The sequence below is a fragment of the Streptomyces sp. NPDC016459 genome, from assembly GCF_040632845.1.
Lineage (GTDB): Bacteria > Actinomycetota > Actinomycetes > Streptomycetales > Streptomycetaceae > Streptomyces.
Genome location: NZ_JBEYCR010000004.1, coordinates 112852 through 170522, shown reverse-complemented (window position 1 = coordinate 170522; position 57671 = coordinate 112852). Strand labels below are relative to the sequence as shown.

The following is a 57671-nucleotide window of genomic DNA, read 5'->3' as shown; positions in this document are numbered from 1 at the left end:
CCCAGGACGCCCTGAGCGCGGGACCGGAGGCCTTCACGCCGGCGACCACGACCGAGTCCCTCGAACACTGGGCGCGGCACACCCCGGACGCCCCCGCCGTCATCGACGGCGACACCGTCTGGACCTACCGCGAACTGCGGGACCGGGTCGCGGCCCTCGCCGGACGACTGTCCACGGCGGCCACCGGCCCCGAGCCGGCCGTGGTGGTGTGCGCCGGGCGTTCGGCCCGGCACATCGCCGCCGCCCTCGCCTGCGACGCGGCCGGCGCGACGTACGTACCCGTCAGCCCGGCCGTACCGGACCGGCGCATCACCTCCGTGCTCGACCGGCTCGGCGCGGTCGTCGCGGTCACCGACGACGAGCAGGCGGACCGTGTCGCCGCCCTGCTCGGCGAGGACCGCGGCAGCCACCTCGTGCTCGACGACTCCGTGTCGGACCGTCCGCTCGACCCGCGCGGCACGCACCCGGCCCGGCGCTCCTACGTCATCTTCACCTCCGGTACGACCGGTGAGCCCAAGGGCGTGGAGATCGAACAGGCCGGACTGCTCAACCACCTGGAGCTGATGGCCCACGACCTGGAGCTGACCTCGGGCGACGTCATCGCCCAGACCGCCTCCCAGTCGTTCGACATCTCCGTCTGGCAGATGCTCGTCGCGGTGACGCGCGGCGCGACCACCGTGGTCGGCGACGACGACACCAGCCGGGACGCCGAGGCGCTGCTCGCCCTCGTCCGGGAGCGCGGAGTCAGCGTGCTCCAGCTGGTGCCCGGCATGATCAGGGCGCTCCTCGACCACGCCGAGGGCGGTGATCTGGGGAGCCTGCGGTACCTGATCGCCACCGGAGAGGCCCTGCCGCCGGACCTCGCGGCCGACTGGCTGCGCCGCTTCCCCGGGATCCCGATGGTCAACGCCTACGGCCCCGCCGAGTGCGCGGACGACACCCACCTCGCGGTCCTCACGACACCGCCGCCGACCGACCGCGCGGTCCCGCTCGGCACCCCCGTCGCCGGTGTGACGTCCTACGTCCTCGACGCGCAGGGACGGCGCCTGCCGTTCGGCGTGCCGGGCGAGCTCGCCATCGGCGGGCAGGTGGTCGGCCGCGGCTACCTCGGCGACCCGAAGGCAACGGCGGAACGGTTCGTCCCCGACCCGTACGCCACGGAACCCGGCGCCCGGCTGTACCGCACCGGCGACCGGGTCAGGCTCCACGGCGACGGGCGCCTGGAGTTCCTCGGACGGCTCGACGACCAGCTCAAGATCCGCGGCTTCCGCATCGAGGCCGGCGAGGTCGAGACGGCCCTGTGCGAGCTGCCCGCCGTACGGGAGGCGGCGGTCGTCCTGCGCGACTGCGACGGCGAACCCACCCTGGTCGCCTGCGTGGTCGGCACCGAGCACGACCCGGCCGTCCTGGCCGCCGCGGTCGGCACCCGCCTGCCGCGCTACATGGTCCCGACCGGTTACGTGTTCGCCGACCGGCTGCCGCGCACCCCGAACGGCAAGGTCGACCGGGCCGCGCTCCAGCGGGACGACGTGACCGTCGAGCGGGTCCGCCGGCGCTTCGAGGAGCTGTCGGGACCGACCGAGCGGCTCGTGGCGTCGGTGTTCGAGGAGCTGCTCCGCACCCCGGCGGTCGGCGCGCTCGACGACTTCTTCACCCTGGGCGGCCACTCGCTGCTCGCCACCCGTCTCGTGGCCGAACTGGCCGCGCGGACCGACATCGAACTGCCGCTGCGCGCGGTCTTCGAGCAGCCCACCGTGCGCGGTGTCGCACAGGCCCTGGAGGAACTCCAGCTGGCCGGACTCAGCGAGGCCGAGCTCCTCGAACTCGAGGCGCTGCTCGACGGAGTCACCGACGACCAGGCCCGCGAGCTGCTCGCGGCCGGCGAGGAGAGGGACGCATGATCCGGGAAGCCGCCACCGAGCGGGAGAGCAAGGAGAGCCTGTCCGCGGCCAAGCGGGAGCTGATGGCCTCGCTGCTGCTGGCCCGCGGCAGGCAGCGGGCGACCGCCCGCACCATCCGCCGCCGCGACCCCGCGACACCCGGCCCGCTGTCCCGGGGCCAGGAGCAGCTGTGGGTCGCCGAGTCCCTCGCGGACGGCAGGCCGCTGTACAACGTCCCCTACGGCGTGCGGCTGCGCGGCGCGCTCGACGTCACCGCGCTCGGCTCCGCGCTCGACGGGCTCGTCGCCCGGCACGCGGTCCTGCGCACCGTCTACCGGCAGCTGCCGGACGGCGGCCTCGAACAGGTCGTCCTGCCGGCCGCGCCGGTGGCGCTGCCGGTCGAGGAGGCCGCCGACGAGGAGGCCGCCGTGGCCACCGCGCAGCGCGAGGCGGCCCGGCCGATCGACCTGGCGGACGGCCCCGTGATCCACGGGCGGCTGTTCCGGATCGCCGCCGACGACCACCTCCTCGCCCTGGTCGTGCACCACATCGCGACCGACGCGTGGTCGGTGGGCGTCCTCCTGGAGGACCTCGCGGAGCTGTACGACGCGGCCCGCGCGGGCCGCCCGCCCCGGCTGCCCGCGCTCGGCATCGACTACGCCGACGCGGCCGCCCACGAGCGGGCCCAGGAGCCCGACGACTACGACCGGCTGGTCGCGCAGTGGCGTGAGCAGCTGGCCTGGGTCCAGCCGCTCGGCCTCTCGCCGAACGGGGACCGGGGCACGGCCCGTACCGGCCGGCGCATCCGCTGCCAGTGGGACGGGCAGTTCGGCCGTGACCTCCAGCGCACCGCGGAGGCGCACCGCACGACCGTCTTCAACGTGATGCTCACCGCGTTCGCGGTGCTGCTCAACCGGTACACGGGCACCTCCCGGTTCGCCATCGGCACGGTCATGGCCAACCGGAACCGGCAGACCGAGCGCCTGGTCGGCTACTTCGCGAACACCGTCCCCGTGGTGGCCGACCTGTCCGCGGGCGGCGGCAGCCTCGGTGACGTCCTCGCCGGGATCAGCCGCGAGTCGCTGTGGGCGCAGGAGCACCAGATCCCGTTCGACGTCCTCGTCGACAAGGTCGCGCCCCGGCGCACCCTGGCCGAGAGCCCGCTCTTCGAGGCCATGTTCGTCTTCAACAACGGGCCCGGCCACGAGATGCGGCTGCGCGACCTGTCCCTGACCCCCACCCCTCTGCACTCCGGCACGTCCAAGTTCCCCCTCGACCTGTCCTGCGCGGTGACGGACGACGAGGTCATGGTGTCGCTGGAGTTCGACGAGTCGGTGCTGGACACCGCCGCCGCCGAACGCCTCCTCGGCCACTACCGGCGGCTCCTCACCGGCCTGTGCGAGAACCCGGACGTCCACGTCGACAACGCGGACCTGCTCACTCCGGCCGAGCGGGAGCTCGTCGTCGACGAGTGGAACCGTACGGGCGAGGAGTTCCCCGCCCACGCCACCGCCCACGGCCTGTTCGAGGAGTGGACGGACCTGGAGCCGGACGCCGTCGCCGTCACGTGCGGCGAGGAGGCGGTGAGCTACGCCGAGCTCGACGCGCGGGCCAACCGGCTCGCCCACCTGCTCCTCGCGGAGGGCTGCGGCCGCCACCAGCGCGTCGGCGTCTGCCTGGAGCGCGGCATCGACCTGGTCGTCGCCCAGCTCGCCATCGCCAAGACGGGTGCGGGCTATGTGCCGCTCGACCCGGGCTACCCGGCCGAGCGCCTCCAGTGGATGCTGGCGGACTCCGGCGCCCGGCTTGTCGTCACCCGTGACGAGCGGCTCGGCGGCGACGGCGTGACGGCCGTCGACCCCGCGTCCGCCGCGTCCCACCCGGCGACCCGGCCCGAGCGGGACGTCCGCCCGGACGACCTGCTGTACCTGATCTACACCTCGGGCTCGACCGGTCTGCCCAAGGGCGTGCTGCTCGACCACCGGGGCCGGGTCAACAACTTCACCGACTTCAACCGGCGCTTCCTCGTCGGCCCCGGCGACAAGGTCTTCGGCGTCTCGGCGCTCGCCTTCGACATGAGCGCGTACGACGTGTTCGGCACGCTCATGGCCGGCGCGACCGTGGTGTTCCCCGCGGCCGAGGACGAGCGTGCGCCGCACCGCTGGATCGAGACGATCGAGCGCGAGGCCGTCACCGTGTGGCACTCGGTCCCCGCCCTGTTCGGGCTGCTCGTCGAGGAGTGCGAGATACGCGGCGGGGAGCGACTGCCGATCCGGCTGGTGCTCCTCGGCGGCGACTGGATCCCGCTGGCGCTCCCGCAGCGCGGCGCGGCGCAGCTGATCCCCTCGGCGCAACTGGTCAGCATGGGCGGCGCCACCGAGGTCTCCATGGACTCGACGATCCACCTGATCGGCGAGGTCCTGCCGGAGCAGCGCAGCATCCCGTACGGCGCCCCGATGGCCAACCAGACCTCGTACGTCCTCGACTCGGCCCTGTCGCCGCTGCCCGTGGGCGTGCCCGGCGAGCTGTACCTCGGCGGCGTCGGTGTCGGCTGGGGCTACCACAACCGGGCCCGGCTGACCGGCGAGCGCTTCGTGCCCGACCCGTTCAGCACGGCGCCCGGGGCCCGGCTGTACCGCACCGGCGACCGTGCCCGCTGGATGCCGGACGGCAACCTCGAACTGCTCGGCCGCATCGACTTCCAGATCAAGATCAACGGCTACCGGGTGGAGACCGGCGAGATCGAGGCGGCCCTGCGGGAGGTCATCGGCGGCGGCTCCTGCCTGGTCGCGGCGCACGGCCCGCGCGACGGCGCGAAGACGCTCGTGGCCTATCTGGTGGCGCCCCCCGCCGGGGAGGTCCCCGACGACGCCGAGCTCAAGCGGCAGCTGTCGGCGCGCCTGCCCCAGCACATGGTGCCGGCCTCCTTCGTCCGCATGGAGTCCTTCCCGCTGACCCACAACGGCAAGGTCGACCGGCGCGAGCTGCCGGCGCCCACGGCCGCGGCCGTCACGGGGCGCGCCGCGGGCACCGGGACCGAGCGGGCCCTGGTGACGCTGTGGCGCGAGGCCCTGGGCCGCGACGACGTCCCGGTCGACATCGGCTTCTTCACCCTCGGCGGCAACTCCATCGCGGTCATCCGCATGGTGAGCGCCGCCCGCCGCGCGGGGATCGAGATGACGCCCCGCATGGTGTTCGCCCACCAGACGATCGAGGCCCTGGCGAAGGCGGTCGACGAGCACGAGGCCGCCGCCCCCGCCCGGGGCGCGAGCCGCACCCGCGCCGCCGGGCCCGTGGTGACGCCCGGACAGCACCACATGCTCGACGTCCTCGACAGCGCCTGGGTGCCCGGCCTGTACCAGATGCAGTCCACGACGGAGCTGCCGTTCGTGATCGACCCCGACTGCTTCCGGACCGCCTGGCAGCAGCTCAACGCCCGGCACGCGGTCCTGCGCACCGGCTTCCGGCGCGCCGACGCCCGGCCCGCCGGTGACACCCCGCCCGCAGGGGACACCGGCACCGGCACCGCAACCGCCGCCAGCACCGGCACCGCAACCGGCACCGCAACCGGCACCGGCACCGGCACCGGCGGCGCCGGCGGCGGGCACGGCGGCTCCTGGACCCCCGTCGTCGCCGACCCCCTCGACCCGGAGATCGAGGTGCTCGACTGGAGCGACCACGACCCGGACGCGGTCGCCGACGAGCTCATCGCCCTCCTCGAAGCCGAGCGCACCAGGCCCTTCGACGTGTCCCGGCCGCCGCTGTGGCGGGTGTGGCTGGTGCGCGGCCCGTCCACCTGGTGGCTGGGCCAGATCCAGAGCTACCTCGTGGCCGACGGCTGGTCGAACCTGGTGCTGCTCGACGAACTCCTCGCGCTGTACCTCGCCGCACTCGAAGGCCGCGACGCCGGCCTCCCGCCCGTCCCCGCACTCGACGCCGAGGCCACCGACCCCGAGGCGGACGGCGCCTTCTGGCGGGGCCGGCTGGCCGGGGCGCTCCCCTCGCGCCTCGCCGCCGAGCCGGGCCGCCTCGGTCCGTCCCGCTTCAGCCGTACGGCGGGCCGGCTGGACCCCGCGGTCGCCGAGACGCTGCGCGAGCGGGCCGCCGAGCACGGGCACACCTTCTCGACCCTGGCCTGCGCGGGCTGGGCCCTGCTCGCCGCCTCGCGCCTGGAGCGCGCCGACGTCACCGTCGGCGTGGTCTCGGCGGGCCGCGATCGGGCAGTCGAAGGCCTGGAACGCGCGGTCGGCCTGTTCATCGCCGCCCTTCCGGTCCGGATCGAGGTGAACAGGGACGACACCCTGACCTCCCTGTTCGACCGCTTCCAGCTGGCCCGCGTCGAGGGTGCCGAGCACACCTCGGTCCCCACCGGCGCCCTCCAGCGGATGGGGTCGGGCGAAGGACCGCTGTTCGACTCGGTCGTCGTCGTCGCCAACTACCCGGTGTCCTCGGGGCTGCGCGCCCAGCAGTCCGCGAGCGTCCAGCGCGGCACCGAGAGCGACGGCACCCGGAACCAGACCGAGTACGCGCTCCGCCTGGACATCACCGACGACGCCGAACCCCGTATCGCCCTCTCCTACTACGGCGACCGCGTCGCCGACACCGAGGCGACGAGGCTGCTCGACGACTACCTCGCGCTGCTCGCCGCGGTCGCCCGTACACCTGCCGCCACCGTCGGCCAGGTACTCCCGCTCTCCCCCCTCCCGATTGGAGACCCCCGATGACGGTCCTGGCAGATCTGACCACGTCCCCGCAGGTGCGCGAAGCCCCCTCCCCCCAGGTGCTCGGCGCCCCGTCCCCCCAGGTGTTCGAGACGACGTCGCCGCGGGTGCTCGAAGCCGGCTCCACCGAGGTGTTCGAGACCCGTGAGTCCGCCGTCCGCTCGTACTGCCGGGCGTTCCCCGTCCTCCTCAGCTCGGCCCACGGCACCACCCTGGTCGCCGAGGACGGCACGGAGTACGTCGACTTCTTCTCCGGCGCGGGCGCTCTCAACTACGGCCACAACCACGCCCACATCAAGCGCCAGGTCGTCGCCCACCTGGAGGGTGACGGGCTGCTGCACGCGCTCGACTTCCACACGGCGGCCAAGCGCGAGTTCCTGGAGCGCTTCGGCCGGGAGGTCCTGGAGCCGCGCGGCCTGGACCACCGTGTCCAGTTCTGCGGCAGCACCGGCACCGACGCCGTCGAGGCGGCGCTGAAGCTGGCCCGCAAGCACACCGGCAGGTCCCAGGTCATCGCCTTCTCCGGCGCCTACCACGGCGTCAGCCGCGGCAGCCTCGCCGCGACCGCGGACCTGTCGCTGCGCAAGGTGGCCGGGATGCCCCTCGGTGAGGTCACCCACCTGCCGTTCCCCGTCGGCCCGCGCGGCCCGTTCCCGACCATGGACCTCCTGGAGCAGTACCTCACCGACGACCTGTCCGGCGTCGAACTGCCCGCGGCGGTCATCCTCGAGGTCGTCCAGATGGAGGGCGGGGTCTACCGCATCCCCGACGCCGACCTGCGGCGACTGCGCGCCCTCTGCGACCGGTACGGCATCGTCCTCATCGCCGACGAGATCCAGGCCGGCTGCGGCCGGACCGGCGGCTTCTTCTCCTTCGAGCAGGCCGGGGTCGTCCCCGACCTCATCACCGTCTCCAAGTCCATCGGCGGCCTCGGACTGCCGATGTCGATCCTCCTCATCCGCGAAGGCCTCGACTCGTGGGCGGCCGGTGACCACCCGGGCACCTTCCGCGGCAACCAGCTGGCGTTCGTCGCCGCCTGCGGCGCCCTCGACCTCTGGCAGAGCCAGGCCTTCCTCGACCAGGCTCGCGACGGCGCCGAACTGCTGCGCACCTTCTGGGAGACCCACCCGCTGCCCGGCGTCGAGATCCGCGCCGAGGGCCACGCCATCGGCATCGACCTGACCCACGCGGGCGGCCGCCGAGCCGCGGACGACGTGGTGGCCTGGTGCTTCGAACGCGGCCTGATCGTGGAGTCGACCGGCCGTGACAAGGCCGTCCTCAAGCTGCTGCCCGCGCTGACCATGGAGAACGACGTGCTCCGGTACGGCTGCGAGCTGATCCACGAGGCCCTGCGCACGGCGCTCTCCCGCTAGACGGCGCCCCGGGCGCCCGCCCTCCCGGCATTCCCACCCCACAGGACACAGGAACAGGACCTCACGATGACCCTCCACTCGACCGAGAAGGACGAGAGCGTCGCCGGCACGATCTTCCCCGAGGCCACGGTGAAGCTCGACGCGATCGACCGGATCCACGCGCCCTCCCGCGAGGACTTCACGCGCGACTACGTCTACCAGCGCAAGCCCGCCGTCATCACCGGCCTGATGGACTCCTGGCCGGCCATGGAGCGCTGGAGCCTGGACTACTTCCGCGAGCACTTCGGCGACCTGGACATCCACGCCAACCTCCAGCGGCTCGACAACGAGCTGATCCTGGGCAACGTCGGCGGCTTCCGCGGGATGAAGCTGGCCGCCCTGCTCGACGAGATCGAGAAGAACACCGATCCGAACCGTGCCTTCTACCTGCGGGCCTACCCGGTCCACCGGATGGTCGAGCACTTCCCGGGCCTCGCCGACGACTACGACCTGCCCGACCTGGCCCCGAACTGGGCCGACATCCGCTTCAAGGCGAACTGGCGGACCGGCACGGTCAACCCCGCCAAGCTCCTCGGCCTCTACCTCGCCAAGACCTTCCTCAACCGGGGGGGCGGCAAGGGCGCCCCGCGCGAGACCGTGTCCTCCCGCGTCGCGGCCGTGATGTTCGTCGGCAGCAAGGGCACCGTCACCCCGTTCCACAGTGACGGCATGCAGACCGCGGCCTACCTGAGCCAGGTCGTCGGCCGCAAGCGCTGCTACTTCGTCTCCCCCGACCAGCACGAGAAGCTGTACCCGCGCCGCTTCCGCCGCCAGTTCGGCATGGCGCAGGTCGACTACCGCCGCCCCGACCTGACGCGCCACCCGCGCTTCAAGGACGTGGTCGTCGAGGAGACCGTCCTGAACCCGGGCGAGACGCTGTACGTGCCCAGCGGCTACTGGCACGCCATCGAGTCCATGGACACCTCCATCTCGTACAGCCACCAGATCGTGGGCGAGGACAACGCCCTCGGCTGGCTGACCTGCATCCCCGAGCGCTACCTGGCCCAGATGTACTTCAAGTCCCAGGGCGGTCTGCGCAACGTGACCGGCGCCAAGGACTGGGACGACTGGGCCTGACGATGAGCACACCAGCGAGCACGGCCGCTCCCGCCGGCCAGAACCTGCTGCGGGACCGCGACTTCCTCCTGTTCGCGGGCGGCCAGGGCGCCTCGGCACTCGGCGACGCGCTGAGCAAGACCGCCCTGCCGCTGCTGGTCCTCGCCCTCACCGGCTCCGGACTGCACATGGGCCTCATCGCCATGCTGACGACGCTGCCCATGATGCTGCTCGGCGTCCCCGCGGGCGCCTGGGCCGACCGTTTCGACCGGCGGCGGATGATGCTGTGGGCGGACGTCGGCCGGGCCGTGCTGGTCGGCGCGGTGCCCCTGGCCGCGCTGCTCGACCTGCCGATGCTGCCGGTGCTGTACGCGATCGCCGTGCCGGTCGGCGCGCTGTACGCCGTCTTCGAGGCGGCCTGCCTGTCCTGTGTGCCGTCGCTCGTCGGCCGCGGCCGGCTCGGCGAGGCCAACTCGCTGCTGTCGATCGGCAACGCGCTCGGCTACATCGCGGGGCCCGCGCTCGCCGGTGTCCTGGTGACGGGCATCGGCGGGGCCGGCACCCTGGGCGTTGACGCGCTGACGTTCGCGGTGTCGGCGGTCTCCCTGATGCTGATCCGCCGCCCGCTCCAGACGGCGCGGGAGCACCCGCCGGCCCCGATGCGCCGGCAGGTCCTGGAGGGCTTCCGGTTCATCGCCGGGCACCGGCTGCTGCGGGCGGCGCTGCTCTACTGGGCGGCGATCACCTTCTTCACCGCGCCGATCATCATCTGCGCCACGTACTTCATCCGTGAGGACCTCGGCTGGTCGCCCGGCGTCCTGGGGTCGATCATCGCGGTCTACGCCGTCGGGGCGATCGCCGGCGCGGTGCTCGCCTCGCGCATCAAGGAGGCGTCCGTCGCGGTCATGTGCGCCGGCACGGTCCTCGGCAGCGTCGGACTGCTCGTCCTGAGCGGGACCGCCTCGCTGCCGCTGGCCCTCGGTGTCGTCCTTCTCGCGGGCGCCGGGGAGTCGCTCTCCGCGATCCTCTACAGCACCCTGCGCGCCCGGCTCACCCCGGACGAGCTCCTCGGCCGGGTGACGACCACCGCCCAGGTTGCCGCGTTCAGCCTCAAACCCCTGTCCGTCCTGGCGGCCGGCATCGCCCTGGAGGCGACCTCCGGCTCCCTGACCCTGGCCGTGATCGCGGTCTCCTGCATCACGATCAGCGTCGCCTTCGCCGTCTTCAGCCGCCGGCTCCCGACGGCGGCGGCCCCCGAGATCCTTCTCCCCCCGACCCTGACACCCCAAGAGGTAGTGCGATGACTGTGACCACCGTGGAGCCCGAGTACGTCGTCGTCGTCAACGACGAGGAGCAGTACTCGATCTGGCGGAGCGACCGCGAGCTGCCCGCCGGCTGGGCGGCCGACGGGCCGACCGGCACCAAGGACGAGTGCCTCGACCACATCGAGACGGTGTGGACCGACATGCGTCCGCGCTGCGTGCGGGGCTGATCGGCCGTCATGACACTGCTCAGAAAGCTCAGCGCCGGTGAAGGGTCCAGCCGGATCGTCTGCCTGCCCTACGCGGGCGGCAACGGGACGGTCTACGAGAGCTGGGCCGCGTGGCTCCCCTCCGGCGTGGAGCTGTGGGCCCCCGACCTGCCCGCACGCGAACAGCGGATGCTCGAAGCGCCCGTGGAGGACATGGAGCTGCTCGTCGCCGCCCTGGCCGACGAACTCCGCTCCGACGAGCGGCCGACCAGCCTGTTCGGCCACAGCTTCGGCTCGCTGGTCGCGTTCGAGGTGGCGCGGAGGCTCCAGCGGCGGGCGCTGCCGGTGAACTGCCTGGTCGTCTCCGGGATGGCGGCGCCCCAGGTGCTGCCCGACCGGCACCCGCCCACGGACGCCGAGATCCTCGCCAACCTCCGTTCGCACGGGGTGGCACCGCCGGAGTTCTTCCAGCAGCCGGACCTGCTGGAGCTGGTCATGCCGGGCCTGCGCGCCGACTACCGGATGGCGATGGGCTACCGGTACCGGGACGGCGAGAAGCTCTCGGCGCGGGTGTGCGCCCTCGGGGGCACCGACGACCCCGGTGTGCCCGCCGAAGGACTCGCGGCCTGGGCGGAGCAGTCCGACAGCGGCTGCCCGACACGGATGTGGCCGGGCGGACACATGTATCTGCTGAGTCATGCCGAGGAAGTCGCCGCATTCGTGATCGGCTGCCACATGCGGTCGATCGGCCGCTCCCTGCAGTCACTGGAAGGATGAACATGGAAACGCGCACGATCACGGTCCCCGGCGGCTCGCTCCACACCGAGAGCAGCGGCACACCGGCCGCCCCCGCCGCCGTCATGGTCCACTCGGGCATCGCCCACGGCGAGATGTGGTCCCCGCTGCTGCGGGCCCTCGACGGCGAGGTGTTCGGCGTCGCCTACGACTGCCGCTGCTTCGGCCGGTCCACGACGACGCTCGACGGCGAGTTCTCGGACATCGACGATCTCGCGAGCGTGCTCGACGCGTACGGGCTGGAGTCCGCCGTCCTGGTGGGCGAGTCACGGGGCGCGCGGCTCGCGATCGACTTCGCGCTGGCCCACCCGGGCCGGGTCGACGGGCTCTTCCTGCTCGCGCCCGACGTCTCGGGCTTCGACGGTCCGGTCGCGGACGACGAGCGGCCGCTGCTCGACGCGGTCGAGGCGGCCGAGGAAGCCTGGGACACCGCCGACGCGGCCGGCATCGCGCGGACGGTCGAGGAGCTGATCATCCAGGAGGTACGGCTGTTCGTCGACGGACCCGGCCGTGAGCCGGAGCCCGCGCGCGCCGCCGTACGGGAGACGGTCGCCGACATGCTGCGGCTCAACTACACGCAGCAGAAGGAGACCCCGGACTTCGTGAAGCCGAAGCCCGCCGCCGGCCGGCTCGCGGAGCTGGGCTGCCCGGTCCGGGTCCTCGTCGGGGACGCGGACACCGCCGGCATGCGGGCCGCGGCGGAGACGATCGAGAGCGCCACGGCACAGGCCTCGCTCGTGCGAGTCCCGGACGCGGCGCACGCCCTCACCCTGGAGCACCCCGAGACGGTCGAGCGTGAACTGCGCTCGTGGTTGCGGGAGATCAGGGGCGCGGGGTCATGACCGGGGGAGAGGACCGCACGGCGGGCCCGTTGAAGTCCCGCCCGCGCGAGGCGGTACGCCCGGAGGCGGAAGAGGCGCCGTCGGTAAGAGGCGGGGCGGAAGAGGCATCGTCGGTACGAGGCGGGGCGGACACGGTGTCGTCGGTACGGGACGGGACCGGTGCGGCGTCGAACGGACGCGGCGGGGGCGGCGACGTGCGGGCCGGCCTCGACGACGTTTCACGTGAAACATCACGCCTCGTGGGTGTCGCGGGACGGCCCGGTACGGCGCGGTTCGTCGGTACCTGGGCGGTCCTGGGCCTGCTCCTGATCGTCGCCTTCGGCCTCGCACACTGGGCGACCCGCCCGGCGCCCGACGGGGAGGCCGGCCGGGCCGCGCTCGCCACCACCCAGCGTCTGGAGGACCTCGGCCCGCACGTCGCGGGGAGCGCGAAGGTCGCCGAGGCGCTGGACATCGTCGCCGGTGAGCTGAAGGCGGTCCCGGGCCTCGAAGTGGAACGGCAGCGCGCCTCCGGCACGTACCGCTTCCACGACCGGGCCGTCGACTACCGCGTCGAGAACGTGATCGCCCGCCAGCCCGGCGACTCCGACGACGCCCTCCTGGTGAACGTCCACGTCGACTCCGCGATGGAGGGGCCCGGCGCGGCCGACGACGGCATCAACGTCGGTGCGCTGATACAGGCCGCGCGGCAGCTGGCCGGCCAGGACCACCACCGTACGGTCATCTACCTGTTCAACGGCGGCGAAGAGGTCGGCCTCACCGGCGCGGACGCCTTCACCCGGCACCCGTGGGCCGCGGACGTCCGCTGGTTCCTGAACCTGGAGGCCGTCGGCTCCGGCGGTCTGCCCATCCTGTTCCAGGCGGGCGAGGACGACGGCCGGCTGGTCGAGCTGGCCGGCAACACCGAACGGCCCTACGGCTCCGTCCTCGGCCAGTGGCTGTTCCAGGCGGGCCTCATCAACTCCGACACCGACGCCCGGGTCTGGCGCGCCCAGGGCTGGTCCGGTCTCGATTACGCCCTCTTCGAGGACGGCTACCGCTACCACACGCCGAACGACCGCGTCGTGGGGATCGGCTCCGGATCGGCGCAGGCGGTCACCGACATGACCGTCCGGTTCGCCTCCGACGTGGCCGGGTCCGGCGACCTGAGCGACCGGAAGCCCGCCCCCTACTACTTCGACGTGCTGTCGCGCGGGTGGGTGACGCTCGACCCGCTGCGGACGAGGATCGGCACGCTCGCGCTCCTGCTCGTCCTGGCCGCGCTGACCTGGCGGGCCTGCCGGGTCTGGGACCTCCGGCCCGGCCGGGTGGCCGCCACCGCGGGCGCCGCGCTCCTCGCCCTCCCGGCGGCCGTGCTCACCGGCGTCGTCCTCGGCGCGGCCCAGTCCCTCGTCGGCCCGCACTCCTGGTTCGCGCACCCGTGGCTGGTCCACCTGGTGACGCTGCCCCTCGTCGTCCTCGGCGCGCTCGCCCCCCAGCTGCTCCTGGAGCGCCGGCGCCGTCGCCGCGCCCCGGACGCCACCCGGCGTCCGGCCGCCCGTACGGCCCTCCTCGGCAACGCCTGGGCGGTCGGCCTGCTCGGGGCGGTCACCGCCTGGCTCGGCATCGGACCCGGCTATCTGCTGTGGATCGCCTCCGCCCTGCTCGTCGTGTCGATCGGCGGCTTCCTGGCGCTGCCGGGCCGCTGGCGGGCGGTGCCACTGCTGGTGAGCGCGTTCGTGTCGTTCGTGCTGATCGCCCAGTTCACCCGGAACCTGTTCGAGCTCGCCGTCCCGATGATGGGCCGGCTGCCGACCGCCATCCCCATGGACGCGGCCCTCGCCGTGGCGTCCGTCCTGGTCGCCGTACCGCTGGCGCTGATCCTGGCGCCGTTCGCGGTGTACGCGGGACGGCCGCCGCACCGGTCCTGGCTCGCCCCGGCGGCGTTCACCGTCTGCGGACTCCTCGTCGTCGGACTCGTCTCGCCGTACGACAGCGCGCACCCCAAGCTGGTGGAGCTGTTCCAGGAGCAGGGCGAGGGTGAGGACGCCCGGATCGTGCTGGAGGGTCGTGACTACCTCACGCCCCAGAAGCTGGGCGTCGTCGACCAGGTCGCCCGCGACACCGGGCTGCGGGCCCGTGACGGCGCGCTGACCGCGCGGAAGGTGCCGGTACCGGAGGGGACCGTCTCCTTCGCCACCGCCGGTACGACCGCGCCCGTCCGGATCACCCTCGGCGCGAACCGCGCGGAGCTGATCAGGATCACGGTGACGGGCCCCGGGCTCTCCGTCGGCGGCCGGTCCTTCGACGGCGGCGAGGCGGTCGTGGACGTCGTCGGCCGCTTCGACGGCCACACGGTGACGGTGGAACGCTCGGGTCCCGTCGAGATCCAGGTCGACCAGGTGTTCCTGAAGACCGGAGAGGACGCGAAGCGGGCCCTGGCGGCCCTGCCGGACTGGACGGTGGGTCACGCGCAGACGGTCGTCCAGCGCACCTGGGCGGACGACCGCCGCTGAACGGGCCGTGAGGCCGTGACCGCTGAGGCGCCGACGGAGGAGGTACGCCCACCGCCATCGGCGCCATCGGCGTCTGTCAGGCTCCGGCGGCCCGGACCCTCGGGAGGTCCAGGATCGGGAGCCGCTGTCTCAGGCTCCGTCGGTCCAGGACGTCGGGAGCCGGTAGGTGAGGTCGGCTTCGACGGTCGCCACGTCCATCTGGGCCTTCTGCAGCGAACCGGAGAAGTCCCAGTTCATCGACTGCCAGCGGGTGAACTGGTCGAGCACCCACACACCGGACTGGCGGCTGCCGTTGCCGGACTTGCCGTTGCCGCCGAACGGAAGGTGGGCCTCCGCGCCCGAGGTGGAGTTGTTGACGCTGATCATCCCGGCGCCGACGCCCTGCCGGAAGCGGAACGCGGTGGCCGGGTCGCTGGTCCACACGGCGGCGGAGAGCCCGTAATCCGGGGTGTTGGCGAGCTCGATCGCCTCGTCGAGCGTCCGGTACGTGGTCACGCCGACGATCGGCCCGAAGGTCTCCTCCAGGAAGATCCGGTCCGTGGGCCGGACCCCGTCCACGAGGACCGGGTGGTAGTACAGACCGTCCGACGGGTCGCCGACGAAGCCCTCACGGGGTGACTCGGCCGTGATCCGGCCGACCCCGGTCGAGCCGTGGACCGTGTGGTGGTCGTCGATCCAGCTCAGCGCCGTCTCGTAGGTGCGCGCGAACTTCTCGTCGAGCAGCGGGCCGTAGACCACGCCCTCGGACGGCTCGCCCACCGCCGCGGTCCGCACGGCCTCGGCGAAGCGGCGTACGAACTCGGCGTGCACGTCCTCGTGCGCGATGACGGTGCCAAGCGAGGTGCAGCGCTGGCCCGCCGTGCCGTACCCGGAGAACAGCGCCGCCTGCACCGCCAGGTCGAGGTCCGCGTCGGGCGCGATGACCATCGGGTTCTTGCCGCCGAGCTCCAGACACGGCGTCTGCAGGTGCCGGCCGCACAGCTCGCCGATCCGCCGGCCGACGAGCGTCGAGCCGGTGAAGCCGACCTTGTCCACCAGACCGCGGCCCAGCGCGGCGTCGAGACCCGCGAACGTCGTCTCGCCGTCGGCGAAGACCAGGTTGAGGACTCCGGCCGGCACGCCCGCCCGCCAGGCGAGTTCCGCCAGGGCGCGCGCGGTCGCCGCGGCGTATTCGGCCGGCTTCCACACCACCGCGTTGCCGCAGAGCAGGGCCGGCGCCAGGTACCAGGAGGGCACCGCCACCGGGAAGTTGCCCGCCGTCACGATGACCGCCACGCCGACGGGCATCCGGAAGGTGAAGAGCTGCTTGTCGGGCATCTCGGACGGCACGGTGTGCCCGTACAGCCGCCGGCCCTCGCCGAGGAAGAACTCGCAGGTGTCGATGATCTCCTGGACCTCGCCCAGCGCCTCCGCGTACGTCTTGCCCACCTCGCGGGTGACCAGCCGGGCGAGGGCCTCCTTGTTCTCCTGCACCAGACGCCCGAAGGCCCCGACGACCTGGCCGCGCACCGGGGCCGGGACCCGCGCCCAGTCGCGCTGTGCCGCGCGCGCGGCCGCGCAGGCGTCCTGGAACGTTTCCGCGTCGGCCAGCCGGACCTCGGTGACGACGTCGCTCAGGAGCGCCGGATTCCGTGAGGTGTAGGTGACGCCGTCCCCGGCGATCTCCTTGCCGTCGATCACCGAGTTCAGCGCAGTCGGACCCGCCACCTGGATTTCCTCTCACCATGTCGAATGCGGCCGCGAGTATAGCTGTCGGGCCGTGGACGGCCGGGTCAGCGGACCCGGCTGCTCATCCACGGGGTGAGCGCGACGCCGTCGACGAGTTCCCTGAACGTCTCGTCGCCCGGCAGCGGCACCACCAGCCACCAGCCGGGCGGGAGGAAACGCCCCTTCACATGGGCGAGTCCGCCGTGCACGGAGCGGAGGAACGCGGGGACGGCGTCCCGGGGCACGTCGTCGAACGCGACACCGTCCACGACGATCCTGGCGTCGTCCTCGGGGAAGACCTGGACCGTGACGGACGGGCTGCCGCCCAGTTCGACGTAGGCCTCGTGGGGCAGCGAGCCGTCCGCGTCGAGGACGGCGAACGCACCGGAGGCCGTACGCCGGGACGTCCGGTCGGCACCGATGTCGTCGGTCACCGTCATCTCCAGGCCGAACTCCCGGGCGATCTCACGGATCGCGGTGACGGCTGCTTCGGTGCTGGGCAGGTGGGGGTGTGCCATGGGACCGATCATGCCGGAAGCCGCAGGAACTCCGGCGGGACGGTGTCGGCCAGCCAGACCCCGTTGGCGCTGAGGCGGAAGACGTGCCCGGCCCGGTGCATGGCGCCGGCGTCGACGGCGAGCACGATCGGCCGGCCGCGCCGCGCGCCGACCCGGGTCGCGGTCTCCCGGTCGGGCGAGAGGTGCACGTGGTGGCGAGCCATGGGGCGCAGCCCCTCAGCCCGGATCGCGGGGAGCCGGTCGGCGACCGTACCGTGGTAGAGGTACGCGGGCGGTTCCGCAACCGGCAGGTCCAGGTCCACTTCGACGGTGTGGCCCTGGCTGGCGCGGATGCGGCTGCCCTCGATCGCGAAGCGCTTCTTGTCGTTGGTCGCGACGACGTGGTCGAGTTCCTCGCGGGTGATCGGGAAGCCGTTGCGTGCGGCGGCGTCGAGCAGATCGTCGATATCGGTCCAGCCGTGGGCGTCGAGAACGAGGCCGATGCGCTCGGGCTGGTGGCGCAGGTGCTGGGAGAGGTACTTCGATACTTTCACCGTGCGGCGCTCGTCCGGTGGTGTTCGGTGGGTCATTCCCTCAGAATGCCGGACGTCCCAGAGGTTTGGTCCACAACCAAAGCGACTTATCCACAGGCTGGTTGGGATTTCTGTGGACAACAGCCCTGTGCCGCTGACCGAATTGAGCACCTTACTCATGAAGAGGGTGGTGTGCGGTGAGGGCGTCCATCGTCCTCTTGTGCACCTCCCGTTCCGTGGCGGCGGCGACGAAGGCCGCGACCCCCTCCTGACCCACCAGGCCCTGAACGGCCCTGACGGTGCCGGCCGGAAGCACCACCGGACGCGGCTCGTCGTCCCGCGCCGACGGCACGTCCGGTGACAGATGGAGCTGGAGGTGCCGGGTCGCCAACACGCGCATCGCCCGGGCCAGTTCGGCGTCCACCGTCTGCTGGGCGAGCGGCCGGAGCCTTCGCACCATCGTCGCCGCCTCGGTCGCGTCCGCGTCCGTCGGCGGCCGGTGCTCCAGATAACGGGCGAAGACGTGCTCGGTCGTGAACTCCAGGAAACGGGCGGCGATGTGCTCCACCTGGTTGCGAAGTTCCCGCAGATGGCCGGTGATCGCCGCGAGCGGGACCCCGGCCGCGTACAACTCGACCGCCACGGCCAGTTCCTGGGGACTCGGTACGAGGTACTCCTCCGTCTCCCGGTCGGGTATCCGCTCCAGTACGCCGAGCTCGACGGCCTCCCGGATGGCCTCCTCGTCCGGTGTGCCGCCGAAGCGGGCGTCCAGCTCGGCGCGTGAGATGCGGGCCGCCTCCTCGTCCGTCCACGGCCCGTGGACCTCGGCTACCAGACCGAGCACCCCGCCGAGTCCCCGGCCGGTGTCCCAGGCCTCCAGGAGCTCCTTGATCGAGGCCAGGGTGTAGCCCCGGTCGAGCAGGTCGGCGATCTGCCGGAGCCGCGCGAGGTGCGCGTCCCCGTACACGTTCGACCTGCCCCGGCGCTCCGGACGGGGCAGCAGACCGCGGTCCTGGTAGGCGCGGATCGTCCGGACGGTGGCCCCGCTGTGATGGGCGAGGTCCTCGATCCGGTACTCCGGCTGTGCTGACTGCTCGGACAAAACCGCTCCCACCGACCACTCGCTCCACCCCGCCACCGGGGCCCCTCCGGACAGCGATCGTACGACCGCGCCCCCGAACCCACCCTCGCGCGGGCAGGCGAAGCCGCGGTCGTACCACCCGAACCCACCCCCGCGCGGGCAGGCGAAGCCGCGGTCGTACGACATGACCCCGGCCCATTCCCGCGCGGGCGGGCGGAGCCCCCCGGCCCCACCCGCCTGCTTCCTGCTCCGCCGGCTGCCGCCGGTGAGCGGGAGCCGACAGCGCCCGCTCCCTATGCGGGCGGCTGCCAGCGCGCGAAGGCCCGCAAGGCCCCCGGGCTCAGGCGGGACAGGAAGCGGACGCCCCGGGCCTCGGGCGTCACCGGCACGACCGCGCGGTCGTGCAGGACCGCGCCGAGGATCGCGTCGGCGACCTTTTCCGGCGGGTAGTTCCGCAGGCCGTACAGCCGGGACGCGTTCTTCTGGCGCCGCTTCTCCTCCGCCTCGTCCGTGACCCCCGCGAACCGCGTCGTCGCCGTGATGTTGGTGTTCACGATGCCGGGGCATATCGCGGACACCCCGATGCCCTGACCGGCCAGTTCGGCGCGCAGGCACTCGCTGAGCATCAGCACCGCCGCCTTCGTCGTGCTGTACGCGGGCAGGACCCGGGAAGGCTGGAAGGCCGCCGCGGACGCGGTGTTCACGATGTGACCGCCCTGTCCGCGCGCGGTCATCTGCGCCCCGAAGACCCGGCACCCGTGGATCACTCCCCACAGGTTGACGTCGAGGACCCGCTTCCACTCCTCACTGGTCGTGTCGAAGAAGGAGCCGGTGAGCCCGATGCCCGCGTTGTTGACGAGGACGTCGACGATCCCGTACTCGCTCGCCACCTTCGCGGCCAGCTTCTCCATCGCCTGCTCGTCGGCGACGTCGACGGTCTCGCCCCAGGCCTCGGGCGCGCCGATCAGCCGGGCCATGTCGGCCGTGCGGACCGCGCCCTCGGCGTCCCGGTCCACGGCCACGACCCGTGCGCCGGCCTCCGCGAAGGCGAAGGCGGTTGCCCGCCCGATACCGCTGGCCGCGCCGGTCACCAGGACCAGCTGGCCGCCGAACCGCTCCGCGTACTCCGGCCTCACCCCGCCCTTCGCCGCCGTCGCGGTGGCCGGCCGACGCGGACCCGCCCCCTTGGCCGCCGGTTCCTCGTTGGCCCGGACGAACGCGCCGATCCAGGCGGACAGCTGGTCCGGCCGGGTGCGCGGCGCCCAGTGCTTCGCGGGCAGCGTGCGCCGGGTCAGGTCCGGCACCCAGCGGCCCAGGTCGTCGTAGAGCCGCTCGGAGAGGAAGGCGTCATCGGTCGGAGTGATCAGCTGCACGGGCGCGTGCGCGAACGCGTCCGGGCGCGGCCTGCCGAGCCGGGCGCGGACGTTGTCCCGGTAGAGCCAGGCGCCGTGGGCCGCGTCGCTCGGCAGCGACGGCGTCGGGTAGTCACCGGCCGGGACCTTCTCGATCCGCTCCAGGATCCTGGGCCAGCGCCTGCCGAGCGGCCCGCGCCAGGCGAGCTCGGGCAGCACGGGCGTGTGCAGCAGGTACACGTACCAGGACTTGGCGCCCTGGCCGAGGAGCTGTCCGACCCGGCGCGGGGTGGGCCGGGTCATCCGCTGCTTGATCCAGTGTCCGAAGTGGTCGAGGGAGGGCCCCGACATCGAGGTGAAGGACGCGATCCGGCCCTCGGTGCGGGGGACGGTCACGAACTCCCAGGACTGCACCGAGCCCCAGTCGTGGCCGACCAGGTGCACCGGCCGGTCCGGGCTGACGGCGTCGGCGACCGCGAGGAAGTCGTCCGTCAGCTTCTCCAGGGTGAAGCCGCCGCGCAGCGGGGCGGGCGCCGTGGAGCGGCCGTGGCCCCGGACGTCGTACAGCACGACGTGGAACTCCTCGGCGAGCCGGGTCGCGACCTCCGACCACACCTCCTTGGAGTCCGGGTAGCCGTGGACGAGGAGGACGGTAGGCCGGTCCGTCTCGCCGAGCTCGGCGACGCACAGTTCGATCCCGCCCGTACGGACCCGGCGCTCCCGCGCCCCCTCCAGCCCCGACGTCGTCCCCCCGGCCCGCGTCGCCGGCCCTCCGAGCCCCGTCCTCGTTCCCTTGCGCCCTGCCATCAGACCGCCCCCTCCTTCCAGCGCCGCACGTGCGGCAGATCGTCGTCCAGCCAGAACGCGCTCTGCTCGGGGTCCCGGGAGTCGGTGACGACCAGGATCTCCTCGAACTTCGCGCCCGTCCCCCGGAATCCGAGGTGCGGTTCGACCGCCCACAGGCCGGGCCTCGGCGGGTGGTCGGAGAACGTGTACGGCGACCAGAGTGGCGACCAGCCGTCCCGGTGACCGCGCAGGGCGTCGCTCGCGAGGCCCTTGAGGGCCTGGGTGCCGAAGCCGAAGAGCGTCGGGGCCCAGCGGCGCTCCTTCACCCGGTCGATCTTGTGGGCGATGACGCCGAAGGGATAGGCCCGGTGCCGGTTGGCGTACCCCTGGCGGACCATGAGCCGGTCCACGTCCTGGTAGATCTCGCGGAGCGAGCGGCGCTCGCGGACCTCGCGCAGGATCAGCTCGCGGTGGTCCCGGAGGTCGGCGAGCAGCTTGTCGTGTAGGGGGTTGAGGCCCAGGCAGCCGCTGTAGCCGATGTCGGCGGTGTGCCCCTTGTGGACGGGAGCCATGTCGAGGATGAAGGGCATGCCCGCTTCGAGGCGCCGATTGGTGGGGAAGAACTGGAGCGGGATCCTGAAGTCCACGAAGGCCGTGCGGTCCCCGAACCAGGCGAACGGCCGGTGGAACCAGTCCCGTACCCCCCGCTCGTGCAGCCACTTCCGCTGCATCCGTGCGGCCTCGCGCTCGGTCACGCCCGGCTTGAGCTGCGCCGCGACGGCCTCCGCGCACGCGTAGGCGAGCCGCTGCACTTCCCTGAACCCCCGCAGCTCCGCGGAGAGTTCCCCTGTCACTGCTGAGGCCATGCCACCCGCCGTCCCGTGTGAGCATCCGATCGCGCTACGCGTTCGTAACGTGACATCGATGAATGTGACAATGCCTGGCGGCTACGTCAAGGGGTCGGACCGGCGCCTGTGGAAAAGTCCGACCGCCGGCCCGGCGAGAAAGACTTTCGTCGCGACCCCCCTACTGGGTTTGTACTCCTGTAGTCGGACAAGGATCGAGCCGTTGGGCTGACGACCGCTGTGGTGCACCCCACTACCGTCGAAGCGTGACTGTGATCGCGACCGAAAGCCTCAGCAAGCGGTTCCCCCGGGTGACCGCTCTTGACCGGCTCTCCCTGGACATCGGACCCGGTGTGACCGGACTCGTGGGTGCCAACGGAGCCGGCAAGTCCACCATGATCAAGATCCTGCTCGGGCTCTCCCCCGCCACGGAGGGCCGCGCGGAGGTCCTGGGCCTCGACGTCCGGACCGCCGGCGGCCAGATCCGTGAGCGCGTGGGATACATGCCCGAGCACGACTGCCTCCCACCCGACGTCTCGGCCACCGAGTTCGTCGTCCACATGGCGCGCATGTCTGGGCTGCCCCCGACCGCCGCCCGCGAGCGGACCGCCGACACCCTGCGCCACGTGGGCCTGTACGAGGAGCGGTACCGCCCCATGGGCGGCTACTCGACCGGCATGAAACAGCGGGTCAAGCTCGCCCAGGCCCTCGTCCACGACCCGAAGCTGGTCCTCCTCGACGAGCCGACCAACGGCCTCGACCCGGTCGGCCGCGACGAGATGCTGGGACTGATCCGCCGGGTCTGGACCGACTTCGGCATCTCCGTCCTCGTCACCTCCCACCTCCTGGGCGAGCTGGAGCGCACCTGCGACCACGTCGTCGTCATCGACGGCGGGAAGCTGCTCCGCTCCAGTTCCACCAGCGACTTCACCCGCACCACCACGACCCTCGCCGTCGAGGTCACGGACTCGGACGCGCACCCCGACGGCACGTCGGCGCTTCGCGCGGCCCTCGCCGCGGCGGGTGTCACGCTCCACGCGGGCGTGGAGGAGGGCCTGCCCGGCGCCGGCCACATCCTGCTCCTGGAAGCACCGGGCGAGGAGACGTACGACCTGGTGCGGGACACCGTCGCCGACCTCGGCCTCGGTCTCGTCCGCATGGAGCAGCGCCGCCATCACATCGCCGAGGTCTTCCGGCCCGAGACGTCCCCGCAGCACGAGGAGGTGTCGGCCCGATGAGCACCCAGACCCCCCAGCCCTCCCAGGCCGCTCCCGACACGACGCAGATCCACAACATCGGCTACCGGTCGTACGACGGCCCGCGCCTCGGCCGGGCGTACGCGCGCAGGTCGCTGTTCTCGCAGTCGCTGCGCGGCGCGTACGGCCTGGGCCGCAGTGCCAAGTCCAAGGTGCTGCCGATGCTGCTGTTCGCGGTGATGTGCGTCCCGGCGCTGATCATCGTCGCCGTCGCGGTCGTCACGAAGCAGTCGAAGCTCTCCATCGAGTACACGCAGTACGCGATCTTCCTCCAGGTCGTCATCAGCATCTACCTGGCCTCGCAGGCGCCGCAGTCGGTCTCCCGCGACCTCCGGTTCAGGACGGTCCCGCTGTACTTCTCCCGGCCGATCGAGCGCGCGGACTACGTGCTCGCCAAGTTCGGGGCGATGGCCTCGGCGCTCTTCGTCCTCACCGCGGTGCCGCTGCTGATCCTCTGGATCGGCTCGCTGCTCGCCAAGATGGACTTCGCCGAGCAGACCGGCATGTTCGGCCAGGGACTGCTGTCCGTGGCGCTGCTCTCGCTGCTCTTCGGCGGGATCGGCCTGGTCATGGCGGCCCTCACCCCGCGCCGCGGCTTCGGTGTCGCCGCCGTGATCGCCGTCCTGACGATCTCGTACGGAGCGGTCTCCACCCTCATGGGCATCGCCCACGCCACGGAGAACGAGAACGCCATCGTGTGGCTCGGCCTGTTCTCGCCGATGACCCTCATCGACGGCGTGCACACCGCCTTCCTGGGCGCACCCAGCGCCTTCCCCGGCGGTGAGGGCCCGGGCGCAGGCGCCGGCGTGGTCTATCTGCTGGTCGTCCTCGCGCTGATCGCCGGTTCGTACGGCATCCTGATGCGCCGCTACCGAAAGGTCGGGCTGTGACCACGCTCCACATCGACCACGTCTCCCGCTGGTTCGGAAACGTCGTGGCCGTCAACGACGTCACGATGACGGTGGGGCCGGGTGTCACCGGCCTCCTCGGGCCCAACGGCGCGGGGAAGTCCACCCTGATCAACATGATGGGCGGCTTCCTCGACCCCTCCACCGGCTCCGTCACCCTGGACGGGCAGACGATCTGGGGGAGCGAGTCGGTCTACCGCGAGATCGGTGTCGTGCCCGAGCGGGAGGCGATGTACGACTTCCTCACGGGCCGCGAGTTCGTCCTGGCGAACGCGGAGTTGCAGGGCCTCGGCGCCGAGGAGGCCCAGCGGGCCCTGGCCACGGTCGAGATGGAGTACGCCCAGGACCGCAAGATCTCCACGTACAGCAAGGGCATGCGGCAGCGCGTGAAGATGGCCTCGGCCCTCGTCCACGAGCCCTCGGTGCTCCTGCTCGACGAGCCGTTCAACGGCATGGATCCGCGCCAGCGCATGCAGTTGATGGATCTGCTGCGGCGGATGGGCGCGGACGGCCGCACGGTCCTGTTCTCCTCGCACATCCTGGAGGAGGTCGAGCAGCTCGCTTCCCACATCGAGGTGATCGTGGCCGGGCGCCACGCGGCCTCCGGTGACTTCCGCAAGATCCGCCGGCTGATGACGGACCGGCCGCACCGCTACCTCGTCCGCTCCAGCGACGACCGGTCGCTGGCCGCGGCGCTGATCGCCGACCCGTCCACGGCCGGGATCGAGGTCGACCACGGTGAGGGCGGTCTGCGCGTGCAGGCGGTGGACTTCGGGCGGTTCACGGAGCTGCTGCCGAAGGTCGCGCGCGAGCGGGGGATCCGTCTCCTGACGGTCTCGCCCTCGGACGAGTCCCTCGAATCGGTCTTCTCATACCTCGTCGCGGCCTGAAAGGAGCCTGACCGATGTACAACCCCACAGTCGCCCGGCTCACCTACCGGGCCCTCCTCGGCCGCCGCCGGGCCATGATCCTCTTCCTGCTGCCCGGCATGCTGCTGCTCATCGCGGCAGCGGTCCGCGCGTTCAACGGCGCGGACGACCAGGTCGCGGCCGAAGTCCTCGGCGGCTTCGCGCTCGCCACGATGGTGCCGCTGATCGGCGTGATCGCGGGCACGGGAGCGATCGGCCCGGAGATCGACGACGGCTCGATCGTCTATCTGCTGTCCAAGCCCGTGAAGCGGTCCTCGATCATCTTCACGAAGCTGATCATCGCGATCGCGGTGACGATGGTCTTCTCGGCGGTGCCGACGTTCATCGCCGGATTCATCCTCAACGGCAACGGCCAGCAGGTTGCCGTGGCCTACACGGTGGCGGCGCTCGTGGCCTCCATCGCGTACAGCGCGCTGTTCCTGCTGCTCGGCACGATCAGCCGGCACGCCGTGGTCATCGGCCTGGTCTACGCCCTGGTGTGGGAGACACTCTTCGGCTCCCTGATCGCCGGCGCCCGCACCCTGAGCGTCCAGCAGTGGGCCCTCGCGCTCGCGCAGAAGGTCACCGGCGACGGCCTCGTCACCTCCGACGTCGCGCTCCCCACGGCGGTGGCGCTCCTCGCGGGCGTCACGATCGCGGCCACCTGGTTCGCCGGCCACAAGCTCAGCAGACTGACCCTGGCGGGCGAGGAGTAGCAGCGGGGCCAGACCGATGCGGTACGACTCCGAGGCTCGCCGCCCCCTCCCGAAAGCCCCACCCCGGAGCCGTACCGCACCCCCCTCGCCCCACACCGTCCGGTCCCGGGCGCGGTACACCTCGACGAAGGCCGCGTTGTGCGTCGCGCCGACGACGGCCAGGTGGAAGGCGAGGCCGGTGTCAGCGTCCCGGTCGCAGGACGGCGGCCGGATCCGCGCTCGACCTGACGGAGGTGCCGTTGCCCTGGCGCGACTCCAGGAGTCCGGGTCGAGGACGCGGGGCTACTGTGGGCGCGTACGCGGACCGAACACCCTCACCACCCTCGGGAGTCAGTCATGTCAGACCGCTTCGACGTCGTCGTACTCGGAGCTGGCCCCGGCGGCTACGTCGCCGCCATCCGCGCCGCCCAGCTGGGCAAGCGGGTCGCGGTCGTCGAGGAGAAGTACTGGGGCGGTGTCTGCCTGAACGTCGGCTGCATCCCCACCAAGGCGCTGCTGCGCAACGCCGAACTCGCCCACATCTTCCACCACGAGGCCAAGACCTTCGGCATCAAGGTCGACGGCACCGTCACCTTCGACTACGGCGACGCCTACCGCCGCAGCCGCTCGGTCGCGGACGGCCGCGTCAAGGGCGTCCACTTCCTCATGAAGAAGAACGGCATCACCGAGTTCACCGGCCGGGGCACGTTCCTCGACGCGAACACCCTCCAGGTGGCCAAGTCCGACGGCACCTCGGACACGATCACGTTCGACAACTGCATCATCGCCACCGGCGCGACCCCGCGACTGCTCCCGGGCACCGCCCGCAGCGAGCGCGTGGTGTCGTACGAGGAGCAGATCCTCGCCGAGGACGCCCCCAAGTCGATCGTCATCGCGGGTGCCGGCGCCATCGGTATCGAGTTCGCGTACGTCCTCAACAACTACGGCACCAAGGTCACGATCGTCGAGTTCCTCGACCGGATCGCCCCGCTGGAGGACGAGGAGGTGTCCAAGGAGCTGGCGAAGCAGTACCGCAAGCTGGGCATCGACGTCCTGACCTCCACCCGTGTCGAGACCATCGACGAGTCCGGCCCGCAGGTCCGCGTCACCGTCACCGGCAAGGACGGCGCGAGCAAGGTCCTGGAGGCCGACAAGGTCCTCCAGGCCATCGGCTTCGCTCCGAACGTCACCGGCTACGGCCTCGAGGCGACCGGCGTCGCCCTCACCGAGCGCGGCGCGATCGACGTCGACGGCCGCTGCCGCACCTCCGTGCCGCACATCTACGCCATCGGTGACGTCACCGCGAAGCTGATGCTGGCGCACACCGCCGAGGCCATGGGTGTCATCGCCGCCGAGACCATCGGGGACGCCGAGACCATGGAACTCGACTACCCGATGATCCCGCGCGCCACCTACTGCCAGCCCCAGATCGCCAGCTTCGGCTGGACCGAGGCGCAGGCCCGCGAGAAGGGCTTCGACGTCAAGGTCGCCAAGTTCCCCTTCGTGGCGAACGGCAAGGCGCACGGCCTCGGCGACGCCACCGGCTTCGTCAAGATCATCGCCGACGGGACGCACGGCGAGATCATCGGCGCCCACCTGATCGGCCCGGACGTCACCGAGCTCCTGCCCGAGCTGACCCTGGCCCAGCAGTGGGACCTCACCGTCCACGAGGTCGCCCGGAACGTCCACGCGCACCCGACGCTCGGCGAGGCCGTGAAGGAAGCGATCCACGGCATCGCGGGACACATGATCAATTTCTGAGTCTCCCCCGGGTCCGGGTGATAGGCACGGAAGGTGCCGACCTCGTGGGACCCCAGCGAAATCCACCCGGGTGGCGAACCGTCCCGACCGATCAGGTCGTGGGTGCGTTCGTCACCCGGTACGCATCTCTGGCTGGCGGTCATCGCGCTCACCAGCCTCGTCGTCGCCCTGTCCCCCGAAGGTCTCGACGCCTCTCTCCTCCAGCGCAGCAGCAGCAATCTCCACCAGCTCGCCCACCGCCCCGTGCGGGCCCTGCTCGGCAGCGCGTTCTGGATCGAGGACCCCGCCGACCTCCTGCTGTACGCGCTCCTCTTCGAGCTGCTCCACGCCCCGGTCGAACGCTGGCTGGGTACGCCGAGATGGCTCTTCACCGTCGCCACGGCCCACATCACTGCGACCCTGATCAGCCAGCAGGTGGTGCTGCTCGCCATCCGCCACCACGACGTGCCGCGCAGCATGGCGCACGTCGTCGACATCGGCGTCAGCTACGGCCTCGCCGCCTCCGCCGGCGTCCTCGCCTACCGCCTCGCCCGGCCCTGGCGCCTGCCCTACCTCGCGGGAGCGGTCGCCTTCTTCCTCGTACCGCTCGCCGCCGACCGTACGTACACCGACCTCGGGCACGCGGTCTCCCTGGCGGTCGGCCTCGCCTGCTACCCGCTGACGCGCTCCCCCCACGGAAAACCGCTCGCACTCGAACGGCGGCCCGGCGCACACTAGTTGCACGGGGGACACGGGGGATCTCCCGGGGCGGCCGCTTCGAGCGCGCGGACTCAGGTCCGCGCGGGCCGTGAACCGCGAAGGCCCGCTCCCCGAAGGGAGCGGGCCTTTCGTACGGTTCCTCGCGCTGCTCAGGCGGCCAGAAGGCGCTCCAGGACGAGCGCGATGCCGTCCTCCTCGTTGGAGGTCGTCACCTCGTCCGCGACCGCCCGCAGCTCCGCGTGCGCGTTGCCCATGGCCACGCCGTGGGCCGCCCAGCCGAACATGGGGATGTCGTTCGGCATGTCGCCGAAGGCGATCGTCTCCGCGGCCTTCACACCCAGCCGGCGCGCCGCCAGCGAGAGGCCCGTCGCCTTGCTGAGGCCGAGCGGGAGGATCTCCACGACGCCCGGCCCCGCCATCACGATGTCCACGAGCCCGCCGACCGTCGCACGGGCGGCCCGCGTCAGCTCGTCGTCCGTCAGCGTCGGGTGCTGGAGGTAGAGCTTGGTCAGCGGCGCCGCCCACAGCTCGGCCGGGTCCTCGTACGGCACGTAGGGCAGCGGCCCCTCGTGGGCCCGGTAGCCGGGGCCCAGCAGGACCTCGCCCTCCAGGCCGTCGCGGCTCGCGGCCAGCGCCAGCGGGCCCACCTCCGCCTCGATCTTGGAGAGCGCGAGCCCCGCGAGCTGCCGGTCCAGGGTCAGCGAGGTGAGGAGCCGGTGCTCCCCCGCGTGGTACACCTGCGCGCCCTGCCCGCACACCGCGATCCCCTCGTAGCCGAGGTCGTCGAGGATGTGCCGGGTCCAGGGCACCGCCCGGCCGGTGACGACGATGTGGGCGGCGCCCGCCGCCGTCGCGGCGGCGAGCGCGTCCCGCGTGCGGCCGGAGATGGACTCGTCGGCCCGCAGCAGCGTGCCGTCGAGGTCCGTCGCGACCAGGCGGTAGGGGAAGGAGCTCACTTGGCGATCGGCTCCAGGAACTCGCGGCCGCCGAGGTAGGGCCGCAGCACCTCCGGCACCCGCACCGAACCGTCGGCCAGCTGGTGGTTCTCCAGGATCGCCACGATCGTGCGCGGTACGGCGCACAGCGTGCCGTTCAGGGTGGCCAGCGGCTGCACGGTCTTCCTGCCGCCCTGCTCGTCGCGCATGCGGACGGAGAGGCGGCGGGCCTGGAAGCTGTCGCAGTTCGAGGCCGAGGTCAGCTCGCGGTACTTGCCCTGCGTCGGGATCCACGCCTCGCAGTCGAACTTGCGGGAGGCGGAGGAGCCGAGGTCACCGGTGGCGACGTCGATGACCTGGAACGGCAGCTCGAGGGCGGTCAGCCACTGCTTCTCCCACTCCAGGAGCCGCTGGTGCTCGGCCTCGGCGTCCTCGGGCGCGACGTACGAGAACATCTCGACCTTGTCGAACTGGTGGACGCGGAAGATGCCCCGGGTGTCCTTGCCGTACGTGCCGGCCTCGCGGCGGAAGCAGGGCGAGAAGCCCGCGTACCGCAGCGGCAGCTTGTCCGCGTCGATGATCTCGTCCATGTGGTACGCCGCGAGGGGGACCTCGGACGTGCCGACGAGGTAGTAGTCGTCCTTCTCCAGGTGGTACACGTTCTCCGCGGCTTGGCCGAGGAAGCCGGTGCCCTCCATGGCGCGCGGGCGGACCAGCGCGGGGGTCAGCATGGGGATGAAGCCGGCCTCGGTGGCCTGGGCGATCGCCGCGTTCACCAGGGCCAGCTCCAGGAGGGCGCCGACGCCGGTCAGGTAGTAGAAGCGCGAGCCGGAGACCTTGGCGCCCCGCTCCACGTCGATGGCGCCGAGCGCCTCGCCGAGCTCCAGGTGGTCCTTGGGCTCGAAGCCCTCCGCCGCGAAGTCGCGGATGGTGCCGTGCGTCTCCAGGACGACGAAGTCCTCCTCGCCGCCCACGGGCACGTCCGTGTGGACGATGTTCCCGAGCTGGAGCAGGAGCCGCTTGGCCGTCTCGTCGGCGTCGTTCTGTTCGGCCTCGGCGGCCTTGACGTCGGTCTTGAGCTGCTCGGCCTTCTTGAGGAGCTCGGCGCGCTCCTCGGGGGTGGCCTTGGGGATCAGCTTGCCGAGCGCCTTCTGCTCGGAGCGGAGCTCGTCGAAGCGGACGCCCGACGACCTGCGCCGCTCATCGGCGGAGAGCAGGGCGTCGACGAGCGCGACGTCCTCTCCACGGGCGCGCTGGGAGGCGCGAACACGGTCGGGGTCCTCACGGAGCAGGCGAAGGTCAATCACCCCACCAGGCTACCGGTGCCCGTTCACCCGCCCCCACCGGATAACGTCACGCGTGTTGTCACGCGTACCGTTTCGCCCGAATTGCCGCCGGTGGAATAGGTGGGACCGGGGGCGGCCCATTCAGTTATCCACAGGCTGTGCGGAAGATCTGTGGACTACGGGAAAGGCCGCGCGGATTCCCGCTCCCAGGCCTGGCAATTCCGTGATCAAACGGCATTCAGGCACTCATTTGGGTGGGAATTGCTCGCCCCGAGGAGTCAGCCGAACAGGAAGTGCTGACGACGGTGCCCTCTCCCGCTGTGGACAGGCGCGTCCGGGCGGGGAGTGGCTAGGGCGATTTGTCGACCTTGTCGGGGCGAGCTGTCGACTTGTCCCCAGGCTGTCGAGGGTGCCTGTGGATAACTCGGATGGGGAAGCGAAAATATGCAGGTAGGACTAGTGGTTCGTACCTGTGGACGACCGCTCCCGTCGCCAGGAGCGTTCCGTCACCATCGGGTCAGGCCCGACCGTCCTGGGTCCTCGCCAACCAGTCGGAGGCCGCCATGAACTCCCCGTCCGAGGTGCCGCGCCGCAGCGCCCGCACGTCCTCGACCGCGACGCCCGCCCTCGGGTACGAGCCGAGGAAGCGCACCTGCGGGCAGATCCGCTTGAGGCCCATCAGCGCCTCGCCGACCCGGCGGTCCGAGATATGGCCCTCGGCGTCCACGGCGAAGCAGTAGTTCCCGATCCCCGCCCCCGTGGGCCGGGACTGGATCAGCATCAGGTTCACCCCGCGCACCGCGAATTCCTGGAGCAGTTCGAGGAGGGCACCCGGATGATCGTCCCCCAGCCACAGCACCACCGAGGTCTTGTCGGCGCCCGTCGGGGCCGCCGGCCGGGCCGGCCGGCCCACGAGCACGAACCGCGTCTCGGCGTTCTCCGCGTCGTGGATCTCCGTGACCAGGGCTTCGAGACCGTACGTCGCCGCCGCGAACTCCCCGGCGAAGGCGGCGTCGAAGCGGCCCTCCTGCACCAGCCGGGCCCCGTCGGCGTTGGAGGCGGCCGACTCCCACACCGCCTCGGGCAGGTTCGCCCGCATCCAGTTCCGGACCTGCGGCTGGGCCACCGGGTGCCCCGTCACCGTCTTGATCTCCGACAGCCTGGTCCCGGGCCGCACGAGCAGCGCGAACGCGATCGGGAGGAGCACCTCGCGGTAGATCATCAGCGGCGCACCGGAGGCCAGCTCGTCCAGGGTCGCGGTCACCCCGCCCTCGACCGAGTTCTCGATCGGGACGAGGGCGGCGGCGGCCTCCCCGTTCCGTACGGCGTCGAGCGCGGCCGGGACCGAGACCATGGGGACGAGTTCCCTCGTCGCGGCCTCGGGCAGCGTACGCAGCGCGGCCTCCGTGAAGGTGCCCTCGGGGCCGAGATACGTGTACCGGTTGGCGGACATACCGTCACCCTAATGGGCCCGGGAGACGCGGACGGCCCGCACGGGGCGTCACGACTCCAGGAGTCGCTGCCCCACGTACTCGCCCTCGGCGGGGCCGCCCGGCACGGCGAAGAGACCGCTCGCCTCGTGACGGATGAACGCCGACAGCGCGTCCCCCCGGTCGAGCTTGCGCTGCACCGGGACGAACCCCCGCAACGGATCCGCCTGCCAGCAGACGAAGAGGAGACCGGCGTCCGGCGTCCCGTCAGGACCGATACCGTCGTGGAAGGAGAACGGCCTGCGCAGCATCGCCGCCCCGCCGTTCTGTTCGGGGGCGGAGATCCGGGAGTGCGCGTTGTCCGGGATGACCGTCTGCCCGTCCGGGCCGCGCTTGTCCAGGTCCAGCTCGGTGGTCTCCGTACCACCGGTCAGCGGGGCCCCGTCGGACTTCCTGCGCCCGATCACCTTCTCCTGCCGGTCGAGCGTCAGCTTCTCCCAGTCGTCGAGCAGCATCCGGATCCGGCGCACCACCGCGTACGAGCCGCCGGCCATCCACGCCTCCGCGCCGGTGGCCCCCGCCGGGACGAAGATCCGCCGGTCGAAGTCGGAGTCGGTCACCTTCGGATTGCCCGTGCCGTCGACCTGGCCCATCAGGTTGCGTGCGGTCATCGGCTTCGCGGTGGCGCCGGCCGAGCGGTTGAAACCGTTCATCTGCCAGCGGACCCGGGCCGCGTCGCCCGCGTCCTTCTGGAGCGCCCGCAGCGCGTGGAAGGCGACGAGTGCGTCGTCGGCACCGATCTGCACCCACAGGTCGCCCTCGGAGCGCCGGGGATCCAGGGCGTCGGCGGAGAAGGCGGGCAGCGGGTCGAGCCCGGCGGGGCGGCGCGCCACGAGCCCGGTGCGGTCGAAGAACGTACGGCCGAAGCCGAAGGTGACGGTGAGGGAGGAAGGGCCCGCGTCGAGCGCGATCCCGGTGTCGTCGGCCGGGACCCCGCCCGACATCACCGCCTTCGCCGTCGCCGACCAGCGGCGCAGCAGAGCGACGGCCTCCTTGCGGCCGGCTCCCGGCGCGAGGTCGAAGGCGACCAGATGCCCCCGGGACTGGAGCGGGGTGGTGATACCGGCCTGATGTTTCCCGTGAAACATCACCTCGGTCGCGCCGACCGAGGTGAGCGCCGGGGCGCCACCGGCCCCGGTCGCGGCGGGAGTGGAATCGCCCGACACGGCCGTGGTGACCCCGACACCGCCGGCGGCGCCGATGACGAGTCCGGCCGCGCCGGCCGCGCCGACGGTGCCGAGCAGACGCCGCCGGGAGATCTCAGGATTGTCGTTCTCGGTCACGGGTCAGCCGATCTTCACGTTCTTGTCGATGGTGGTCTGGTCGATGTCGGAGGTACGGACGGTCACCTGGATCCGCCACTCCCCGGGCATCGGGATCTGGACGCCGCCTGCGCTCCAGTGTCCGGTCTGGATCCGGTCGGGGGCGACGGGCAGGGGGCCGACGTCCTTCGACTCCAGGGTGAAGGCGACCTTGATCTCGGGGACGTCCAGCGGCTTGCCGTTGGGGCGCTCGACGTAGAGGTGCAGGGCGTTGGCACCGGTGCGACCGGGGTCGAGGCTCAGCCGGACGACGCCCTTGCCGTCGACGCCCCCGGTGTCGAAGGGCAGCCGGATGTCGACGGGCCGGTCGGGCACGGCGGCCGGGCCGGAGGCGGCGGTGCCCCGCGCGGCCTCCTCCTCGGTGCGGCCGGGCTCGGTCGAGGTGAGGACGGTGGTCACGGCGAGGAGCACGACGGCGACCGCGGCCTCGGTCAGGACCGAGCGGCGCAGCCCGGACCGCTCGGGGTCGGCGTCCCGCTCCCGTTTGCGCCGCGCGGTGGCGACGGCGGCCCGCTGCCGGGCGAGCTGAGCGGCCCGCTCGGGGTCGGCGGCCAGAGGCGCGTCGGTCGCGTCGGTCGCATCGGCCGCGTCGCCCGCGTCGCCCGCGACGGCATCTTCGGCCTTCCCGACCCCCTCGGCTTCCTCCGCCTCCTCGGCTTCCTCCGCCTCCTCGGCTTCCTCCGCCTCCTCGGCTTCCTCCGCCTCCTCTGCGTCCTTCGCGTCCTCCGCCGTGGACTCCTCGGCTCCTTCGCTCTTCTCCGTCGGGGTCGGGTCGGCGAGGCGCTGGATCCATCGGCGGGAGATCCACGCGATGCCCAGGAGGACGCATATCAGGCCGATCTTGACCAGGAGCAGCTGCCCGTAGCGCGTCCCGGTCAGTGCCGACCAGGAGCCGACCTGGCGCCAGGACTGGTAGAGCCCGGTGGCCGCGAGGACGGCCACGGAGCCGAAGGCCACCTTGGAGAAGCGCTCGACCGCCGCGCGTTCGACGGACGGCGCCCGGTAGAGCGCCACGAGCAGCACCGTGAGACCGCCGAGCCAGGCGGCGACCGCGAGGAGGTGCAGGATGTCGACCGGCATGGCGATCCCCGGCTGGAGGCCGGTCGAGGCGTGCTCGGCCAGGGCCCAGGTGCCCGCGATGCCCGCCGCGACGACGGTGCCGCCGATGCCGAGCCCGAAGGCGAGGTCCTTCTTCTCCTTCGGGTCGGTGCGGCGGGCGTAGGCACCGAAGAGGACGGCCACGAAGAGCGCGGCCGCGCCGAGCAGCAGCAGCCGGGACGTGAGCGCCGCCCCGGTCTTCGTCTCGAGGACGGACTTCAGGCCCGCCAGGTCGAAGGCGTCGGAGAGTTCGCCGGAGCCGGTGTACGGATTGCGCAGGAGCAGCATGGCGAGGGTGGCGCCGGTGAGCGTCAGCCAGCCCCGGACCACGGTCTGCTGGACGGGCCGGACGCTCGCGCCGCGCGGCCAGCAGGCCAGGACGAAGGCGCCGCCGCCGACGAGGACGGCGAAACCGGCGTACGAGAGGTAGCGCGCGACGCCGTAGAGGGTGCCGACGAGCCCGCCGCCCGCCGTCCGGTCGGGCAGGGCGACGGTGGTCGTGGAGGGGGCGCCGATGGAGAAGGTGAAGGCGCCGGAGATGGGGTGGCTGTCGGCCGAGACGGTCTGCCACGCCACCGTGTACGTGCCGTCGGGCAGCCCGGCGCGCAGGCCCACGCCGTAGCGGACGATGGAGCCGCTGCACAGATCGCGTATCTCGCCGGTGTCGGCCCGCCGGCCCGCCGGGTCGAGGACCCGGATCGAGTCGGCGCTCATGGCGACCTGTTCGGAGAAGGTGAGGTTGACCTCCTTGGGAGCGGTGGCGACCACCGCCCCGTCCTTGGGATCGCTTCCGGTCAGCGCCGCGTGCGCGGACGCGGGGGCGGCACCGACGAGCAGCGTGCCGAGCAGCGCGGCCGCGAGGATCAGCAGCCGGGCCAGGGCGGTACCGAGGCGCGGGGCGGTGGTTGTCATCTCTGGGTCACTCCGTCAGTTCTCTCGGAACTCCGTCAACGCGCTCAGTGCTGCCGCGGGTTGTGGCCGGCGGCCTCGACGGGAAGCTCGACCTTGATGGGGTCGGACTTCTCGAAGTGGAGCTCGATGCTGACCTTCTCGCCCTGCTTGGGCTGCTTCTTCAGCTCCATGAACATGATGTGGTTGCCACCGCGTTCCAGGGAGAGGGTGCCGCCCGCGGGGATGTCGAAGGACTTCACCTCCTGCATCTTCTGGTTCTTCGTCTCGTGGATGGTGACGTCGTCCGAGATCGGGCTGGTGACGGAGGTGAGCTTGTCCGCCGTGTCGCTGTCGTTGGTGATGGTGAGGAAACCACCGGCCATGTCCAGCACCGGCTGCGGCATGAACGCGCCGCTGACCTTCAGCTCGGGCGTTCCGCCGCCGGACGAGGACGAGCACCCGGTCAGCGCGAGAGCGGCGGTGAGCGCCACGGCCGCGGACAGGGTGGTGGTGCGGCGGTTCACGGGTTCTCCCCCTTGATGAGCTTCGGCAGGTCCTTGGCGTAGTCGTCGATGGTCGCGTCCTCGCCGTACAGGACGTAGCCCTGGTCGGTCGTGGGCGAGAAGGCGATCACCTGGGCTCCGTGCATGGAGACGACTTTGCCGTCCTTCTCCTTCTTCGGCGGGTCGATGCCGATGCCGATCTGCCGGGCGCCCGCCTGGATGGTGGAGAACGCGCCGGTGAGACCGGTGAAGGAGGGGTCGCCTGCGGCGGGCAGCCACTTGGCGAGCTCGGCGGAGGTGTCCCGCTCGGGGTCGGTGGTGACGAAGACGACCTGGAGCTTGTCCTGGTCGGCCTTGGGGAGCTGCTTCTTGGCGATGGCGATGTTGCTCATCGTCATGGGGCAGACGTCGGGGCAGTGGGTGTAGCCGAAGTAGATGAGCGTCGGCTTGCCCTTGGTGCGCTCCCGCAGGTCGTACTTCTCCCCCTTGGTGTCGGTGAGGACGAGCGCCGGCTTGGTGAACGGACGGTCGAGGACGGTGGCGGCCTTGGTGGAGTCGCTGCCACCGGAGACCTCGACGATCGCGCCGGAGCCCTGGCCGGTGGTCTTGTCGTCGTTGCCGCCGAGGCCGACGGCCGCGGTGATGCCGAGCGCGGCGACGATGGCGGCCGCGGCGACGATCAGGGGGGTGCGACGGCTCGGAGAGGATGTCTTCTCTGCGGACATGCTGTTTCTTTCCGCTTCTTTCCTGGGTTTCAGGGGTGAGGTGCGGCCCGCTGTCAGAGCGAGCGGCGGCGGCCGGCGAGGACACCGAACGCGACGCCGGCGACACCGACGAGGATGCCGATGACACCGAGGATCCGGGCCGTGGTGTCGGAGGAGTCGGCGGCGGCCGTCTCCTTGTGCGACGCGGTCCTGTCCTCGTGACCGGCCTTCTCGTCCGCCGTGGCGGAGGGGGAGGCGGTCGGGGTGGCGGCACCGCCGTGGTGGTCGTCGGAGGCGGCGGAGAGCTTCAGGACGGGGGCGGGGTTCTGCGGCTCCTCCGCGCCCTCCTTCTGCTCCTCGATCCAGCGCACGACCTCCTTGTTGTCGTAGGTCTGGACCGCCTTCAGGACCAGCTGGTCGACGTCCTCGGGCAGCCGGCCGAGGGAGAGCGGGAACTGCTGGAACTGGCCGGGGCCGATCTTCGAACCGTCAGCGGTCCAGGTGACCTTGGAGACGGCCTCGTTGATCTTCTTGCCGTGCAGCTCCAGCGGCTTGGCGAGCTTGCTCCTGGTCACCTCGGCCTTCCAGCCGGGGACGGGCTGCGGCATGACGGAGGCGAGCGGGTGGTCGAGCGGGAAGTTGACCTCGACCTTCACGGTGGAGGCGTTGTCGCGTTCGTTCGGGACCTTGATGTTGACGGTCGCGTAGCCACCCTTGGCGGCCTCGCCCTGCGGCTGCACGCTCACGTGCGCGAAGGCCGTGCCGGACAGCAGCACGACGGAGGAGAGGGCGATGCCACCGGCGAGGGCGACACGGGAAGCGGAGACACGGGAGACGGAGACACGGGAATCGGTCATGGCAGAAGACACTCCAGCTCGGAGAAGGACGGTGGAGTCCGGCACGCCGAAGGAAGGTGAACCACGGGCGTGCGGACGATCGCGGTCCACGCTCCCGAGGAGCGGACCGCGGCGGACCGCGTCGATCTGCGTCGGCCTGGGGTCAGGCCGCGAGGACGCAGGCGGCGGCCGGCGGGCCGCGTCTGATCACCGTGTCCTCGAGAGCCGCGACCACCGGCGGTGGCGAGGTGCCGAAGGCCGTACGGACCGCCCGTCCGGGCCCGGTGCTCGGAGCCGTCGACAGTCCGGCGAGCAACGCCCGTACGAGTCGGAGCGCGGCCCGAAGGGCGCGGACCAGGGCGCACTCGGCGAGCTCCGTCGCGCCCTGCTCGGAGAGCTCGACCAGGCGGCTGAGGGCGCGGTCCCCGCGGCGCAGCAGCCAGCCCGTGGCGAGGGCGGCGAGCAGATGGCCGAGGAGCATGGGAAGGCCGGGCAGCAGCTCACCGGCGGGCGTAGCCGCCGTGGCGGCCGTGTGGCCCGCGTGGGCGTGGACGCCCGCCGAGGCGCCTGCCGCCGGGTCGAGTCCGGCGTCGCGCAGGATCCTGGCGGCGTCGGCGGAGTCCAGGGACCCCGCGCCCGCTCCGCAGACCAGCCGGGCGGCCATCCGGATGAGGGCGTCGTCCGCCCCGGGGACCGGTCCGAACCGGCGCTGTCCGAGGCCGAAGAGGACGTGCAGGCCGAGCTGTCCCCCCGCGAGGGCGCCGACGACGAAGCCGAGGGAACGCTCGCGTCCGGTGACGAGGACGGTGATGCCGAAGACGCCGAGGAACCCGGCGAGCAGGCTCCACAGGGCGAGCCCCGCGCAGGCGGCGAGGGCGTGCCCGAGCGCGGCCAGCACGACGCAGACCGCGGTGAACACCGCGGCCCTCAGCAGCCGTGGAGCGAGCGCGGGGGCATTCATGGCGGGCCCATCATCGCACCAGCGCCCCCACCGGCACGCGGCAGGTCCATAAGGTCGTTCTTGGGGGCCTTCGGGGTGACATACACCGGCGCATTGGCCCAGTGCATCCGCCGAACGGGCGCTCCTGTCGCCCTCGGGGGCTTACGAAGCGTCGTCCGCGGCAATACGTAGAGGTATGTCGAGCCGCTACCGGGAGGCCGGAGCATGAGCATCTGGTGGTCACTCCATCTGCGGCGCGAGGCGGCGAGCGTGCCGCTCGCCCGGCGGCTTCTGATGGGGACGATGGAGACGGCGGGCGTCGATCCCGACGTGTCCTACGAGCTGTCGGTCGCGCTGACCGAGGCGTGCGCCAATGCGGTGGAGCACGGCGGCGGCGTGGGACGGGGCCGCCCGCACGGGGCGCCGACGGGGGCGTACCGGGTCACGGCGTACCTGGACGGCGAGACCTGTCGGATCGAGGTGGCCGATTCGGGTCCTGGATTTCCCGGCGCCGAAGCGCCGACCGCCTCGCCGGACGCCGAGAACGGCCGGGGGATGCGGCTGATCGAGGAGCTCGCGGATCATGTGCACTTCGGCAACCGGTCGGGCCGGGGCGGCGCCGTGGTCAGCTTCGACAAGATCCTGAAGTGGAAGGACACCCCGTCTCTCCTGCTGGCGTGAGGTCCCGGACGACGTGACGGACGTCCCCGGTGTGCCGTCCCCGAAGAGGGGAAGGGCCCCCGCCGGTCGGTCGACGAGGGCCCTTCGGTTCCAACGTACGCCGTGATCAGCCCTTCAGCGCTGCCATCCACGCCTCGACCTCGTCGGCCCGGCGCGGCAGCCCCTCGGACAGGTTCCGGTTGCCGTCCTCGGTGACGAGGATGTCGTCCTCGATCCGGACGCCGATGCCGCGGTACTCCTCCGGCACGGTCAGGTCGTCGGCCTGGAAGTACAGACCCGGCTCGACGGTCAGGCACATGCCCGGCGCCAGCGTCGTGTCGACATAGGCCTCGGTGCGCGCGGCGGCGCAGTCGTGGACGTCCATGCCGAGCATGTGGCCGGTGCCGTGGAGGGTCCAGCGGCGCTGGAGGCCCAGCTCCAGGACGCGCTCGACCGGGCCCTCGACGAGGCCCCACTCGACGAGCTTCTCGGTGAGGACGCGCTGGGCGGCGTCGTGGAAGTCGCGGTAGGCGGCGCCGGGCTTCACCGCGGCGATGCCGGCCTCCTGCGCCTCGTACACGGCGTCGTAGATCTTGCGCTGGAGGTCGGTGTACCGGCCGTTGATCGGCAGGGTGCGGGTGATGTCGGCGGTGTAGAGCTCGGTGGTCTCCACGCCGGCGTCGAGCAGCAGCAGGTCGCCCGAGCGCACGTCGCCGTCGTTGCGCACCCAGTGGAGGGTGGTGGCGTGGGGTCCGGCGGCGCAGATGGAGCCGTAGCCGATGTCGTTGCCCTCGACGCGGGCGCGCAGGAAGAAGGTTCCCTCGATGTAGCGCTCGCTGGTGGCCTCGGCCTTGTCGAGGACCTTGACGACGTCCTCGAAACCGCGGGCGGTCGCGGCGCAGGCCTTCTCCAGCTCGGCGATCTCGAAGGAGTCCTTGACGAGCCGGGCCTCGGAGAGGAAGACGCGGAGTTCCTCGTCGCGCTCGGCGGTGACCTTGTCGGTCAGCGCGGCCTCGATGCCGGCGTCGTGGCCGCGGACGTTGCGGACGGGGCCGGTGGCCTCGCGCAGGGCGCCGGCGAGCTCGCGTACGTCCTTCGCCGAAATGCCGAGGAGCTGCTCGGCCTCGGTGAGGGAGTGGCGGCGGCCGACCCACAGCTCGCCCTGGCCGTCGAGCCAGAACTCGCCGTTGCCGCGGTCGGAGCGCGGCAGCAGGTAGATCGTCGCCTCGTGGCCGCCCGGGGTGGGTTCCAGGACGAGGACGCCGTCCTGCGTCTGGTCGCCGGTGAGGTAGGCGTACTCCGTGGAGGCACGGAAGCTGTACTCGGTGTCGTTCGACCGGGTCTTCAGATTGCCGGCGGGGATCACCAGGCGCTCGCCGGGGAAGCGGGCGGACAGCGCGGCGCGGCGCGCGGCGGTCTTGTCGGCCTGGGCGATCGGCTCCAGACCACGCAGCTCGGTGTCGGCCCAGCCGGACTTCATGTTCTCGGCCAGCTCGTCGGACACGCCCGGGTACAGGCCGTTCTTCCGCTGCTTGATCGCCTGCTCTTCGGTCTCTTCCGGGGTCTCCGGCATGAGCTCCTCGGCCACGGGTCTGCCTCCTCTTGGTACGACACTGAACCCCCACCATCGTACGGTCGTACGGAAGGGGGCCCAGGGCCGGAAGACCCATTACCGCTGTGTCACCCGCCGGTCACTCGAACCGGGCGGCGAGCAGGACCACGTCCTCTCCGTCCACGGCCGAGCCGAGGCCCTCGGGCAGCAGGCTCCGCAGGACGTGGTCCGCGACGGCGCCGGGGTCGCCCCGGTCGGCCTTCGGTACGCTCGCGGCCGCCGCGTGGAGGCGGGCGAAGGCGCGGTCCATCGCGTCGCCGGTACGCCGCAGGAGCCCGTCGGTGTAGAGAAGCACCGTTTCTCCGGGTGCCGGGGACAGCTCCACGCTCGGCGCCTCCCAGCAGGAGAGCATCCCGAGCGGGGCCGAGAGCGAGGTCTCGACGAACTCGGTGCGCCGTTCGCCGACGACCAGCGGCGGGGCGTGCCCGGCTCCGGCGAGGACGATCCGGCGTCGGGCGGGCTCGGCGTACGCGAAGAGCGCGGTCGCCGAGCGGGCGGGTTCGGTGAGCCGGAGCAGGAGCTCCAGGTCGGAGAGGACGGCGACGGGGTCCTCGCCCTCCATCACCGCGTACGCCCGCAGCGAGGCGCGCAGCCGGCCCATGGCGGCGAGCGCGCTGGGCCCGGTCCCGGAGACGGAGCCGACGGAGAGCCCGAGCGCGCCCTCGGGCAGCGGCAGCGCGTCGTACCAGTCGCCGCCGCCCTGGGGCCCGGTGCGGTGGCGGGCGGCGAGCTGGACGCCGGGGACGCGGGGGAGGCGGGTGGGGAGCAGTTCCTCGGCGATGGTGGTGACCTGGACGCGGGCGCGTTCGACCTGGAGGAGCCGGGCGACGTGCTCGGTGGCGAAGCGGCCGTACAGCCCGATGAGGTGGCGCTGGCGGTTGTTGGGCTCGGCGGGCTCGTCGTAGAGCCAGACGGCGGCGCCGAGCCGGCCGGCGTCCTCGGTGGCGAGGGGGAGGGCGTAGCTGGCGGCGTAGCCGAGGCGGGCGGCGACCTCGCGGTGGCGCGGGTGGAGGCCCTCCTCGGTGCGGACGTCGCGGATGGCGATCGGGTCGGGGACCCGCTCGGGGTGGCCGGGGTCGGGGATGCCGTCGAGGAGGCGGCCGTAGCTGCTGGTGCCGCGCGGGACGGTCTCGATGGTGCCGAGGTCGGAGTGGGCGAGGCCGAGGCCGATGGTGGTGGCGGGGCCGAGTCCGTCGGCCGGTTCGAGGACGGCCATTCCGCGGCGGGCGCCGACGAGGGCGGCGCCGGCCCCGAGCACCTCGCGGAGGGCCTCGTCGAGGGAGGCGGTGCGGATGAGGCGCTCGGTGAGTTCGTGCAGGGTGGTGAGGTCGGAGACCCAGGTGGCGAGCCTGTCCTGGATCAGCGCCCCGGGTGGGGGGACCGTGTCGGAGGGTGGCGCCGCCGCCGGTACCCCGGGGAGAGGCGTCGTAGTGTGCGGGGGCCCGGAAGCTGTGGAATCGATTCCAGCCACTTTCGGCAGGTGTGGGGCGCTCATGTCAGTCGGCTTTCCGACCGGTGCGTTTGACGCCATAGCATCGCAAACCCCCATGTCATCCTGCGCCGCTCGATGCATCCACATGTACACGCACCAGAGGAGCGATGTCCAGCATTGTCCCCATGGGACTTGTGGTGTCCGTGGGGTTGTCCACGAGGTGGTGCGCAAGGGTTGAAGTCCGCGAGAAGTTGGCCGAAAATTATCCCCGGTGTGCACCTTTAGCGGTCGACTGGCGTCGTTTGAAGGCGCGTCATTCCGAGCGTGCTGGGTACGTAATCGGTGACAGGCAGGGGCAGTTGGAACTGCCCCGGAACGGGACGCGGGTCCCCGGCGTCTCTCATGCCACAGGCCGCAGCCCGTCATCGAGTGGCGGGGAACGTGTTCTGACCGCCCTGGCTCCGACCCGGCTCCATCTCGTTCTGACCTGGCTCCACCCCCACGGGTGGCCGTCACTCCGCCGGAGCGGTACGCGCTGATACGCACGGTGAAAAGTCCTGCACATGGTGTGATGTGGATTCGGCGTTCAACGGAAAGGAACGAGCGCTCATGCGCGAGATCCTCGGAAGGCGACGCATGTTCCGGTTCCGACGGAAGGCGAGGACCGCCCGGCGTGACGCAGCGGTCACCTTCGCCGAATGGAACTGGCCCGTCCTGCCGGGAGCAGGTCTGAGAGCGACGAACCGTATCGGCACGGGGGCCGCCGCCTGCTCCTGCCCCGACCCCGACTGTGTGGTGCCCGGCGCCCACCCCTTCGACCCTGGACTGCTCGCGGCCACCACGGACGAGCGGATGATCCGCTGGTGGTGGACCCGGCGCCCGGACGCCCCGGTGGTCCTCGCCACGGGCGGCAGCGCGCCCTGCGCGGTCAGCCTGCCCGCGGCGGCGGGCGCACGGGCGCTCGCCGCGCTCGACGCGTCGGGCATGCGGCTCGGCCCGGTGGTGGCGACCCCGACGCGGTGGTCGATCCTCGTCGCCCCGTACGGCCTCGAACGGCTCGGCGAGCTGCTGTACGCGAAGGACAGCGTGCCGAGTTCGCTGCGGTTCCATGGAGAGGGCGGCTATCTACTCCTGCCCCCCTCCGTCGCCGGGACCGGACAGGTCCAGTGGGAACGGGCGCCGCTCGCGGGCTCGGCCCGGCCGTGGCTGCCGGACGTGGAGGCGGTGGTCGACGCCCTGGTGGAGGCGAGCACCAGCGCCCCGGACGGCGGAAGCCGACTCGCGTACTGACGGGGGACCGGGGCCGGAGGTCCGGGGCTTCGGTCGTTCACCCGAAGGGGTGCGTCCCGGCCCCACTTCTCCGGGAAACGCGCGTGCGGCCGGCCGGAGGGGCGCCGGCCGCCGCTATGTTCACCCCACCGTTCGAGATCTCCAGCCGAGCAGGAGCAGGTGGGACGCATGAGTCCGGTGAACCTCCGCGTGATCGGACTCGGGGCCGCCGTCACGGTCGCCGTCCTGCTGCCGCTCGTCGCGACGGCGGGGCCGACGGGGCCGGCGGGCGATCCCGTACGACCCGCCGACACGGCTGACGGGAAGGCGGGGGGTCTGCTGCCGGGCCTCGGCCTCGGGTCCCGCACACCGGCGTCGCCCCCGACCGGCACCGCCCCGAGTGCCCCGGGCCCTGCTTCGTCCGTTGCTGCCCCCGTTCCTTCCGCCCCTCCCGTCTCCTCCGCCCCGGTGTCCCCGGAGCGGGTCTCGCGGTGTGGGCCGGAACTCGCCTCTCCCGACGGCGTCGAGGCGCAGACCTGCGTACTGGCCGAGGGCCCCGACACCTGGGCGCGTACGTACTACCGGAACGCCACCGGCCAGGAACTCGACGCGTTTCTGACCCTCATGGCCCCCGGCGGACGGACGGTGCAGGTCCGCTGCCGGGTCCCCGCGCAGGACGAACCGGGGACCTGTGAAACGCCCGGGGAGCGCGGTAAGGGCGAGGCCACGGCGTATACGGCGGTCGCGGAATTCGCGGGCACGGGCGAGGGCGACAGCACTCCGCTGCTGCTGCGGGCGGGCAGCAACACGGCGGATGGGGAGGGAAGTTGAAGGTCGACGCTCCGGACTCTGCCGGAAGCGGACATGGAAAGGCCCGATCGCTGGCGACGGGGGATGCACCAGCGACCGGGCTTCCAGAACGGTAACAAGAGATCTGCTGTTCGCAAATTCGATCTCGGTTATTCGGACAGGGATTTACCCGTCCGCCGACCGGGTTGTGGCGGAAGTCACCGACCGGTCGGTCTGTCAGTCACCGATACCACGCGGGGCATCAGCTGAGAGTCACCTGACGGTTCGTGAGGCCACCGCGCGCCCGCCGCTCCTCCGCGGTGAGCGGGGCGTCCGAGGCGAGCGCCCCGGCCAGCCGCTCGGCGAACTCGGCGGCCGGCTTCTCGCACTCCTCGGCGGTCATCGACGTCGGCAGGTCCCAGACCGGCACCATCAGACCGTGGGCACGGAACGAACCGACGAGCCGGGTGTCCGCACCGATGGAGGTGCCGTCGCCGGCCTGGAGGCGGGCGAGCGCGTCGAGGAGCTTCTCCTCCGGGTACGGCATGACCCAGCGCAGGTGGTTCTTGTCCGGGGTCTCGCACCAGTACGCGGAGTCCACGCTCGTCAGCTTGACGGTCGGGATCGCTGCCGCGTTGGCCCGCTCCAGGGAGGCGGCGACCTCCGGGTCGGCGCCGTCGGCGGACTGCGGGATCCAGAACTCGAAGCCCGAGTGGACCTCGGGCGCGAAGGCGGCGTCCGCGTCCAGCAGGTCCTGCAGACGCGGGCCCTCGGCGGGCACCCGGCGCGGCGGGACGGGGGTGCCCGGCTCGGTCTCCAGGGCACGCTGGAGCGTGTCGGCGAGGTCGCGGGCCAGGTCGCCGGAGGTGGAGTCGTTCTGCAGGGCGAGCAGGACGGAGCCGTCGTCGCGGCGCAGAGCCGGCCACGCCATCGGCAGCACGGTCGCGAGGGTCACGGAGGGCACGCCCTCCGGGAGCCCGCCCTTCAGGGTGAGGGGCACGGTGGCGGCGGGCACCAGCTCGCGCAGCGCGACCCAGTCGCACTCGCCGGGCAGCCCCTCGAAGGGGCGCTGGACGAGCTCGGTCACGGCGTGCGCGGCGGCCCGGCCGTGACACGCCTTGTAGCGGCGGCCCGAACCGCACGGGCACGGCTCGCGGGCGCCGACGACCGGGATCTCCCCGCTCGTGACCTGTGCCTGGCCGGTCTTGCCGGCCTTCGTCTGGGGGCGCTTCTTGGCCATGGTGTGGCTTTCTCCCGATCGCGGCGGTGCGGTGCTTGTTCCGGGCGCGAGCCTAGCCGCACCGGGCACCGACACCCCTCAGGCGGGGCGCGCCCCCGCCGGGGCCGCGGCGACGGACGCGTACGGCCGCCGCCCCGCACACCGCGCGCGTGTCAGTCGAGGTCGTCGTACGCGTCCAGGATGTCGAAGCGCGAGCCGCCGCCGACCCGGGCCGCGAAGTCCTCGCGGCGATGTCCCTCGGTGACCACCACCCAGACCGTGACCTCGCCGGTCGCGCTGTCCCGTACGCCCCAGTCCTGGGCCAGCGCGCTGATGATGTTCAGCCCGCGGCCTCCCCGTGCGGTGACCGAGGGCGTCGACGGAACGGGTCTGGTCGGACCACCGCCGTCCGTCACCTCGACCCGCAGGCCGCCCGCGGAGTCCACCCGCCAGGCCGCCCGCACATCTCCGTCGCCCCGATCCGCCCGCCCCAGCGGCCTGCCGTACCGGCAGGCATTGCTGAGCAGTTCGGAAAGGATCAGCACCGCGTCGTCGACGACCGAATCGGACACCCCGCTGCGGTACAGCTCGTCCCGCATCCGGTGCCTCGCCTCACCCACGCCCGCCGGGCCATGAGGTACGGCCATGCTCGACGACGTGGGCACCTCTTGTGCCACCACCAACGCCACCCCCGAGACCTCCTTTGCCCCACGCACGGTGTGGATGCCCCAATGGCCTGGACCGGAAACCGGCCAATCCGCGTGGGATGAGGCACTCGTGACGATCGCGTAGGTACCGAACGCGCCGGTGCACGCCCTGCGCGACCCGTAAACCTCTCGTAAACCCTTGTGACGTAAGGGAGAAGAGAGGCTGCGGGGGCGGTAAAGGGCGGTGGCGCGGGTCAGTCGCGACCCAGTTGGGAGAGCACCTGCTTCGGACGGTTCGTGATGATCGCGTCCACCCCGAGGCGCTCGCAGAGCTCGACGTCCTCGGCCTCGTCGACCGTCCAGACGTGGACCGGGTGCCCGGCCTTCCGGAGCCGAAGGATCACGGCGGGGTGGTGCCGGACGATCCGGATCGAAGGGCCGGCGATGAGCGCGCCCGTGGGAAGTCGTCCGTCACGCATGCGCGGAGTGACGAACTGGGCCAGGGAGACGGTGGGGAGCGTCGGCGCGGCGACGGCGATCCGCTGGAGGGAGCGGGCCGAGAAGCTCATGACGCGTACGGGGGATTCGTCGGGGGACGCGGGCGCGTGGAGGTCGAAACGCTTGAGGAGCTGGAGGAGCCGTTCCTCGACCTGGCCGGCCCAGCGGGTGGGGTGCTTGGTCTCGATGGCCAGCTCGACCCGGCGCCCCGCGTCGGACACCAGCTCCAGGAGGCGCTCCAGCGTGAGGACGGAGGTGGACCCGGGGGCGCGCCGGTCGGGGCTCTCGCCGGAGTCCTCGCGGCCCTTCCAGATGCCGAAGTCGAGGGCGGCGAGATCGGCGAGTTCGAGGGCGGAGACGGCACCACGGCCGTTCGACGTGCGGTCGACGCGCCGGTCGTGGACGCAGACGAGATGGCCGTCGGCGGTGAGCCGGACGTCGCACTCCAGGGCGTCGGCGCCGTCCTCGATGGCCTTCACATAGGCGGCCAGGGTGTGTTCCGGTGCGTCCTCGGAGGCTCCACGGTGGGCGACGACCTGGAGGGGGACGCGGTTCGGGTGCTGCCGTGCGTGAGTCACGGCGTCATGGTGCCATTGGCGGGGCGACGCGGGCGCACCGGAAGGCGTCCGTTCTGCCCGTATATAAAGGAAGAGGTGCGAACGCACAGCTCCGCCTTACAGTGCCCTGACGCCCGGTGGGAAAAGCTGGTGCAGCACCCTGGAACCCGTAGGTGACCCCGTAGGCACCACCACCCCGCGCAGTCAACGAGGAGAGCGAGCTGTGAGCACCGAGAACGAGGGCACGGCGGTTCCGGCGGACCCGGCTGCCCCGTCCGCCCCGCCGACACCTCCCTCCACGACGCCGGACCGGGCGACGACGCAGCACCCGACGCAGCCGCAGACCTCGCCGCCCCCGCCGGCAGCCGCCCCGACGTCCACCCCTGCCCCCGAGGCGATGGCGGCGGCCCCCGCTTCCACCGCCGCCCCTGCCCACGCCCCGGCTCCCGCTCCCGCGGCGGCGGGGGGCTGGCCGCCGCCTCCGCCGACCGTGCCGGCCTGGGGCACCCCGCCCCCGCCGGCGGCCCCGGCCCCCGGCTCACCGCGCAAGCGGACCGGCGGGCTCGTGGCGGCCGTCCTCGCGGCGGCGCTGCTCGCGGGCGGCATCGGCGGCGGTGTCGGCTACTGGGCCGCCGAGCGAGGCGACGACGGCGTCAGCTCGACGACGGTCTCCTCCGGCGAGGCCCCGGCCGCCTTCAAGCGGGAACCGGGCACGGTCGCGGCGGTCGCGGCGAAGGCCCTGCCGAGCGTCGTCACGATCCAGGCGAAGTCCGGCGCCGCGCAGGGCGAGGGCGAGGGTGGTACGGGCACGGGCTTCGTGTACGACCAGGAGGGCCACATCGTCACCAACAACCACGTGGTGGCGTCGGCGGCGGAGGGCGGCACGCTCTCCGTGACGTTCCCTGACGGCAAGGCGTACGACGCGGAGGTCGTCGGCCGGGCCGAGGGCTACGACGTGGCCGTACTGAAGCTCACGAACGCGCCGAAGGGGCTGAAGCCGCTGCCGCTCGGCGACTCGGACAAGGTGGCCGTGGGCGACTCGACGATCGCGATCGGAGCGCCGTTCGGTCTGTCCAACACCGTGACGACGGGCATCATCAGCGCCAAGAACCGTCCGGTCGCCTCGGGTGACGGCTCCGGCGGCGGCAACTCGTACATGAGCGCCCTGCAGACGGACGCGTCGATCAACCCGGGCAACTCCGGCGGCCCGCTCCTGGACGCGAGCGGCGCGGTGATCGGCATCAACTCGGCCATCCAGTCCACGGGCAGCGGCTTCGGCCAGTCCCAGGCGGGCTCGATCGGCCTGGGCTTCGCGATCCCGGTGAACCAGGCGAAGAACGTGGCCCAGCAGCTGATCAAGACCGGCAAGCCGGTCTACCCGGTGATCGGCGCGACGGTGAACATGAACGAGAGGGGCGAGGGCGCCACGATCGCCTCCCAGGGCTCGGGCGGCACCCCCTCGGTCGTCCCCGACGGCCCCGCGGCGAAGGCGGGCCTGAAGGCGGGCGACGTGATCACGGGCTTCGGCGACCGCCAGATCGACAGCGGCCCGACCCTGATCAGCGAGATCTGGACCCACGAGCCGGGCGACTCCGTCAAGATCACCTACGAACGCGACGGAAAGACCTCCACGACCACGGTCACCCTCGGCGAACGCACCGGCGACAACTGACCGGCTAGGCTGTCCCCCGCGCCGTCCGTGGACACACCGACGGCGCGGGGTGGGTTGCCCGAGCGGCCTAAGGGAACGGTCTTGAAAACCGTCGTGGCGCGAGTCACCGTGGGTTCAAATCCCACACCCACCGCAGCGGAACGGCCCCTGACCAGGTGATTCGGTCGGGGGCCGTTCGCATGTCCGGACGGCGTGACGGTTCGATGTGACGGTTCGATGTGACAGTTGGATGTTTCCCGTGACTCCCCGCTGGATCGGGCACGCGCGGGGCACGCTGATGGTCAGGGCGGCTGCTGAGCCTGCCTACCCTGATGCTTTGATCGGGGAATGACCCCCTCTGATGATCCGACCGGCGACATTTCCGGGAGGATGAGCCGTTCCGTCGTTGTGGGTGCGGCTTCCGCTGCGTTCTGGTTCTGCTGCCCGTTCTGGATGCTCGTCTGGGTTCTGGCCCTGCCGCTCGGCCTCACGGGCCTCGTCCTGGGTGCCATCGAATACCGTGCCGCCTCACGCCAGGGCGTCAGCCGTGCGCAGCCTCTCACCGGCCTGGCGCTCTCGTCGGTGGGTACGGCAGCGGCCGTTGCGTACATGCTCTTCGTGTTCACACATCCGGAGCTGCCGATTCAGGGGTAGGGCCCACCGCAGTGGGCACGGCCCCTGACCAGGTGATTCGGTCGGGGCCGTTCCTTTTGCGCGTCCTGCGTCAGGCGGTCGTACGGCGTCGGGGGCGGGGGCGGGGCGCTCAGCGGATGCGCGACTCGGGTGATGCCGCGATGCTGGAGGGGCTGAAACAGCGGCTAGGAGGGCCAGATGTCTGTGTTCGACAAGCTCAAGGGGATGCTGAAGGGTCACGAGGATCAGGCCTCCAAGGGGGTCGACAAGGCCGGTGACTACGTCGACGGCCGGACCCAGGGCAAGTACAGCAGTCACGTCGACACCGCCCAGGAGAAGCTCAGGCAGCAGATGGGCGGCACGGGCCAGGGGCCGGACGCCCCACCGCCGAACTCCCCGCCCCCGCCCCCGCCGCAGCAGTAGCGCGGAGGCGCGCATCGCCCGTCAGGGGCGCCCCGGAGACATATACGGGGCGCCCCTTCGGGTTGATCGGGTTTCATGGCCTCGTCGGGAAGGTCACCGGGGAAGGGGTTCTGTTGTGGTGCGGATCGTGCTCGTGCAGGGGGACATCACCGCCGAACCGGCGGACGCGATCGTCAACGCCGCGAACTCCTCGCTCCTGGGCGGCGGCGGAGTCGACGGAGCCATCCACCGGAAGGGCGGCCCGGAGATCCTCGCCGCCTGCCAGGACCTGCGCCGCTCTCACTACGGCAAGGGGCTGCCGACCGGGCGTGCCGTGGCCACCACGGCGGGGCGGCTGCCGGCCCGCCACGTGATCCACACGGTCGGACCCGTCTGGTCGCGGGAGGTGGACCGATCGGACTCGCTGGCCTCCTGTTACCGCGAATCGCTGCGGGTGGCCGACGAACTGGGGGACCGCACGGTCGCGTTCCCCGCCATCTCCACCGGGATCTACGGCTGGCCGATGGAGGACGGCGCCCGGATCGCCGTCGAGACGGTACGGGCGGCCCGTACCGAGGTGGAGGAAGTGCGGTTCGTGCTCTTCGACGCGCACGCGTACGCCGCCTTCGAATCGGCTGTGGGTCAGGAGATCCCGTAAGGGCTCGGGATTCCTCTGGTCCTGCGGTCCCTCTGGTCCTACGGTCCCTCTGGACCCGTCCGCGCGCCGGGGCGCGTGGGGGCGCCTGGGGGCGCGCGAGGCACGCGTGGCGGACGCGCGGGGTGCACCGGTCGGTCACCGGCCTGGACAGAGGTCCCCGGAAGACGCTCTGCGCCGCCGGTCCCCCGGCCCCGTCGAGGAGGCAGGACCCCACGACCCTGAGGAGGTCCCCCAGGGCCTCCACCCAGAGGAGGTGGAGCGGTCCCCACCCCTACAACCTGAGGCGGACTGCGGGTCGGGACCTGGGGCCGATCCCCCGGACACCCCTCGCCTCCTAGCGTGGAGCCATGACTCCGCCACCCTCTGGCCCCGTCTGTGCCGGTGCCTCGCAGTACGCGTCGTACCCGACCTTCTCCTCGTACGTACGGGCGCGGGGGCCCGTGCTCCTGCGCACCGCGCGTTCCCTGACCGCCAACCCCTGCGACGCCGAGGACCTGCTGCAGACCGCGCTGGCCAAGACCTTCGTCGCCTGGGAGCGCATCGAGGACCACCGGGCGCTGGACGGTTACGTCCGCCGCGCGCTGCTGAACACCCGTACGTCGCAGTGGCGCAAGCGGAAGGTGGACGAGTTCGCCTGTGAGGAGCTGCCCGAGCCCGTGGGCCTCCCGGTGCCGGACCCGGCCGAGCGGCAGGTGCTGCACGACGCGATGTGGCGTGCGGTGATGAAGCTGCCGGAGCGGCAGCGTCAGATGGTGGTCCTCCGGTACTACGAGGACCTCAGCGAGGCGCAGACGGCCGAGGTCCTCGGGGTATCGGTCGGGACGGTGAAGAGCGCGGTGTCCCGGGCGCTCGGCAAGCTCCGCGAGGACCCGGAACTGACACCCGTACGGTAGGGACCGGCGCCGCCGAGCGGGTCCCGCCAGTCATCACTGGCAATTTTCGTACTCCCGGGTAGTGACATACCGCTTGGTATGTGCGCAGAATCTCCCCACCCTTTCTGCCACGTAGCGCCCACCGGGAGGACGCCCCGTGTACAGCACCATGCAGGACGTACAGCTGACCGTGAGCCGCATCCTCAAGCACGGGATGACGATTCACGGAAAGTCCACCATCACCACCTGGACGGGCGAGCCCGAGCCGCAGCGCCGCACCTTCGCGGAGGCCGGGGCGCGCGCGCACCAGCTGGCCAACGCCCTGCGCGACGAACTCGGGGTCACCGGCGACCAGCGGATCGCCACCCTCATGTGGAACAACTCGGAGCATGTCGAGGCGTACTTCGCGATCCCCTCCATGGGCGCGGTCCTGCACACCCTCAACCTCCGCCTGCCCCCCGAGCAGCTGGTGTGGATCGTCAACCACGCCGCCGACCGGGTCGTCCTCGTCAACGGCTCCCTTCTCCCCCTCCTCGCCCCGCTGCTCCCGCACCTGCCGACGATCGAGCACATCGTGGTCGCGGGCCCCGGGGACCGTTCCGTCCTGGAGGGCGTGGCGCCGCGCGTCCACGACTACGAGGAGCTGATCGCCGGCCGCCCGACCACGTACGACTGGCCCGAGCTGGACGAGCGTTCGGCCGCCGCCATGTGCTACACCTCCGGCACCACCGGTGACCCGAAGGGCGTCGTCTACTCCCACCGCTCGATCTACCTGCACTCCATGCAGGTGAACATGGCCGAGTCGATGGCCCTCACCGACAAGGACACGACCCTGATCGTCGTGCCGCAGTTCCACGTCAACGCCTGGGGTCTGCCGCACGCCACCTTCATGACCGGCATCAACATGCTCATGCCGGACCGTTTCCTCCAGCCCGCCCCGCTCGCCGACATGATCGAGCGCGAGCGGCCGAGCCACGCGGCCGCCGTCCCCACCATCTGGCAGGGCCTGCTCGCCGAGGTCACCGCGAACCCCCGCGACCTCTCCTCCATGACCCAGGTCACCATCGGCGGCGCGGCCTGTCCGCCCTCCCTGATGGAGGCGTACGACAAACTCGGCGTCCGCCTCTGCCACGCCTGGGGCATGACCGAGACCTCGCCGCTGGGCACGATGGCCCACCCGCCGACCGGTCTGACGCCCGAGGAGGAGTGGCCGTACCGGATCACGCAGGGCCGCTTCCCGGCCGGCGTCGAGGCGCGTCTGGTCGGCCCCGGCGGCGACCACCTGCCCTGGGACGGCGAGTCGGCCGGTGAGCTCGAGGTGCGCGGCACCTGGATCGCCGGCTCGTACTTCGGCGGCATCGACGGCGAGGCGATCCGGCCGGCCGACAAGTTCAGCGAGGACGGCTGGCTCAAGACCGGCGACGTCGGCGTGATCAGCCCCGACGGCTTCCTCACCCTCACCGACCGCGCCAAGGACGTCATCAAGTCGGGCGGCGAGTGGATCTCCAGCGTCGAGCTGGAGAACGCCCTCATGGCCCACCCGGCGGTCGCCGAGGCCGCCGTCGTCGCCGTGCCGGACGACAGGTGGGGCGAGCGTCCGCTGGCGACCGTGGTGCTCAAGGAGGGGGCGTCGGCGGACTACGAGACGCTGCGGGCCTTCCTCGCTGACGAGGGCGGCATCGCCAAGTGGCAGCTGCCGGAGCGCTGGGCGATCGTGCCGGCGGTGCCGAAGACGAGCGTGGGCAAGTTCGACAAGAAGGTCATCCGCAGGCAGTACGCGGAGGGCACGCTGGACGTGACGCAGCTGTAGAGGCGTGACGGAACTGAAAGCGGTTTCGGCTGTACGCCGCCACGGAGTTGGTAGCGGTGTCGGACCTGTACGCCGCTACGGAGCCGACAGCGGTGCCGGAGCGAGCCGTACGCCGTGACGGAACTGTGGAGCCGTGACGGGGTGATGGCGCCCCGGCCGCGACCGATCGGCATCAACCGGCCCCCTGGGGCTAGTTGGTGCCGATCTTCGCGAGCAGGTCGACGATCCGGGCCTGGACCTCGGCGCTGTTCGAGCGCTCGGCGAGGAAGAGGACGGTCTCGCCGGAGGACAGCTTCGGCAGCTCCTCCTCGTCGAGGTCGGCCGAGGTGTAGACGACGAGCGGGGTGCGGTTGAGCTGCCCGTTCGCCCGCAGCCAGTCGATGATCCCGGCCCGGCGGCGGCGCACCTGCATCAGGTCCATGACCACCAGGTTCGGCCGCGTCTGCGTGGCCAGCGCGACCGCCTCCGTGTCCGTGGCCGCCCGCGCGACCTCCATCCCGCGCCGCTCCAGAGCGGCGGCGAGCGCCTCCGCGATGTCCTCGTGCTCCTCGATCAGCAGGACCCGGGACGGGTGCTGCTCGCTGTCGCGCGGCGCGAGCGCCTTGAGGAGTACGGCCGGATCGGCGCCGTACGCGGCCTCCCGGGTCGCCTGACCGAGCCCGGCCGCGAGCAGGACGGGCACCTCGGCGGCAACTGCGGCCTGCCGCAGCGACTGGAGCGCGGTACGGGTGATGGGCCCGGTCAGCGGGTCGACGAAGAGCGCGGCCGGGAAGGCGGCGATCTGGGCGTCGACCTCCTCACGGGAGTGCACGATCACCGGCCGGTAGCCCCGGTCGCTCAGCGCCTGCTGGGTCGAGACGTCGGGCGCGGGCCAGACGAGCAGTCGGCGCGGGTTGTCGAGGGGCTCGGGCGGCAGCTCGTCGTCGACCGGGCGCGGGGCCGGACGGTTGGCGACCTCGAAGGCTCCGCCGGGGCCGTCGAGCGGCTCGGGTCCCTCGGCTGAACCGGCGGCGGGCGCTCCTATGGCGTACGCGCGGCCCTCGGGGGCGGCGGGGACGAGCCCGAGCGCGGGCTCGGGGTGCGTAGGCGCCGGAGCGGACGGTTCCGTCTGCGGGTGCGGCCTGGCTTCGCCCCCGGCCGGTACGGGGGGCGTGGCGGCGGGCGCGGGGGCCGGGGGGTCGACCTCCGGCGGGGTGGCGAGCCTGCGCCGCCGCCCGGAACCGTTGGAGGGCGCGCCGGGCGCCGCGGGGGCTGGGGGTGCCGCAGGAGCGGCCGGTGCCACGGGGGCCGCCGGGGCCGGGGGCGCGGAAGGGGTTGCGGCGGCCGGGGGGACGAAGGGGACGCCCTGTCCGAGGGTCCGGACGCTGAACGCCCGCCCGTGGCTGGCGTCCTTGGGCATGGGCAACTCGGGCGGGAGCGGCACGGAACCGGTACCGGTACCGGAACCCGTGCGGTTACGGGGCGCCTGCGGCTGCGAGAGCGGTTCCGGCTCCGGCCGCGGCGGCGCGACGGCCCGCCGACGCCCCGTCGGTTCGGCCGACGGCATGGCCGGGGGGACGACCGGCGGGACGGGGCCCTGGGGGGCGCGCCCCGGCGGCTGCGCGTGCGGATGGGGCTGCGGAGGTGTGTGAGCGGCGTCCGGGACACCCCGTACGGCCTCGTGCTGCCCCGCGTCGGAGACCGGCAGGGGCCCGGGGCCCGGCAGCGGCCCGGCGTCAGGCTCCGGGCGGTCGGCGTCGGCGGGCGGCAGCGCGAACGGCGTCCGGGGCCCGGCCTCGGCCGCGGCCGCCCGCTCCTGAGCGGCGGCCAACGCCCGGCGACGACGCCCACTCGGCTGCCCCTCGGGCCCACCCTCACCGGAACCGGACCCCGAAGCGGAACCGGAATCCGAACCGGAACCCGAACCGGAGGCGACGGCCGGAAGGGCGCGGGCCAGGGCGGGAGCGGCCGGGGGCTCGACGGCGACACCCTGCGGCGGCACGGCGGCGCCGAGCGCGGCCCGCCCCTGCGCACCCTCGGCGGCGGTCACCACGGAACCCTCGGCGGGCCGACCCCGTCGGCGCCCGGTGGGCTCGACCCCGGAGGCACCGGAGCCACCGGAGCCACCGGAGCCACCGGACGCGCCGGTGGACGGGCCGGCAGACGCGGGCGTGGCAGAACCCGCGGACGGGAGGGGGGCGGAGTCGACGGCCGCGTTCTGCTGGGCCGGGATCAGCTCGGCGGGTCCGGCGGCCCCGCCCGTACGGGCACGGCGGCGCCCACTGGGCTCCGTACCGCCGTCGGGGGCGACCGCGCTCTCCAGGAAGGCGTCCGTGGAACCGCGCCGGGCCCGGCGCCGCCCTCCACCGGAGGTCTCCGGGGAGTCCGCCGCCGGCGGAGGCGTGTAGGGAGCGCCGGCCTGAACGGGCAGCGCGAGGGCCTCGCGGCCACCACCGGCCTGTGCGGTGGCCCTCGGCGCCGCGGGGACGGTGCCCCGCCCGCTGCCGAGCGGGACTTCGAGGACGTACGCGCCGCCGCTCGTCCCCGGCACCTCGTGGGTCTGCACGACACCGGCGTGCGCCCCCACGATCCCGCGCACGACGGGCCCGTGGACCGGGTCGCCGCCCGCGTACGGGCCGCGGACCTCGATCCGTACGACATCACCGCGCTGTGCTGCCGCGACGACGATCGTGGAGTCGGCGGGCGCGGCGCCGGGGGCGGCGGCACGGTTCTTGCCGGTCGCGTCGACGCCCGCGACGTCCGCGACGAGGTGCGCGAGTGCCGTCGCGAGCCGGGCCGCGTCGACCTCGGCCTCGATGGGCGGCGCGTGCACGGCGAACTGCGCGCGGCCCGGCCCGATCAGCTCGACGGCCCGGTCGATGCCGGCGGTCACGACCGCGTCGAGGAGCGCGACCCGCTTGTCGAGCCGCTCCGCGCCGGAGTCCAGGCGCTGGTAGCCGAGGACGTTGTCGACGAGCGCCGTCATCCGGGCGTACCCGGCGGTCAGGTGGTGCAGGACCTGGTTGGCCTCGGGCCACAGCTGCCCCGCGTCGTCGGCGGCGAGGGCGCCCAGCTGGGTGCGCAGCTCCTCCAGGGGGCCGCGCAACGACTCGGCGAGGACGGCCGTGAGCTGCTCGTGCCGGGCGGCGAGTGCGGCGTACCGCTCCTGCTGTGCCTCCCGTTCCGCCGCGTTCCGCTCGGCGCGGTCGGCGAGTTCGGCGGCGTGCTCCTCGGCGAGCTGCTCGTACGGCCTGCGGTCGGTGAAGGTCATGACGGCGCCGACGAGCTGGTCGCCGTCGCGTACCGGAGCGGTCGTCAGGTCGACGGGCACCCGCTCGCCCTTCTTCGACCACAGGACCTGCCCGCGCACCCGGTGCTTGCGGCCCGACTTGAGGGTGTCGGCGAGCGGTGACCCCTCGTACGGGAACGGCTCGCCGTCGGCGCGCTTGGCGAGGATCAGCGGGTGCAGCTCCTGGCCGCCGAGCTCGCCGGCGCGGTAGCCGAGGATCTGCGCGGCGGCGGGGTTGACGAGGACGATCCGGCCGTCGGTGTCCGTACCGACGACTCCCTCGGCCACGGCGCGCAGGATCATCTCGGTCTGCCGCTGCGAGCGGGCGAGTTCGGCCTCGGTGTCGAGGGTGCCGGTGAGGTCCCGTACGACCAGCATGAGCAGCTCGTCGCCGGTGTAACCGCTGTACGAGTCGTAGGCCTCGCGGCCGTCCTCCAGGCTGGCGCTGGTCACCTCGACGGGGAACTCGCCGCCGTCCGTACGGCGGGCGATCATCCGGGTCGGCTTGGTACGGCCCCGCTCGTCGGTGCCCTCGGGGCGGCGCATGGAACCGGGGATGAGCCGCGAGTCGAAGTGCGGCAGGAGGTCCAGCAGACCGCGCCCGACGAGGGCGGTGCCCGGCGTCTCGAACATGCCGAGGGCGATGGTGTTGGCGTTGACGACCGTGCCGTTGCAGTTGACGAGCACGAGGCCGTCGGGGAGGGCGTCGAGTATGGCTGCGAGGCGAGCAGCGCCTCGGGATGGCCTGCTGCTCACGACGACGCTTCCTCCCTGACGCACTGCACGCGCTTGCCTATCGGCCGGCCGGCCCCATCTTGCCCCTCGGGCCGCGGCCTGTCACGGAAGGGAGTCTAAGGGAGCCTCCGGGGGTACCCCCTTCCTCATGCCCTGCCCCGGCCCCGACTCACCCCTCGCCTCACCCCGTCCTCACCCTCTGACGAGGGGAAGGACCGGCTCAAGGTTCTCCCAGCGGTCGATCTCGCAGCCGTCGGCGCGGGAGAAACGGGCGTCGACCGTGCGGCCCTGCCAGGTGCCGGTGATGTGCGCGACGGCGGACCCGCCGTAGATCTGCGTACAGATCTGGTCCTCGGGGACCGGCAGGAACGGGTCCCCGCCCGCTTCGGCGAGTTGGTCGAGCCGCGCGCAGGCCTTCGCGCGGGCCGGGTGGTTCCCGCCGGGCTTGTCGGCGCACGTCAGCTCGAAGGTGCCGTCGGCTTCCCGGTGGCCGCTCTCGGCGACCGTCACGGTCAGGGTGTCGGGCGGCGAGAGCAGCGGCAGCGGCAGCGGGCCGAGTCCGGCGGCGCCGACGGCGGTGGTGGCGAGGGTCGCGAGGGCGAGGCGCAGCATGGGGATCTCCAGGAGCGAGGGTGTACGGCGGGCACGGGCGCGCACATGCGTGCCCCGCCCCCTCTAACGCTCCAGGCGCCGGGGCGTTGCGCAACCGGGGTTGCGCCGGGCGGGCGGGACGGCTCGGCGAGGGACTTCGGGGGGATATCGGAGGGACTTGCGGGGGGCATCCGAGGGGCATCGAGGGGCGGGGAAGCCGCCGTGGGGCTTTGCCCTCGACCCCGGAGGGCTAGTACGGTGAGAATCGATTGGTGACAGCCGGTTCGCCTGTGTCATCATCTGCACGCACCACTCGCGTATGCGCGGGGTGCATGGAGGCGTCGCCTAGTCCGGTCTATGGCGCCGCACTGCTAATGCGGTTTGGGTCTTAAAGCCCATCGAGGGTTCAAATCCCTCCGCCTCCGCCCCTACCGAAGCCCCGGCCCCCAGGCCGGGGCTTCGGCCGTTCCCGACCGCGTCCCGGCGGCATCTGTGACCCCGGTCTCTTTCGGCCCGTTCCCGCCCGCACGCCCGGTGCCGAGGCCGCCGGGACGCCGACTCCCCACCGCGCCCCGGGACGGCGTTTTCGCAGGTCGCAAGGGGTGTGGCCAATGGATTTCACATGGCGGCGGCAGTCATGTAATGTTCTTCCTGTCGCCGCGA

45 protein-coding genes, 2 tRNA genes and 1 pseudogene (1 of these 48 running past the window's edge) are annotated in these 57671 nt (G+C 72.4%); 26 read left to right on the top strand and 22 right to left on the bottom strand.

The window, feature by feature from the left end; translation table 11 throughout:
- From ABZ567_RS13255 to ABZ567_RS13215, 9 genes are all read left to right on the top strand, one after another.
- Positions 1-1901: the 3' end of an amino acid adenylation domain-containing protein gene (locus ABZ567_RS13255; RefSeq protein ID WP_360788035.1), read on the top strand. Its footprint begins 13009 nt before the window's first position; the window shows 1901 of its 14910 coding nt (coding positions 13010-14910); its start codon lies beyond the left edge, outside the window; its stop codon occupies positions 1899-1901.
- Complete coding sequence (locus ABZ567_RS13250) at positions 1898-6604, top strand: amino acid adenylation domain-containing protein (protein WP_360788032.1); 4707 nt, start codon at positions 1898-1900, stop codon at positions 6602-6604. Before ABZ567_RS13255 ends, ABZ567_RS13250 begins: the two co-directional genes overlap by 4 nt.
- Positions 6601-7974, top strand: a complete 1374-nt coding sequence (locus ABZ567_RS13245; protein WP_360788029.1) for a diaminobutyrate--2-oxoglutarate transaminase — start codon at positions 6601-6603, stop codon at positions 7972-7974. Before ABZ567_RS13250 ends, ABZ567_RS13245 begins: the two co-directional genes overlap by 4 nt.
- A gap of 66 nt (positions 7975-8040) precedes the next feature.
- Positions 8041-9090 (top strand): cupin-like domain-containing protein, encoded by a 1050-nt coding sequence (locus tag ABZ567_RS13240; RefSeq protein WP_360788026.1) that lies wholly within the window; start codon positions 8041-8043, stop codon positions 9088-9090.
- A 2-nt stretch (positions 9091-9092) separates the two neighbouring features.
- Complete coding sequence (locus ABZ567_RS13235) at positions 9093-10373, top strand: MFS transporter (protein WP_360788023.1); 1281 nt, start codon at positions 9093-9095, stop codon at positions 10371-10373.
- Positions 10370-10561 (top strand): MbtH family NRPS accessory protein, encoded by a 192-nt coding sequence (locus ABZ567_RS13230; protein ID WP_360788020.1) that lies wholly within the window; start codon positions 10370-10372, stop codon positions 10559-10561. The genes ABZ567_RS13235 and ABZ567_RS13230 overlap by 4 nt, the downstream gene beginning before the upstream one ends.
- Positions 10562-10570: 9 nt before the next feature.
- Positions 10571-11317 carry an alpha/beta fold hydrolase gene (locus ABZ567_RS13225; protein ID WP_360788017.1) on the top strand — a complete coding sequence of 249 codons (747 nt, stop codon included), beginning with the start codon at positions 10571-10573 and terminating at the stop codon, positions 11315-11317.
- 2 nt (positions 11318-11319) lie between these two features.
- Positions 11320-12177, top strand: coding sequence for an alpha/beta hydrolase (locus ABZ567_RS13220; protein ID WP_360788015.1), 858 nt, complete (start codon positions 11320-11322; stop codon positions 12175-12177).
- Positions 12174-14672 (top strand): M28 family peptidase, encoded by a 2499-nt coding sequence (locus ABZ567_RS13215; protein ID WP_360788012.1) that lies wholly within the window; start codon positions 12174-12176, stop codon positions 14670-14672. The genes ABZ567_RS13220 and ABZ567_RS13215 overlap by 4 nt, the downstream gene beginning before the upstream one ends.
- A 129-nt stretch (positions 14673-14801) precedes the next feature.
- Here the strand turns inward: ABZ567_RS13215 and ABZ567_RS13210 are convergent, their stop codons facing one another.
- From ABZ567_RS13210 to ABZ567_RS13185, 6 genes are all read right to left on the bottom strand, one after another.
- Positions 14802-16379, bottom strand: a complete 1578-nt coding sequence (locus ABZ567_RS13210; protein ID WP_360788010.1) for an aldehyde dehydrogenase family protein — start codon at positions 16377-16379, stop codon at positions 14802-14804.
- Between the two features lie 65 nt (positions 16380-16444).
- Positions 16445-16897: a hypothetical protein gene (locus tag ABZ567_RS13205; protein WP_360788007.1), complete on the bottom strand. Its 453-nt coding sequence runs from the start codon at positions 16895-16897 to the stop codon at positions 16445-16447.
- Positions 16898-16905: 8 nt separating this feature from the next.
- Positions 16906-17466, bottom strand: coding sequence for an RNA 2'-phosphotransferase (locus ABZ567_RS13200; RefSeq protein WP_360788004.1), 561 nt, complete (start codon positions 17464-17466; stop codon positions 16906-16908).
- 115 nt (positions 17467-17581) lie between these two features.
- Positions 17582-18511: a MerR family transcriptional regulator gene (locus ABZ567_RS13195; protein ID WP_360788001.1), complete on the bottom strand. Its 930-nt coding sequence runs from the start codon at positions 18509-18511 to the stop codon at positions 17582-17584.
- A gap of 272 nt (positions 18512-18783) precedes the next feature.
- Entirely contained in the window at positions 18784-20649 is a 1866-nt protein-coding gene (locus ABZ567_RS13190) for an SDR family oxidoreductase (RefSeq protein ID WP_360787998.1), read from the bottom strand.
- The gene (locus ABZ567_RS13185) at positions 20649-21494 is read right to left on the bottom strand and encodes a M24 family metallopeptidase (RefSeq protein WP_360787995.1); all 846 of its coding nucleotides are present in this window, start codon (positions 21492-21494) and stop codon (positions 20649-20651) included. Before ABZ567_RS13185 ends, ABZ567_RS13190 begins: the two co-directional genes overlap by 1 nt.
- A 251-nt stretch (positions 21495-21745) precedes the next feature.
- Between ABZ567_RS13185 and ABZ567_RS13180 the strand changes: the two genes are divergently transcribed.
- The 6 genes from ABZ567_RS13180 (at position 21746) to ABZ567_RS13155 (ending at position 27718) form a co-directional block, all read left to right on the top strand.
- Positions 21746-22711 (top strand): ABC transporter ATP-binding protein, encoded by a 966-nt coding sequence (locus ABZ567_RS13180; protein ID WP_360788808.1) that lies wholly within the window; start codon positions 21746-21748, stop codon positions 22709-22711.
- Positions 22708-23619 carry an ABC transporter permease gene (locus ABZ567_RS13175; RefSeq protein ID WP_360787993.1) on the top strand — a complete coding sequence of 304 codons (912 nt, stop codon included), beginning with the start codon at positions 22708-22710 and terminating at the stop codon, positions 23617-23619. The genes ABZ567_RS13180 and ABZ567_RS13175 overlap by 4 nt, the downstream gene beginning before the upstream one ends.
- On the top strand, positions 23616-24527 hold the full coding sequence (locus ABZ567_RS13170) for an ABC transporter ATP-binding protein (protein WP_360787990.1): 912 nt from the start codon (positions 23616-23618) through the stop codon (positions 24525-24527). Before ABZ567_RS13175 ends, ABZ567_RS13170 begins: the two co-directional genes overlap by 4 nt.
- Positions 24528-24541: 14 nt before the next feature.
- Positions 24542-25261 (top strand): ABC transporter permease, encoded by a 720-nt coding sequence (locus tag ABZ567_RS13165; RefSeq protein ID WP_360787987.1) that lies wholly within the window; start codon positions 24542-24544, stop codon positions 25259-25261.
- Positions 25262-25597: 336 nt separating this feature from the next.
- Positions 25598-27001, top strand: coding sequence for a dihydrolipoyl dehydrogenase (lpdA, locus tag ABZ567_RS13160; protein WP_360787985.1), 1404 nt, complete (start codon positions 25598-25600; stop codon positions 26999-27001).
- A 60-nt stretch (positions 27002-27061) separates the two neighbouring features.
- Positions 27062-27718, top strand: a complete 657-nt coding sequence (locus ABZ567_RS13155) for a rhomboid-like protein (protein WP_360788805.1) — start codon at positions 27062-27064, stop codon at positions 27716-27718.
- Positions 27719-27849: 131 nt separating this feature from the next.
- Here the strand turns inward: ABZ567_RS13155 and ABZ567_RS13150 are convergent, their stop codons facing one another.
- The 9 genes from ABZ567_RS13150 to ABZ567_RS13110 all read right to left on the bottom strand — a co-directional run bounded on the left by ABZ567_RS13150 (position 27850) and on the right by ABZ567_RS13110 (position 37726).
- The gene (locus tag ABZ567_RS13150) at positions 27850-28656 is read right to left on the bottom strand and encodes an HAD family hydrolase (RefSeq protein ID WP_360787982.1); all 807 of its coding nucleotides are present in this window, start codon (positions 28654-28656) and stop codon (positions 27850-27852) included.
- Positions 28653-29942 (bottom strand): serine--tRNA ligase, encoded by a 1290-nt coding sequence (gene serS / locus ABZ567_RS13145; RefSeq protein WP_360787979.1) that lies wholly within the window; start codon positions 29940-29942, stop codon positions 28653-28655. Before serS ends, ABZ567_RS13150 begins: the two co-directional genes overlap by 4 nt.
- Before the next feature lie 496 nt (positions 29943-30438).
- The gene (gene pheA, locus ABZ567_RS13140) at positions 30439-31374 is read right to left on the bottom strand and encodes a prephenate dehydratase (RefSeq protein ID WP_360787976.1); all 936 of its coding nucleotides are present in this window, start codon (positions 31372-31374) and stop codon (positions 30439-30441) included.
- Positions 31375-31422: 48 nt separating this feature from the next.
- Positions 31423-32694 (bottom strand): iron uptake transporter deferrochelatase/peroxidase subunit, encoded by a 1272-nt coding sequence (gene efeB / locus ABZ567_RS13135; RefSeq protein WP_360787973.1) that lies wholly within the window; start codon positions 32692-32694, stop codon positions 31423-31425.
- Positions 32695-32697: 3 nt separating this feature from the next.
- A complete protein-coding gene (locus ABZ567_RS13130) occupies positions 32698-34743 on the bottom strand; it encodes a copper resistance protein CopC (protein ID WP_360787970.1) in 2046 nt (681 codons plus the stop codon).
- Positions 34744-34787: 44 nt separating this feature from the next.
- Positions 34788-35246, bottom strand: coding sequence for a copper chaperone PCu(A)C (locus ABZ567_RS13125; protein WP_360787967.1), 459 nt, complete (start codon positions 35244-35246; stop codon positions 34788-34790).
- The gene (locus ABZ567_RS13120) at positions 35243-35950 is read right to left on the bottom strand and encodes an SCO family protein (RefSeq protein ID WP_360787965.1); all 708 of its coding nucleotides are present in this window, start codon (positions 35948-35950) and stop codon (positions 35243-35245) included. Before ABZ567_RS13120 ends, ABZ567_RS13125 begins: the two co-directional genes overlap by 4 nt.
- Positions 35951-36003: 53 nt before the next feature.
- Positions 36004-36786: a YcnI family protein gene (locus ABZ567_RS13115; RefSeq protein WP_360787962.1), complete on the bottom strand. Its 783-nt coding sequence runs from the start codon at positions 36784-36786 to the stop codon at positions 36004-36006.
- Positions 36787-36928: 142 nt separating this feature from the next.
- On the bottom strand, positions 36929-37726 hold the full coding sequence (locus ABZ567_RS13110) for a hypothetical protein (protein ID WP_360787960.1): 798 nt from the start codon (positions 37724-37726) through the stop codon (positions 36929-36931).
- A 204-nt stretch (positions 37727-37930) separates the two neighbouring features.
- On the opposite strand from ABZ567_RS13110, the gene ABZ567_RS13105 reads away from it, so the two are divergent.
- Positions 37931-38386 (top strand): ATP-binding protein, encoded by a 456-nt coding sequence (locus tag ABZ567_RS13105; protein ID WP_360787957.1) that lies wholly within the window; start codon positions 37931-37933, stop codon positions 38384-38386.
- Positions 38387-38492: 106 nt separating this feature from the next.
- Here the strand turns inward: ABZ567_RS13105 and ABZ567_RS13100 are convergent, their stop codons facing one another.
- Both ABZ567_RS13100 and ABZ567_RS13095 read right to left on the bottom strand, forming a co-directional pair.
- Positions 38493-39953, bottom strand: coding sequence for an aminopeptidase P family protein (locus ABZ567_RS13100; RefSeq protein ID WP_360787954.1), 1461 nt, complete (start codon positions 39951-39953; stop codon positions 38493-38495).
- A 103-nt stretch (positions 39954-40056) separates the two neighbouring features.
- Positions 40057-41448 (bottom strand): PP2C family protein-serine/threonine phosphatase, encoded by a 1392-nt coding sequence (locus ABZ567_RS13095; RefSeq protein ID WP_360787951.1) that lies wholly within the window; start codon positions 41446-41448, stop codon positions 40057-40059.
- 570 nt (positions 41449-42018) lie between these two features.
- Between ABZ567_RS13095 and ABZ567_RS13090 the strand changes: the two genes are divergently transcribed.
- Both ABZ567_RS13090 and ABZ567_RS13085 read left to right on the top strand, forming a co-directional pair.
- Entirely contained in the window at positions 42019-42699 is a 681-nt protein-coding gene (locus ABZ567_RS13090) for a bifunctional DNA primase/polymerase (RefSeq protein WP_360787948.1), read from the top strand.
- 168 nt (positions 42700-42867) lie between these two features.
- Complete coding sequence (locus tag ABZ567_RS13085; protein WP_360787945.1) at positions 42868-43509, top strand: hypothetical protein; 642 nt, start codon at positions 42868-42870, stop codon at positions 43507-43509.
- A 220-nt stretch (positions 43510-43729) separates the two neighbouring features.
- Here ABZ567_RS13085 and ABZ567_RS13080 read toward each other — a convergent pair whose 3' ends face one another.
- From ABZ567_RS13080 to ABZ567_RS13070, 3 genes and pseudogenes are all read right to left on the bottom strand, one after another.
- Positions 43730-44707: a DUF5926 family protein gene (locus tag ABZ567_RS13080; protein WP_360787942.1), complete on the bottom strand. Its 978-nt coding sequence runs from the start codon at positions 44705-44707 to the stop codon at positions 43730-43732.
- Positions 44708-44859: 152 nt separating this feature from the next.
- A pseudogene (locus ABZ567_RS13075) lies at positions 44860-45461 on the bottom strand (ATP-binding protein).
- Positions 45462-45587: 126 nt separating this feature from the next.
- A complete protein-coding gene (locus tag ABZ567_RS13070) occupies positions 45588-46409 on the bottom strand; it encodes a glycerophosphodiester phosphodiesterase (RefSeq protein ID WP_360787939.1) in 822 nt (273 codons plus the stop codon).
- A gap of 202 nt (positions 46410-46611) precedes the next feature.
- Between ABZ567_RS13070 and ABZ567_RS13065 the strand changes: the two genes are divergently transcribed.
- The 7 genes from ABZ567_RS13065 to ABZ567_RS13035 all read left to right on the top strand — a co-directional run bounded on the left by ABZ567_RS13065 (position 46612) and on the right by ABZ567_RS13035 (position 52414).
- The gene (locus ABZ567_RS13065; RefSeq protein ID WP_360787936.1) at positions 46612-48060 is read left to right on the top strand and encodes a trypsin-like peptidase domain-containing protein; all 1449 of its coding nucleotides are present in this window, start codon (positions 46612-46614) and stop codon (positions 48058-48060) included.
- Between the two features lie 48 nt (positions 48061-48108).
- Positions 48109-48193, top strand: a tRNA-Ser gene (locus tag ABZ567_RS13060).
- 194 nt (positions 48194-48387) lie between these two features.
- On the top strand, positions 48388-48693 hold the full coding sequence (locus ABZ567_RS13055) for a hypothetical protein (protein ID WP_360787933.1): 306 nt from the start codon (positions 48388-48390) through the stop codon (positions 48691-48693).
- Between the two features lie 177 nt (positions 48694-48870).
- Positions 48871-49095 carry an antitoxin gene (locus ABZ567_RS13050; RefSeq protein ID WP_360787930.1) on the top strand — a complete coding sequence of 75 codons (225 nt, stop codon included), beginning with the start codon at positions 48871-48873 and terminating at the stop codon, positions 49093-49095.
- Positions 49096-49210: 115 nt separating this feature from the next.
- Positions 49211-49732, top strand: a complete 522-nt coding sequence (locus ABZ567_RS13045) for an O-acetyl-ADP-ribose deacetylase (RefSeq protein WP_360787927.1) — start codon at positions 49211-49213, stop codon at positions 49730-49732.
- Positions 49733-50079: 347 nt separating this feature from the next.
- Entirely contained in the window at positions 50080-50625 is a 546-nt protein-coding gene (locus ABZ567_RS13040; RefSeq protein ID WP_360787925.1) for a SigE family RNA polymerase sigma factor, read from the top strand.
- A gap of 136 nt (positions 50626-50761) precedes the next feature.
- Complete coding sequence (locus ABZ567_RS13035; protein ID WP_360787923.1) at positions 50762-52414, top strand: long-chain fatty acid--CoA ligase; 1653 nt, start codon at positions 50762-50764, stop codon at positions 52412-52414.
- 190 nt (positions 52415-52604) lie between these two features.
- Here the strand turns inward: ABZ567_RS13035 and ABZ567_RS13030 are convergent, their stop codons facing one another.
- Positions 52605-56438 (bottom strand): PAS domain-containing protein, encoded by a 3834-nt coding sequence (locus ABZ567_RS13030; protein ID WP_360787921.1) that lies wholly within the window; start codon positions 56436-56438, stop codon positions 52605-52607.
- Between the two features lie 171 nt (positions 56439-56609).
- Positions 56610-57029 carry an SSI family serine proteinase inhibitor gene (locus ABZ567_RS13025; protein ID WP_360787918.1) on the bottom strand — a complete coding sequence of 140 codons (420 nt, stop codon included), beginning with the start codon at positions 57027-57029 and terminating at the stop codon, positions 56610-56612.
- 313 nt (positions 57030-57342) lie between these two features.
- Here ABZ567_RS13025 and ABZ567_RS13020 point away from each other — a divergent pair.
- Positions 57343-57433: transfer RNA gene (locus ABZ567_RS13020), tRNA-Ser, on the top strand.
- Positions 57434-57671 lie beyond the last annotated feature (238 nt).

What these genes read in the sequence shown, in the direction of transcription:
- ABZ567_RS13250 (WP_360788032.1), top strand. Translation starts at nt 1,898, where the DNA reads ATGATCCGGGAAGCCGCCACCGAGCGGGAGAGCAAGGAGAGCCTGTCC.
- ABZ567_RS13245 (WP_360788029.1), top strand. Translation starts at nt 6,601, where the DNA reads ATGACGGTCCTGGCAGATCTGACCACGTCCCCGCAGGTGCGCGAAGCC.
- ABZ567_RS13240 (WP_360788026.1), top strand. Translation starts at nt 8,041, where the DNA reads ATGACCCTCCACTCGACCGAGAAGGACGAGAGCGTCGCCGGCACGATC.
- ABZ567_RS13235 (WP_360788023.1), top strand. Translation starts at nt 9,093, where the DNA reads ATGAGCACACCAGCGAGCACGGCCGCTCCCGCCGGCCAGAACCTGCTG.
- ABZ567_RS13230 (WP_360788020.1), top strand. Translation starts at nt 10,370, where the DNA reads ATGACTGTGACCACCGTGGAGCCCGAGTACGTCGTCGTCGTCAACGAC.
- ABZ567_RS13225 (WP_360788017.1), top strand. Translation starts at nt 10,571, where the DNA reads ATGACACTGCTCAGAAAGCTCAGCGCCGGTGAAGGGTCCAGCCGGATC.
- ABZ567_RS13220 (WP_360788015.1), top strand. Translation starts at nt 11,320, where the DNA reads ATGGAAACGCGCACGATCACGGTCCCCGGCGGCTCGCTCCACACCGAG.
- ABZ567_RS13215 (WP_360788012.1), top strand. Translation starts at nt 12,174, where the DNA reads ATGACCGGGGGAGAGGACCGCACGGCGGGCCCGTTGAAGTCCCGCCCG.
- ABZ567_RS13205 (WP_360788007.1), bottom strand. Translation starts at nt 16,897, where the DNA reads ATGGCACACCCCCACCTGCCCAGCACCGAAGCAGCCGTCACCGCGATC.
- ABZ567_RS13200 (WP_360788004.1), bottom strand. Translation starts at nt 17,466, where the DNA reads ATGACCCACCGAACACCACCGGACGAGCGCCGCACGGTGAAAGTATCG.
- ABZ567_RS13190 (WP_360787998.1), bottom strand. Translation starts at nt 20,649, where the DNA reads ATGGCAGGGCGCAAGGGAACGAGGACGGGGCTCGGAGGGCCGGCGACG.
- ABZ567_RS13185 (WP_360787995.1), bottom strand. Translation starts at nt 21,494, where the DNA reads ATGGCCTCAGCAGTGACAGGGGAACTCTCCGCGGAGCTGCGGGGGTTC.
- ABZ567_RS13175 (WP_360787993.1), top strand. Translation starts at nt 22,708, where the DNA reads ATGAGCACCCAGACCCCCCAGCCCTCCCAGGCCGCTCCCGACACGACG.
- ABZ567_RS13165 (WP_360787987.1), top strand. Translation starts at nt 24,542, where the DNA reads ATGTACAACCCCACAGTCGCCCGGCTCACCTACCGGGCCCTCCTCGGC.
- lpdA (WP_360787985.1), top strand. Translation starts at nt 25,598, where the DNA reads ATGTCAGACCGCTTCGACGTCGTCGTACTCGGAGCTGGCCCCGGCGGC.
- pheA (WP_360787976.1), bottom strand. Translation starts at nt 31,374, where the DNA reads ATGTCCGCCAACCGGTACACGTATCTCGGCCCCGAGGGCACCTTCACG.
- ABZ567_RS13130 (WP_360787970.1), bottom strand. Translation starts at nt 34,743, where the DNA reads ATGACAACCACCGCCCCGCGCCTCGGTACCGCCCTGGCCCGGCTGCTG.
- ABZ567_RS13120 (WP_360787965.1), bottom strand. Translation starts at nt 35,950, where the DNA reads ATGTCCGCAGAGAAGACATCCTCTCCGAGCCGTCGCACCCCCCTGATC.
- ABZ567_RS13115 (WP_360787962.1), bottom strand. Translation starts at nt 36,786, where the DNA reads ATGACCGATTCCCGTGTCTCCGTCTCCCGTGTCTCCGCTTCCCGTGTC.
- ABZ567_RS13110 (WP_360787960.1), bottom strand. Translation starts at nt 37,726, where the DNA reads ATGAATGCCCCCGCGCTCGCTCCACGGCTGCTGAGGGCCGCGGTGTTC.
- ABZ567_RS13105 (WP_360787957.1), top strand. Translation starts at nt 37,931, where the DNA reads ATGAGCATCTGGTGGTCACTCCATCTGCGGCGCGAGGCGGCGAGCGTG.
- ABZ567_RS13090 (WP_360787948.1), top strand. Translation starts at nt 42,019, where the DNA reads ATGCGCGAGATCCTCGGAAGGCGACGCATGTTCCGGTTCCGACGGAAG.
- ABZ567_RS13085 (WP_360787945.1), top strand. Translation starts at nt 42,868, where the DNA reads ATGAGTCCGGTGAACCTCCGCGTGATCGGACTCGGGGCCGCCGTCACG.
- ABZ567_RS13080 (WP_360787942.1), bottom strand. Translation starts at nt 44,707, where the DNA reads ATGGCCAAGAAGCGCCCCCAGACGAAGGCCGGCAAGACCGGCCAGGCA.
- ABZ567_RS13055 (WP_360787933.1), top strand. Translation starts at nt 48,388, where the DNA reads ATGACCCCCTCTGATGATCCGACCGGCGACATTTCCGGGAGGATGAGC.
- ABZ567_RS13050 (WP_360787930.1), top strand. Translation starts at nt 48,871, where the DNA reads ATGTCTGTGTTCGACAAGCTCAAGGGGATGCTGAAGGGTCACGAGGAT.
- ABZ567_RS13040 (WP_360787925.1), top strand. Translation starts at nt 50,080, where the DNA reads ATGACTCCGCCACCCTCTGGCCCCGTCTGTGCCGGTGCCTCGCAGTAC.
- ABZ567_RS13025 (WP_360787918.1), bottom strand. Translation starts at nt 57,029, where the DNA reads ATGCTGCGCCTCGCCCTCGCGACCCTCGCCACCACCGCCGTCGGCGCC.